The organism is Streptomyces chisholmiae (assembly GCF_031845445.1).
GTDB lineage: Bacteria > Actinomycetota > Actinomycetes > Streptomycetales > Streptomycetaceae > Streptomyces > Streptomyces chisholmiae.
The window spans coordinates 1-57,671 of record NZ_JAVREO010000024.1 but is presented as its reverse complement, the minus strand read 5'-3'; the positions used below and the strand labels follow the sequence as shown (position 1 = coordinate 57,671).

The 57,671-nt window shown below is 75.3% G+C and carries 40 protein-coding genes and 1 pseudogene (1 of these 41 running past the window's edge); 17 read left to right on the top strand and 24 right to left on the bottom strand.

What is annotated here, in order from left to right; all coding sequences use genetic code 11:
- Both RM844_RS28370 and RM844_RS28365 read right to left on the bottom strand, forming a co-directional pair.
- On the bottom strand, nucleotides 1-647 hold the beginning of the coding sequence (locus RM844_RS28370; protein WP_311670272.1) for a P-loop NTPase fold protein. Its footprint begins 1,141 nt before the window's first position; 647 of the gene's 1,788 nt are visible here — the first part of the coding sequence; the start codon lies at nucleotides 645-647; the stop codon falls past the left edge of the window.
- A 232-nt stretch (nucleotides 648-879) separates the two neighbouring features.
- Nucleotides 880-1,374, bottom strand: a complete 495-nt coding sequence (locus tag RM844_RS28365) for a GNAT family N-acetyltransferase (protein ID WP_311670271.1) — start codon at nucleotides 1,372-1,374, stop codon at nucleotides 880-882.
- Between the two features lie 110 nt (nucleotides 1,375-1,484).
- Here RM844_RS28365 and RM844_RS28360 point away from each other — a divergent pair, with 110 nt between their 5' ends.
- From RM844_RS28360 to RM844_RS28350, 3 genes are all read left to right on the top strand, one after another.
- On the top strand, nucleotides 1,485-1,928 hold the full coding sequence (locus tag RM844_RS28360) for a helix-turn-helix transcriptional regulator (RefSeq protein ID WP_311670270.1): 444 nt from the start codon (nucleotides 1,485-1,487) through the stop codon (nucleotides 1,926-1,928).
- Nucleotides 1,929-1,938: 10 nt separating this feature from the next.
- Complete coding sequence (locus tag RM844_RS28355) at nucleotides 1,939-2,349, top strand: VOC family protein (protein WP_311670269.1); 411 nt, start codon at nucleotides 1,939-1,941, stop codon at nucleotides 2,347-2,349.
- Nucleotides 2,350-2,420: 71 nt separating this feature from the next.
- Complete coding sequence (locus RM844_RS28350; protein WP_311670268.1) at nucleotides 2,421-4,820, top strand: excinuclease ABC subunit UvrA; 2,400 nt, start codon at nucleotides 2,421-2,423, stop codon at nucleotides 4,818-4,820.
- Nucleotides 4,821-4,865: 45 nt separating this feature from the next.
- Here RM844_RS28350 and RM844_RS28345 read toward each other — a convergent pair whose 3' ends face one another.
- The 5 genes from RM844_RS28345 to RM844_RS28325 form a co-directional block, all read right to left on the bottom strand.
- Complete coding sequence (locus tag RM844_RS28345) at nucleotides 4,866-16,916, bottom strand: non-ribosomal peptide synthetase/type I polyketide synthase (protein ID WP_311670267.1); 12,051 nt, start codon at nucleotides 16,914-16,916, stop codon at nucleotides 4,866-4,868.
- A complete protein-coding gene (locus tag RM844_RS28340) occupies nucleotides 16,876-18,183 on the bottom strand; it encodes an MFS transporter (protein ID WP_394814617.1) in 1,308 nt (435 codons plus the stop codon). Before RM844_RS28340 ends, RM844_RS28345 begins: the two co-directional genes overlap by 41 nt.
- Nucleotides 18,184-18,395: 212 nt before the next feature.
- Entirely contained in the window at nucleotides 18,396-20,228 is a 1,833-nt protein-coding gene (locus tag RM844_RS28335; protein WP_311670266.1) for a glycoside hydrolase family 15 protein, read from the bottom strand.
- Entirely contained in the window at nucleotides 20,225-21,667 is a 1,443-nt protein-coding gene (locus RM844_RS28330) for a glucose-6-phosphate dehydrogenase (protein WP_311670265.1), read from the bottom strand. The genes RM844_RS28335 and RM844_RS28330 overlap by 4 nt, the downstream gene beginning before the upstream one ends.
- Nucleotides 21,668-22,316: 649 nt before the next feature.
- Entirely contained in the window at nucleotides 22,317-23,519 is a 1,203-nt protein-coding gene (locus tag RM844_RS28325; protein WP_311670264.1) for a GAF domain-containing protein, read from the bottom strand.
- Nucleotides 23,520-23,775: 256 nt separating this feature from the next.
- On the opposite strand from RM844_RS28325, the gene exaC reads away from it, so the two are divergent.
- The 5 genes and pseudogenes from exaC to RM844_RS28300 all read left to right on the top strand — a co-directional run.
- Nucleotides 23,776-25,299, top strand: coding sequence for an acetaldehyde dehydrogenase ExaC (exaC, locus tag RM844_RS28320; RefSeq protein WP_311670263.1), 1,524 nt, complete (start codon nucleotides 23,776-23,778; stop codon nucleotides 25,297-25,299).
- Between the two features lie 68 nt (nucleotides 25,300-25,367).
- Complete coding sequence (locus tag RM844_RS28315; RefSeq protein WP_311670262.1) at nucleotides 25,368-25,781, top strand: DUF779 domain-containing protein; 414 nt, start codon at nucleotides 25,368-25,370, stop codon at nucleotides 25,779-25,781.
- Nucleotides 25,782-25,835: 54 nt separating this feature from the next.
- The gene (locus RM844_RS28310) at nucleotides 25,836-26,945 is read left to right on the top strand and encodes a LacI family DNA-binding transcriptional regulator (protein WP_311670261.1); all 1,110 of its coding nucleotides are present in this window, start codon (nucleotides 25,836-25,838) and stop codon (nucleotides 26,943-26,945) included.
- 140 nt (nucleotides 26,946-27,085) lie between these two features.
- The gene (locus RM844_RS28305; protein ID WP_311670260.1) at nucleotides 27,086-28,087 is read left to right on the top strand and encodes a phosphotransferase family protein; all 1,002 of its coding nucleotides are present in this window, start codon (nucleotides 27,086-27,088) and stop codon (nucleotides 28,085-28,087) included.
- Nucleotides 28,088-28,206: 119 nt separating this feature from the next.
- A pseudogene (locus tag RM844_RS28300) lies at nucleotides 28,207-29,364 on the top strand (MATE family efflux transporter); the annotation flags it as partial.
- Between the two features lie 88 nt (nucleotides 29,365-29,452).
- Here the strand turns inward: RM844_RS28300 and RM844_RS28295 are convergent.
- From RM844_RS28295 to RM844_RS28280, 4 genes are all read right to left on the bottom strand, one after another.
- Entirely contained in the window at nucleotides 29,453-30,289 is an 837-nt protein-coding gene (locus RM844_RS28295) for a dioxygenase family protein (RefSeq protein ID WP_311670259.1), read from the bottom strand.
- Nucleotides 30,290-30,299: 10 nt separating this feature from the next.
- A complete protein-coding gene (locus tag RM844_RS28290) occupies nucleotides 30,300-30,779 on the bottom strand; it encodes a hypothetical protein (protein ID WP_311670258.1) in 480 nt (159 codons plus the stop codon).
- A gap of 214 nt (nucleotides 30,780-30,993) precedes the next feature.
- A complete protein-coding gene (gene cbiE, locus RM844_RS28285) occupies nucleotides 30,994-32,232 on the bottom strand; it encodes a precorrin-6y C5,15-methyltransferase (decarboxylating) subunit CbiE (RefSeq protein ID WP_311670257.1) in 1,239 nt (412 codons plus the stop codon).
- A gap of 58 nt (nucleotides 32,233-32,290) precedes the next feature.
- On the bottom strand, nucleotides 32,291-32,917 hold the full coding sequence (locus tag RM844_RS28280) for a GNAT family N-acetyltransferase (RefSeq protein WP_311670256.1): 627 nt from the start codon (nucleotides 32,915-32,917) through the stop codon (nucleotides 32,291-32,293).
- A gap of 180 nt (nucleotides 32,918-33,097) precedes the next feature.
- Here RM844_RS28280 and RM844_RS28275 point away from each other — a divergent pair, with 180 nt between their 5' ends.
- The 3 genes from RM844_RS28275 to RM844_RS28265 all read left to right on the top strand — a co-directional run bounded on the left by RM844_RS28275 (nucleotide 33,098) and on the right by RM844_RS28265 (nucleotide 37,143).
- Nucleotides 33,098-33,757, top strand: coding sequence for a Crp/Fnr family transcriptional regulator (locus RM844_RS28275; RefSeq protein ID WP_311670255.1), 660 nt, complete (start codon nucleotides 33,098-33,100; stop codon nucleotides 33,755-33,757).
- Between the two features lie 168 nt (nucleotides 33,758-33,925).
- On the top strand, nucleotides 33,926-34,990 hold the full coding sequence (locus RM844_RS28270) for a hypothetical protein (protein ID WP_311670254.1): 1,065 nt from the start codon (nucleotides 33,926-33,928) through the stop codon (nucleotides 34,988-34,990).
- Nucleotides 34,987-37,143 carry a hypothetical protein gene (locus tag RM844_RS28265; RefSeq protein ID WP_311670253.1) on the top strand — a complete coding sequence of 719 codons (2,157 nt, stop codon included), beginning with the start codon at nucleotides 34,987-34,989 and terminating at the stop codon, nucleotides 37,141-37,143. Before RM844_RS28270 ends, RM844_RS28265 begins: the two co-directional genes overlap by 4 nt.
- A gap of 36 nt (nucleotides 37,144-37,179) precedes the next feature.
- On the opposite strand, the gene RM844_RS28260 is transcribed toward RM844_RS28265, so the two are convergent.
- The 3 genes from RM844_RS28260 to RM844_RS28250 all read right to left on the bottom strand — a co-directional run bounded on the left by RM844_RS28260 (nucleotide 37,180) and on the right by RM844_RS28250 (nucleotide 39,925).
- Entirely contained in the window at nucleotides 37,180-38,058 is an 879-nt protein-coding gene (locus tag RM844_RS28260; protein WP_311670252.1) for a MetQ/NlpA family ABC transporter substrate-binding protein, read from the bottom strand.
- Between the two features lie 71 nt (nucleotides 38,059-38,129).
- Complete coding sequence (locus tag RM844_RS28255) at nucleotides 38,130-38,798, bottom strand: methionine ABC transporter permease (RefSeq protein WP_311670251.1); 669 nt, start codon at nucleotides 38,796-38,798, stop codon at nucleotides 38,130-38,132.
- Entirely contained in the window at nucleotides 38,795-39,925 is a 1,131-nt protein-coding gene (locus RM844_RS28250) for a methionine ABC transporter ATP-binding protein (protein ID WP_311670250.1), read from the bottom strand. Before RM844_RS28250 ends, RM844_RS28255 begins: the two co-directional genes overlap by 4 nt.
- Nucleotides 39,926-40,327: 402 nt before the next feature.
- Here RM844_RS28250 and RM844_RS28245 point away from each other — a divergent pair, with 402 nt between their 5' ends.
- Nucleotides 40,328-40,705: a hypothetical protein gene (locus tag RM844_RS28245; RefSeq protein ID WP_311670249.1), complete on the top strand. Its 378-nt coding sequence runs from the start codon at nucleotides 40,328-40,330 to the stop codon at nucleotides 40,703-40,705.
- A complete protein-coding gene (locus tag RM844_RS28240; RefSeq protein ID WP_311670248.1) occupies nucleotides 40,698-41,147 on the top strand; it encodes a hypothetical protein in 450 nt (149 codons plus the stop codon). Before RM844_RS28245 ends, RM844_RS28240 begins: the two co-directional genes overlap by 8 nt.
- A gap of 45 nt (nucleotides 41,148-41,192) precedes the next feature.
- Here the strand turns inward: RM844_RS28240 and RM844_RS28235 are convergent, their stop codons facing one another.
- The gene (locus RM844_RS28235; RefSeq protein WP_311670247.1) at nucleotides 41,193-41,708 is read right to left on the bottom strand and encodes a GNAT family N-acetyltransferase; all 516 of its coding nucleotides are present in this window, start codon (nucleotides 41,706-41,708) and stop codon (nucleotides 41,193-41,195) included.
- 207 nt (nucleotides 41,709-41,915) lie between these two features.
- Entirely contained in the window at nucleotides 41,916-43,091 is a 1,176-nt protein-coding gene (locus RM844_RS28230) for a glycerophosphodiester phosphodiesterase (RefSeq protein WP_311670246.1), read from the bottom strand.
- Between the two features lie 266 nt (nucleotides 43,092-43,357).
- Here RM844_RS28230 and RM844_RS28225 point away from each other — a divergent pair, with 266 nt between their 5' ends.
- Nucleotides 43,358-44,038, top strand: a complete 681-nt coding sequence (locus RM844_RS28225; RefSeq protein ID WP_311670245.1) for a lysophospholipid acyltransferase family protein — start codon at nucleotides 43,358-43,360, stop codon at nucleotides 44,036-44,038.
- 1,296 nt (nucleotides 44,039-45,334) lie between these two features.
- Here the strand turns inward: RM844_RS28225 and RM844_RS28220 are convergent.
- A complete protein-coding gene (locus tag RM844_RS28220; protein WP_311670244.1) occupies nucleotides 45,335-46,309 on the bottom strand; it encodes an aldo/keto reductase in 975 nt (324 codons plus the stop codon).
- 147 nt (nucleotides 46,310-46,456) lie between these two features.
- On the opposite strand from RM844_RS28220, the gene RM844_RS28215 reads away from it, so the two are divergent.
- Nucleotides 46,457-47,461 (top strand): Gfo/Idh/MocA family protein, encoded by a 1,005-nt coding sequence (locus RM844_RS28215; protein ID WP_311670243.1) that lies wholly within the window; start codon nucleotides 46,457-46,459, stop codon nucleotides 47,459-47,461.
- 57 nt (nucleotides 47,462-47,518) lie between these two features.
- On the opposite strand, the gene RM844_RS28210 is transcribed toward RM844_RS28215, so the two are convergent.
- From RM844_RS28210 to RM844_RS28195, 4 genes are all read right to left on the bottom strand, one after another.
- Nucleotides 47,519-48,568, bottom strand: a complete 1,050-nt coding sequence (locus RM844_RS28210; RefSeq protein ID WP_311670242.1) for a hypothetical protein — start codon at nucleotides 48,566-48,568, stop codon at nucleotides 47,519-47,521.
- The gene (locus tag RM844_RS28205) at nucleotides 48,561-49,754 is read right to left on the bottom strand and encodes a hypothetical protein (protein ID WP_311670241.1); all 1,194 of its coding nucleotides are present in this window, start codon (nucleotides 49,752-49,754) and stop codon (nucleotides 48,561-48,563) included. The genes RM844_RS28210 and RM844_RS28205 overlap by 8 nt, the downstream gene beginning before the upstream one ends.
- A gap of 178 nt (nucleotides 49,755-49,932) precedes the next feature.
- Entirely contained in the window at nucleotides 49,933-51,384 is a 1,452-nt protein-coding gene (argH, locus tag RM844_RS28200) for an argininosuccinate lyase (protein WP_311670240.1), read from the bottom strand.
- Nucleotides 51,381-52,577, bottom strand: coding sequence for an argininosuccinate synthase (locus RM844_RS28195; RefSeq protein WP_311670239.1), 1,197 nt, complete (start codon nucleotides 52,575-52,577; stop codon nucleotides 51,381-51,383). Before RM844_RS28195 ends, argH begins: the two co-directional genes overlap by 4 nt.
- Nucleotides 52,578-52,777: 200 nt before the next feature.
- Here RM844_RS28195 and RM844_RS28190 point away from each other — a divergent pair, with 200 nt between their 5' ends.
- Nucleotides 52,778-53,341, top strand: a complete 564-nt coding sequence (locus RM844_RS28190) for a GNAT family N-acetyltransferase (protein WP_311670238.1) — start codon at nucleotides 52,778-52,780, stop codon at nucleotides 53,339-53,341.
- Between the two features lie 198 nt (nucleotides 53,342-53,539).
- Nucleotides 53,540-54,592, top strand: a complete 1,053-nt coding sequence (locus tag RM844_RS28185; RefSeq protein WP_311670237.1) for a polyprenyl synthetase family protein — start codon at nucleotides 53,540-53,542, stop codon at nucleotides 54,590-54,592.
- 174 nt (nucleotides 54,593-54,766) lie between these two features.
- On the opposite strand, the gene RM844_RS28180 is transcribed toward RM844_RS28185, so the two are convergent.
- From RM844_RS28180 to argB, 3 genes are read right to left on the bottom strand one after another with little or no spacing between them, the layout of a single operon-like run.
- Complete coding sequence (locus tag RM844_RS28180; protein ID WP_311670236.1) at nucleotides 54,767-55,345, bottom strand: arginine repressor; 579 nt, start codon at nucleotides 55,343-55,345, stop codon at nucleotides 54,767-54,769.
- Nucleotides 55,346-55,401: 56 nt separating this feature from the next.
- On the bottom strand, nucleotides 55,402-56,592 hold the full coding sequence (locus tag RM844_RS28175; protein WP_311670235.1) for an acetylornithine transaminase: 1,191 nt from the start codon (nucleotides 56,590-56,592) through the stop codon (nucleotides 55,402-55,404).
- The gene (gene argB / locus RM844_RS28170) at nucleotides 56,589-57,599 is read right to left on the bottom strand and encodes an acetylglutamate kinase (protein ID WP_311670234.1); all 1,011 of its coding nucleotides are present in this window, start codon (nucleotides 57,597-57,599) and stop codon (nucleotides 56,589-56,591) included. Before argB ends, RM844_RS28175 begins: the two co-directional genes overlap by 4 nt.
- Between the last annotated feature and the right edge of the window lie 72 nt (nucleotides 57,600-57,671).

Below are 57,671 nucleotides of genomic sequence, written 5' to 3'. Positions count from 1 at the left end.
ACGAAGGCGAGCCCCGGCACGTCCAGGTAGACCTTCACCGCCTCGCCAATGGCCAGCACGGTCTCCGCCGAGCAGCGGTCCAGGTCGTCGATGAAGACCACCAGCAGCCGTCGTGGGGCGAGTGGGGTGGCCTCGGCCCACTCGGTCGCCAGCTCCCGGATGGCGTCCCGCATCTCGTTCCGGGACTCCGGGGTCGCCGACAGCGAGCGCCACAGGGCGTCGGCCAGGCCGGCCACCCCGAGTGGCCCGGCGGCCAGCAGGGCCAGGCTCCGTAACACCCGTACCAGGGCCCGGTGTTCGGTGAACTTCGCCAGGGCGCGGCGCAGCGCCCGGCGGTCGAAGCGGGTCAGGACGGACTTGATGATCCCTTCCAGGGCGTCGGTGCCGGTCGCGGTCCAGGCGTTGTACCAGACGGTGTGCACGTCGGGGGAGCGCGTCAGCTCCGCGTCGACCAGCCGCATCAGGCTGCTCTTGCCGGTGCCCCAACCTCCGTCGACGGTCAGGGTGAGTGGGGTGGCCTCCCGGGAGGCGACCAGCAGGGCGGCCAGCCGCTTCGCCGCGCGGCCGGCGCCCAGCAGGTCGGCCTCGGCGGTCGCCACCGGCTCGTCGCTGAGCAGGGTGAATCGCTCGGAGTCGCGCTCCGCCATGGCCGGCTCCTTCCCGTGCGTTCATGGCAGTGTGCCCCATCCTGGTCGCTCCGCGTGGCGAGTTGGCCACGCCGCCGATGACCTCGCCGGACCGTCCCCGGTCCGCCGGAGCTGTTCGGTCGGAAGTCCCCGGAATCCAACGAGTTGGGGTGCGCAGGCCACAGGTTCGGACAGGAAGGGACGGAGGTGGACCGGGGGGCGCGGGAGTCAACAGAAGTGGGCGCCGGGGGTGTCAGGTGAGCAGGTCGGTGAGGGGGCGGTGGTAGGTCAGGCCGGGGCGGCCGTCGAGGGTGGTCCCGCCGGTGGTGGTGAAGCCGGCGCGGGTCAGGACCCGCTGGGAGGCCGGGTTGTCGAGGGTGGTCGCGGCCCGCAGGGCGGTCAGGCCGTAGTCGCGGGCGGCGAGGCCGCACACCGCCTGGACGGCCCGGGTGGCCAGGCCGCGGCCGGTGGCCCGTTCGGCGATCCGGTAGCCCAGCTCGGCGGCGCCGTCCGCCACGTCCACCAGGTTGACCCGGCCGAGCACCGCGCCCGCGTCGTCCAGCAGCAGGTGGAAGTGGCAGTCGCCGGCGGCCTGTTCGGCGAGCAGCGCGCGGTGTCGCGCGGCGAAGTGGGCGAAGTAGTCGTCCCCCCGGTCGGGGACGGTGGTGGCGAAGAAGGCCCGGTTCTCCCGTTCGAAGGCGAGCAGGGCCGGGGCGTGGTCCGGGCGGAGTGGGTGCAGCAGGGGCATGCGGCCTGACGGTAGCCGCCCGGCCGGCCGCACCGCACGGGGATTGCGTCGCACCGAACGGGGACGGACCGGCGCTGGGCATCCGGTCGGTGGCATGGCAGCATCGGGCTGTGACCAGCACCGACTCCTCCGCCCAGCAGCTGCGCGAGCTGGCCCGGCTGCGCCGGGTCAGGGACCGGATCGACCGGGAGTACGCCAAGCCGCTGGACGTCGAGGCCCTCGCCCGTGGCGTACACATGTCGGCGGGCCATCTCAGCCGGCAGTTCCGGCTGGCCTACGGCGAGCCGCCCTACGCCTACCTGATGACCCGGCGCATCGAGCGCGCGATGGCACTGCTGCGGCGCGGCGACCTCAGCGTCACCGAGGTCTGCTTCACGGTCGGCTGCTCCTCGCTCGGCACCTTCAGTACCCGCTTCACCGAGCTGGTCGGGGTGCCGCCCAGTGTCTACCGCCGGCAGGCGGCCGATGCCACGGCCGGCATGCCGTCCTGTGTGGCGAAGCAGGTGACCAGACCGGTCAGGAATCGAGAAGCGCCCGCCGGGAGCCGCGCCTAGCGTTGGTCCCATGCAGATCACCATTAACGCGAGCTTCCTCCCGCAGGACGACCCGGAAGCCGCGCTGGCCTTCTACCGCGACACCCTGGGCTTCGAGCTCCGCAAGGACGTCGGCTACGAGGGGATGCGCTGGCTCACCGTCGGCCCGCCCGGCCAGCCGGAGACCTCCATCGTCCTGCACCCGCCGGCCGCCGACCCGGGCATCACCGAGGACGAGCGCCGCACCATCACCGAGATGATGGCCAAGGGCACCTACGCCAGCGTGCTGCTGGCCACCCCCGACCTCGACGGCACCTTCGCGCGGCTGGCGGAGAGCGACGCCGAGATCGTCCAGGAGCCGACCGACCAGCCGTACGGCATCCGGGACTGCGCGGTCCGCGACCCCGCCGGCAACATGGTCCGCATCCAGCAGGCCGGCTGAGCCGCCGCCCGGCCGGCGCCCGCCGGCCGGGCCCCCGTCCCACCCGGAGCACACCCCGCACGGAGAGTCGATTGAACAGGGCCACCAGGCCGGAGCCGGTACCGGCGCCGGACCCGAGCACCGCACACGAAGCCGACCGCCACGCCCTGATCCGGGTGCGCGGCGCGCGCGCGAACAACCTCCGGGACGTCGACGTCGACCTCCCCAAACGCCGGCTGACGGTGTTCACCGGGGTCTCCGGCTCCGGCAAGTCCTCCCTGGTCTTCGGCACCATCGCCGCCGAGTCGCAGCGGCTGATCAACGAGACCTACAGCGCGTTCGTGCAGGGCTTCCTGCCGACCCAGGCCCGGCCGGAGGTCGACGTGCTGACCGGCCTGACCACCGCGATCATCGTGGACCAGGAGCGGCTGGGCGCCCACGCCCGCTCCACGGTCGGCACCGTCACCGACGCCAACGCGATGCTGCGCATCCTCTTCAGCCGGCTCGGCCGGCCGCACGTCGGCCCGCCCAACGCGTTCTCCTTCAACGTCGCCTCGATCCGGGCCAGCGGCGCGATCACCGTGGAGCGCGGCGACCGGAAGACCGAGCACAAGACCTACAGCGTGCTGGGCGGCATGTGCCCGCGCTGCGACGGCATGGGCCGGGTCGACGACATCGACCTGTCGCAGCTCTACGACCCGGACAAGTCGCTCGCCGAGGGCGCGATCACCATCCCCGGCTACAAGGCCGACGGCTGGACGGTGCGGATCTTCAGCGCCTCCGGCTACTTCGACCCGGACAAGCCGATCCGCGACTACACCGAGACCGAGCTGCACGACTTCCTGTACCGCGAGCCCACCAAGGTCAGGATCGAGAACACCAACATGACCTACGAGGGGCTCGTCCCCCGGGTCCAGAAGTCGTTCCTGGCCAAGGACCGGGACGCGATGCAGCCGCACATCCGGGCGTTCGTGGACCGGGCGGTGACCTTCACCCCGTGCCCCGAGTGCGGCGGCAGCCGGCTCAACGAGGCGGCCCGGTCCTCCCGGATCAACGGGGTCAACATCGCCGAGGCGTGCGCGATGCAGATCAGCGACCTGGCCGGTTGGGTCGCCGGGCTGGACGAGCCGTCGGCCGGGCCGCTGCTGGAGACGCTGCGGCACACCCTCGACTCGTTCGTGCAGATCGGCCTGGGCTACCTCTCCCTGGACCGGCCCTCGGGCACCCTCTCCGGCGGTGAGGCGCAGCGCACCAAGATGATCCGCCATCTCGGCTCGGCCCTCACCGACGTCACCTACGTCTTCGACGAGCCCACCATCGGCCTGCACCCGCACGACATCCAGCGGATGAACGACCTGCTGCTGCGGCTGCGGAACAAGGGCAACACGGTGCTGGTCGTCGAGCACAAACCGGAGACCATCGCCATCGCCGACCACGTGGTCGACCTGGGCCCCGGCGCCGGCACGGCCGGCGGCACCGTCACCTACGAGGGCACCGTCGAGGGGCTGCGGGCCAGCGACACCCGCACCGGCCGGCACCTGGACGACCGGACCGCCGTCAAGGCGAAGGTGCGCACCCCCACCGGCCGGCTGGAGATCCGCGGCGCCGCCACCCACAACCTGCGCGACGTGGACGTGGACATCCCGCTCGGGGTGCTGACCGTGGTGACCGGCGTCGCCGGCTCCGGCAAGAGTTCGCTGGTGCACGGCTCGATCCCGGCCGGGCCCGAGGTGGTCTCCATCGACCAGGGCGCCATCCGGGGCTCCCGGCGCAGCAACCCGGCGACCTACACCGGGCTGCTTGACCCGATCCGCAAGGCGTTCGCCAGGGCCAACGGCGTGAAGCCGGCGCTGTTCAGCCCGAACTCGGAGGGCGCCTGCCCGAACTGCAACGGGGCCGGCGTCATCTACACCGACCTGGGGATGATGGCCGGCGTCGCCACCACCTGCGAGGTGTGCCAGGGCCGCCGGTTCCTGGCCGAGGTGCTGGACCACCACCTCGGGGGGCGGGACATCAGCGAGGTGCTGGCCATGCCGGTGGCCGAGGCGGAGCGGTTCTTCGCCGCCGGCGAGGCCCGCGTCCCGGCCGCGCACGCCATCCTGGAGCGGCTCACCGACGTCGGCCTCGGCTACCTGAGCCTCGGCCAGCCGCTCACCACGCTCTCCGGCGGCGAGCGGCAGCGGCTGAAGCTGGCCACCCACCTGGGGCGGGCCGGCGGCATCTACGTCCTCGACGAGCCGACCACCGGCCTGCACCTGGCCGATGTCGAGCAGCTTCTCGGCCTGCTGGACCGGCTGGTGGACGGCGGCCGGTCGGTGATCGTGGTGGAGCACCACCAGGCGGTGATGGCACACGCCGACTGGCTGATCGACCTGGGCCCGGGCGCCGGCCACGACGGCGGCCGGGTGGTCTTCGAGGGCACCCCGGCCGACCTGGTCGCCTCCCGGGCCACCGTCACGGGCGAGCACCTCGCGGCCTACGTCGGCCGCTGACCGGCGGCGCACCGGCACGCGTGCCAGTGCGCCGCGCCGTCGTCGCTATCCGGGCAGCGGGCGGTCGGGGTCCCGCGTCGCCTCGTCCAACAGTTCCGCGAAGCCGTCCGCCCAGCCCGCGACGGTCGCCGGCTCGAACAGGTCGGTCGAGTACTCGAAGGTCACCGTCCACCCGTCCGCGCCGTCGGCCAGCACCACGTACAGCTCGTTCCTGGCCACCCCGGTCGTCGGCAGGCCGCGCACGGTGGCCGTCACCCCGGGCAGGTCAAGCCGGGGCGGGGCCGTGGTGACCACGGTGAACAGCGCGTTCGGGAAGAGCCCGGCGGTGCTGTCCGGCGCGACCAGCTCGGCCACCTCGGTCAGCGGCAGCTCCTGGTGGTCCAGCGCGGCGAACAGCGCGCCGCCGAGCTGCCGGGCCAGGTCGGCGAAGGTGGCCGCCGAGCCGAGCCGGGCCCGTAGCAGCACCGCGTCGCCCACCATGCCGACCACCTCGGTCCGCCCGGGGCCCAGCCGGTTGGCGCTGGACGCGGCCAGCACCAGGTCGTCCCGCCGCCCGCCGCGCTCGGCCAGCCAGGCGGCGAACGCGGCGGCCAGCACCGCGTAGGGCGTGGTGCCCAGCCGGGTCGCGGTCGCCGCGACCCGCTCGGACAGCGCCCCGCCCAGCGCCCGCTGGTGCAGGGCGCCCCGGCCGGAGAGGACCGGTGGCCGGGGCCGGTCGTACGGCAGCTCCAGGGTCAGCGGCACGTCCCGCAGCTCGGCCCGCCAGAACCGCTCCAGCTCGGCGCGGCGGGCGGCGGTCAGCCCGGACTCCGCGCGGGCGCAGTCGGTGAACTGGGCTGCTGGCGGGGGCAGTTGGCCGCCGGACCCGGTGCGGGCCGCGTAGCGCGCGGCCAGCTCCCGCCAGATCACCGCCATCGACCAGCCGTCGCACACCGCGTGGTGCAGCACGGTCAGCAGCAGCCAGCGGTCCCGGCCGAGCCGCGCCAGCCGGAACCGGAAGAGCGGGGCCCGCTCCAGCGTGAACGGCGGCGTGACCTGGGCGCGGCACCAGTCGGCCAGCGCCGGCTCGTCGTCGGCCCCGTAGGTCAGGTCGGTCAGGTCGGTCACCGGCAGCGTCACCGGCACCCGGTCCAGCACCTCGAACAGGTGGGCGCCGTCCGCCCGTCGGGTCAGCTGGCCGCGCAGCGCGTCGTGCCGGGCCACCAGGTCGGCCAGGGCCGCCCCGAGGGCCGCCGGGTCCAGCTCGCCGCGCAGCTCGATCCGGTGGGCGACGTGGTAGACGGATGAGTCGGCGCGCTCGTGGTGCCGCACCCACAGCCGGCGCTGCACGGAGGTCATCGGCACGGTCTCCCGGACGGTGCCCGGGCCGTCGTCCGGGGAGCCGTCCGTCGCGTCACCGGCCGTGGCGGCGGGCCGGGCGGTGGCCGGTGTCGGTCGGGGCGTGGGCCCGGGGCGTTTGCCGCCCGCCTCCCGGGGTTCCCCATAGCGCTCCGCAAGGCGTTCCTCCAAGCGCCGGGCGACGCCCCGGACGGTGGGGGAGCGGAAGAAGTCGGTCATCGGCAGCGCCGCGTCCAGCTCGCCGGCCATCCGGTTGAGCAGCCGGATGGCGCTGAGCGAGTGGCCGCCCAGCTCGAAGAAGGAACGATCCGCCGGGACCGCGTCCAGTCCCAGCTCGTCGCTCCACAGCTCGGCCAGCGCCTTCTCCAGCGGGCTGGCCGGCTCCCCGGCCGCGCCCGGCGGCGGGCCGTCCGCCGCCGGCGCCGGCAGCGCCGCCCGGTCCAGCTTCCCCGAGGCGTTCACCGGCAGCCGCGCCAGCCACACCCACCGGCCCGGCACCAGGTGGTCCGGCAGCACGGCGGCCAACGCCGCGCGCGGCGACTCGGGTTCGGCCGCCGGGTCGGCCGGCACCAGGTAGCCGACCAGCTCCGTCTCGCCGTGCCGGTCCCGGCGGGCCAGCACGGCCGCGTCCCGCACGCCGGGCAGCGCCAGCAGCGCGGCCCGCACCTCGTCCGGCTCCACCCGGTGCCCGCGTACCTTGACCTGGTCGTCGATCCGGCCCAGGTACTGGAGCGCGCCGTCCGCCCGCCAGCGCCCCAGGTCGCCGGTCCGGTACTCGACCCCGCCGGCGCCGTCGTCGCGGAAGGCGGCGGCGGTCTCCGCCGGCCGGTCCAGGTAGCCGTGCGCGACCGGGACGCCGCCCAGGTGGATCTCGCCGACCGCCCCCGGCGGCACCAGCCGGCCGGCCGCGTCCAGCAGCCGCACCCGGGCCCCCGGCACCGGCGTGCCGATCGGCGGCCACTCCTCACCGTCCGGCGCGACCCGGTGCGAGGTGACGATGATCGACGCCTCCGTCGGGCCGTACTGGTTGTGCAGCGCGCACTCCGGGTGCGCGGCCAGGAACCCGCGGCCCGCCTCGGTCAGGTGCAGCGCCTCGCCGGCCGAGAACAGCTCGCGCAGGGACGGCAGTTGGGGCCGGGCTTCGAGCAGGTACCGGAGCGGGGTGGCGGGCATGAAGATCCGCTGCACCGCGTGCCGGCGGACCGCGTCGGCGACCGCCGCCGGGTCGTGCCGCACCTCGTCGGCGACCAGGACCAGGGTGGCGCCGGCGGCCAGCGTGGTGAAGATCTCCTGCACGCTGACGTCGAAGGCCGGCGAGGTCCACTGCAGGGTGCGCAGCGGGGGGTGCCGGTCCAGATGGGCCAGCACCAGGTTGACCGGGCCCCGGTGGGGCACCAGCACGCCCTTGGGGCGGCCGGTCGAACCCGAGGTGTACAGGCAGTACGCCGGGTCCTCGGGGCCGGCGTCCGCCGCCTCGTCCGCCGCCTCGTCCGTCGGGTCCCCGGGGTCGGTGGGGTCGGTGACCTCGGTGGGGTCCGGCGCCGGCTCGTCGGGCCGCTCGGCCGCCGGCTGGTCCTCGTCCACCAGGACGACGGGCAGCAGGTCGGCGAGTTCCGGCCGCTCGGCGAGCAGCGCCGCGTTGGTCAACAGCAGCACCGGGCCGCCGTCGGCGAGCAGCTCGGCCTGCCGTCGGGCGGGCGTCGCCGGGTCCAGCGGCAGATAGGCCGCACCGCTGGTCAACACCCCCAGCAGGGCGGTGATGAGCGCCGGCCCACGCGGCAACGACACCGCCACCCGCCGGCCACGGCGCGCGCCCCGGGCCCGCAGCCGGCCCGCCAGCCGCTCCGCCTCCGCCAGCAACTCCCCGTAGCTGACCCGCCGTTGTTCACCGCCCTGGTCGTCGAGCAGGGCGAGGTCCGCCGGGTGCGCGCGGGCCCGCGCGGCGACCAGCCCGTGCAGCGTGTCGGCGACCGCGGGCCGGGGCTGGTCAAGACCGCCAAGCCGGGCCAGCAGCGCGCGCTCCGGCCCGCCGACATCGGTCAGCTCGTCGAGCGGCGCCCCCGGGGCGTTCAGCGCCCGGCGCAGCAGCTGTTCGACCCGCGCCACCAGGCCGCGCACGGTGCCCTCGTCGAAGAGCGCCGTGTCGTACTCGACCATGAACCGCACCCCGCCGGGGTGGTGCGTCAGGTAGCAGCTGAGGTCGAACGGGGCCCGGTCGCTCGGCACGTCGAGCAGGGTCGCGGTCAGCGGCGGGGCGAACTCGACGGCGCCCTCGTTCTCGTACTCGACCAGCACCTGGAAGAGCGGGTTGCGGCCCGGGTCGCGGCGCGGGTTGAGCGCCCCGACCAGCTCGTCGAACGGCACCTCCCGGTGTTCGAACGCGGCCGTGCTGCTCTCCCGCACCCGGCGCAGCAGCGTCGGGAAGTCCGGGTCGCCGGCCAGGTCCAGCCGGAGTGGCACGGTGTCAAGGAACAGTCCGACGCGGTCCTCGGCGCCCGGTGGGCGGGCGGCGACCGCGGTGCCGAGGACCACCTCGTGCTGCCCGGCCTGCCGGGCGAGCACCGCGCCGATCGCGCCACTCAGCGCCATGAACAGGGTCGCCCGGTGGCTGGCGACGAACGCCCGCAGCCGGCCGACGAGTTCGGCGTCCAGCTCGTGGCTGAGGCTGGCGCCGGCGCCGGACCTGACCGGCGGCCTGGGCCGGTCGGTCGGCAGCGTCAGCTCCGGGGCGTCGGCGAGCAGCGCCCGCCAGTGCTCCAGCGCGGCGGCCCGCGCCGCGTCGTCCGGCCCGGGCGGGGGCGGGAGTTCCGGCAGCGGCGGCAGCTCGGCCGTCGCGTCCGGACCGGTCCTCGCCCGGTACAGGGCGGCCAGGTCCCGGGCCAGCACGGTGGTCGATGAGGAGTCGAAGACGATGTGGTGGGCCATCAGGAACAGCAGGTGCCGGTCCGCCGCGAGCCGCAGCAGCCGGGCGGTGACCAGCGGCCCGGTCGTCAGATCCAGCACCCGGCGGCCCTCGGTCACCAGCACGGAACGCAGCGCCTCGGCCACCGTCAGCCCCGTGCGGTCGTCAACCGGGCAGTCCAGCCGCATCCGGTCCCGGATCTCCTGGTACGGCACCCCGTCCTCGTCGCCGACCACCGTGCGCAGCGCCGGGTGCCGGTCGGCGACCCGGTCCAACGCCCAGCGCAGCGCCGCCACATCGAGCGGCCCGTCCAGCTGGATCGCCTTCGGCTCGTGGTACATCAGGGTGCCGGGGTGCAGCCGCTCCAGGAACCAGATCCGGCGCTGGGCCGGCGACAGCGGCGCCCGCCGGGGCGGGTGTTCCGGCGCGGAGCCGGTGCCGGCCGCCGGTGTGTCGCGGGCTTCGACCGGGGCCTGGACCGCCGGCCGGGCGGGTGGTTCGGCCGGGGCCTCGACCGAAGGCCCGGCCAGCCGGCGGCGGAGCCGGTCCAGCGGGGCCAGCCCGGCGAGCACCTTCTCCGGTGCCATGCCGAAGTCCACGAAACAGGCCAACTCGTCGGCGCCGGCGGCCATCAGGCGGCGCGCGGTCGCCTCGGCCGTCTCCGCGTCGCCGATCAGCGCCCGCGTCGCGCAGTAGCTCTGGTAGGCCCGCCCCAGCAGGAACTCGACGTCCTCCTCCGGGGTGTTGGCCAGGTCCACCGAGATGCCGAGGCTGCTGGTCACCTGGCTGAGCAGCGAGAGCGAGGAGCGCAGGTAGGTCACGAACGGCTGGTGCGCCTCGGCCCGGGCGCGTTCCCCGTCCTCGTCCAGGTAGGTGTGCACCAGCACCACGACCCGGCCGGCCGCCGGGTCCAGCCCGTGCTCGGCCCGGGTGCGCCGGTACAGCGTGATGTTCTCCGCCAGCTGCTCGACGGTCTGGGTCATCAGGTTGGTCACCACGCCCAGGCCCTCGGCGGCGGCCCTGCGGTAGCTGTCCGGGTTGCCCACCACGGCCGCGTACATCGGGAGGTGTTCCTGGAGGGGACTCGGGTGCAGTCGCACCTCCACCGGCTTGTCGTCGCCGGCCCGCACGGTCAGCGGCGCGCCGGACCACAGCTGCCGTACGGTCGCCAGCTGCTCGTACATCACTTCCCGGTGCCGGCCGAAGTGCTGGGGCGCCAGGGCGAAGTCGGTGGCGTGCCAACCGCTGGCGAAGCAGAGCCCCACCCGGCCGCCGGAGATGTTGTCCACCACCGACCACTCCTCGGCGACCCGCACCGGGTGGTGCAGCGGCAGCACCACGGAGCCGGCGTGCAGCCGCACCCGCCGGGTGCGCGCGGCCAACGCGGCAGCGAGCACGGACGGGTTGGGGAAGAGCGCGCCGAAGGAGTCGAAGTGCCGCTCGGGGAACCACAGGGCGTGGAAGTCGTGTTCGTCGGCGAACTCGGCGGCCGCCATGATCAGTCCGTACTTGTCCCGCGCGGCGTGCTGCGGGTAGTCGCCGAAGAAGTACAGGCTGACGTCGCAGCCGCCGGGGGGCGCGGTGGTGGCCTCGGCTGGGACAACGGTGGCTTCGCGTGGGGGTGTTGGGGCGGTCGTTGGGAGCGGCGGGGCGGCCGGCGGGGGCGCGGTGGGCGCCGGGCCGGCGGCGGAACCGAGCGCCGCCAGCTGCCCGTTGATCATCTCCCGGGTGTTCGCCACCAGTTGCTCGGTCAGCCGCAGCTGCTGTGCGAACAGGGCGTGCACCTCGGGGGCCGTCGTCCCCGCCGCCGGCGGCGTCGCGGGCTGGGCGGGCCCGGGCGGCGTGGTGGCGGGCGTCGCCACGGGGGGCGCCGGCGGGGCGGCCGGCGGCGTGGCCGTGGGCCGGGCCGCGGGGGCCAGCCGCGCGGCCAGCGCGCGCGGGGTGTCCACCGTGTCGAACAGCTCCCGCACCGGGACCCGCACCCCGTAGCGCTGCTCCAACTCGGCGGTCAGACCCATCAGGGACAGCGAGTCCGCGCCCAGTTCGAAGAAGGACCGGTCCGCGGTCACCTCGGCCGGCTGGTGCCCCAGCTTCTCGGCGGTCAACACCCTTACCGCGTCCACCAGTTGCTCATCGGCGCCACCCTCCTCCGGCGGCGCCGCCGGGGGCGGCGGCCCGACCGGCAGCGGCGGGGCCGGCGGCCTGGCCGGGGGCGGCGGCGCGCTCGGCGGCGGGACCCGCGCCGCGCCGGGGGCGGGGAACGGGAACGCGCGGGGCCGCAGCGGATGCCCGGGCAGCGGCACCCGGCCGCCGGAGGCCAGCGCCCGCCAGTTCGGCTCCGCCCCCCGCCGGTAGAGCGCGCCGAGCCCGCCGAGCAGCCCGCCGACCTGCTCGGCCGGCGTCTCTCCCGCGCCCTGCCCGGCCACCCAGCCGCTCGCCGGCAGCACGTGCCGGCCGATGGCGACCAGGGCGCTGTCCGCCCCGATCGCCACGAAGTCCGTGCAGCCGCGGGCCACGGCGGCGGCCAGCGCCAGGTCGAAACGGACCGGCTGCCGCGCCTGCCGACAGAGGTAGTCCGCGTCCACCCGCCACCCGACCGGGCGCGGCTCCCCGTCGGCCGCCGTCACCAGCGGCAGCTCCAGCGGCCGGAAGGCGACCCGCTCGGCGTGCTCGCGGAACGCGGCGACGGCCGGCTCGACCGCCGGCGAGTGGAAGGCCCGGTCCACCGGCAGCGCCCGCCAGCGCAGCCCCGCCGCCGCGCACCGCCGCGCCACCTCGTCCAGGGCCTCCCTGGGCCCCGAAACCACCTGCGAGCGCGGGCCGTTGACGGCGGCCAGCGTCACGCCGGCCGCGTCGGCCAGGCGCTGGGCGGTCTCCTGGTCGGCACGGATGGCGAGCATCCCGCCCAACGGGCAGTGGTCCCGCATCAGCCGCCCGCGCCAGGCGGTCAGCCGCAGCCCGTCCGCCAGCGACAGGGCACCCGCCGCGTGCAGCGCCGCGAACTCCCCGACGCTGTGCCCCAGCAGCAGCGCCGGCCGGATGCCCAGCTCCCGCCAGACCGTGGCCAGCGCCGCCTGGTGGGCGAAGAGCACGGCCTGCGCCACCTCGGCCGGCCAGCCGGCGGCGTCGGCCGGGGCCGGCGTCACCAGCGACGGCAGGAGATCGCCGCCGAACTCGTCCGCGTACTGCTCGGCGCACTGCTCCAGGACCCGGCGGGCCACCGGGAAGGCGGCGTGCAGGCCGGCCGCGAGCCCGGGCCGGCCGCTGCCCTGCCCGGCGAAGGCGAAGCCGACCGGGCCCAGCGGCTCGGCTTCCCCGGCCGGCAACTCCGCAAGCGCGGCGGCCAGTTCGCCGGCCGTGCGGCCGACGACGGCGGCCCGCGCGGGCCGGTGCGGCCGGCCGAGCGCCAGCGTGGCCGCGACCCGGCCGGCCGCCAGCTCGGGATACGCCCCGAGCCGCTCCCCGAGCCGGTCGACCAACTCCGCGAGCGCCGCCGGGTCGTTCGCCGACACCGGTACCAGCACCGGCAGTTCGGGTGCCGGCGTCGGTGGCGCGGGCGGCGCCTCCTCCAGCACCAGGTGGGCGTTGGTGCCGCCCACGCCCAGCGCGCTGACCCCGGCCCGGCGCGGCCCGCCGCCCGGGACCGTCCACGGGCCCGTCTCCGTGACCAGCGTCAACGGGCCACCTTCCAGGGCCAGTTCGGGATTCGGCTGGGTCAGTCCTGGGGTGGCCGCCAGGGTGCGGTGGCGCAGCATGAGGATCGTTTTCAGCAGCCCGGCCAGGCCGGCGCAGCTGTCCAGGTGCCCGATGTTGGGCTTCACCGAACCGACCGAGCAGAAGCCCGTCCGGTCGGTGTTCTCGCCCAACGCCCGGGCCAGTGCCGTCAGTTCGACCGGGTCGCCGAGCGGGGTCCCGGTGCCGTGCGCCTCCACGTAGGTGACGCTCTCGGCGGGCACCCGGGCCCGGCGCAGCGCCTGTTGGACGACGGCGGTCTGGCCGGCGACGCCCGGCGCGCTGAAGCCGACCTTGGCCGCCCCGTCGTTGTTGACGGCCGAGCCCAGGATCACCGCGTGCACGGTGTCGCCGTCGGCCAACGCCCGGTCCAGCCGCTTGAGCAGCACCGCGGCCACCCCGTTCCCGCCGACCGTGCCGTCCGCGGTCGCGTCGAAGGCCCGACATCGCCCGCTGGGGGAGAGGATCGACCCCGGGTGGCTCCGGTAGCCGGTGGTCTGCGGCAGGTGGACGGCGGCGGCACCGGCCAGCGCCAGGTCGGTCTCCCCGTCGAGGAGCGCCTGGATGGCCAGATGGGTGGCGACCAGCCCGGTGGAACAGGCCGTCTGCACGCCGATGGCCGGCCCGGTCAGGCCCAGCTTGTGGGCCACCCGGGGGGCGAGGAAGTCCGGCTGCCGGCCGATCGCCGCCAGCATCGCGGCGGCCGGGTCCCGCGGATCGAACGGGACGGCCGGCTCCCCGGGGCCCTGGTGGTCGTAGAGCTGCATGCCCGACCCGGCGAACACCCCGATCCTGGTGTCGGGTTCGCCAGCCGCGTAGCCGCCGTCCTCCAGCGCCCGGTGGCAGCACTCCAGGAAGAGCCGGTGCGCCGGGTGGATTGAGGCGGCCTCCTTGGGTGGCACGCCGAAGAAGTCCGCGTCGAACTCCTCCACTCCGTCGAGGACGCCGGCGACCGGCACCAGCGCCGGGTCCCGGCGCTGCTCGGGGCTGAGCCCGGCCGCCGCCAACTCCCCGTCGGCCAGCCGCCGGACGCTGACCCGGCCGTCCCGCAGCAACTCCCAGAACTCTTCCGGGGAGTTGGCCCCCGGAAAGCGCAGGGCCATCCCGATCACGGCGATCCGCCGGTCGTCGCTGCCGCCGGCGGGGGCGGCCGGCGCGGCCGGCGCTGCCGGCGCCGGCAGCGGGGTGGTGGCGGCGAGGTGCGCGCCCAGCGTGGCGGCCGTCGGATGCTCGAAGAACGCGGCGGCCGGCACGGGGCGGCCCAGCCGCCGCGCCAGTCGCTCCCGCAGCCGGGTGAGGAGGACGGAGGTCAGCCCGAGTTCGTAGAACGGGGCCTGGCTGTCCACCGGCCCCCCGAGGAGCGCGCCCACCTCCTCCCCGACCACCGCGACCAGCTCCGACGAGTCCGGCTGCGCCGAAGGCGGCGCTGGCGCCGTGGGGCCGGCGGCGGCCGCGCCGGCGAGGGCCAGGCCGGTCGGTCCCGGCCGCGCCGACGGCGGCCCGGCCGGCGGGGCCGGGGCCCGGTCAGCCGAGGCCGGCTCGAACCGGCCCCCAGCCGGGTCAGCTGTTCCGGGGCCGGTCGCGGGTGCGTCGGTCGTCGCCTGGCCGGCCGGGCGCGGCTTCGCCAGCGGCGGGCTCGCCGAAGCGGGACCGGTCGGGTGCGGCCCGGCCGCCGACGGCTTCGCCGGGGCCGGTCCCACCGACCGCGGTCCGACCGAGACCGGCCCGGCCCACGCGGGCTCCGCCAACGGCGGCTCCGCCGCGCGGGTTTCGCCGTCTCCCCGCAGCGTGGGGCCCTGCGCGGTCTCCGCCGGGCCCGGCCCGTGGCCCGGGGCCGAGCCGCCCGGCTCCGCTCCCGCCACGACCCCGCTGGTTCCGTCCGCTGCCCGCCCCGGCTCCGCCGGGCTCAGGCTGGATCCGCCCGGTCCCGGTGCCGTGGTCGATGCGGTTCCGTCGGTCTGCGGCCGTGCCTGGCCGGGTTCTGCCGTGCTGAGGTCGTCTCCTGGCTCTGACTCTGCCGATGCGGTTCCGTCTGCGGCCGGCCGTGCTGTCGGCTGCCCGGCCGTTGCCCGTTCGGCCGGGCTCAGGCTGGATCCGCCCGGTCCCGGTGCCGTGGTCGATGCGGTTCCGTCGGTCTGCGGCCGTGCCTGGCCCGGTTCTGCCGTGCTCAGGTCGTCTCCCGGCTCCGACTCTGCCGATGCGGTTCCGCCCGCCGCCGGCCGTGCCGACCGCCCCGCGTCCGCCGCCGGCCCCGACCCCGGCTCCGCCGGTCCTCGCTCCGCCGGGCCCAGGCCGGTTCCGTCCCGCCCCGCTGCCGCGGCCCGGGCCGCGCTGGCCCCCGCCGGCCGCGCCCGGCGCGGCCCGGCCGGGTCCGCCGCGGCGGCTCCCGGTGCCGGCCCCGCCGGCTCCCGCCCGCCCGGCCCGCGTTCCGCCAGGAGGCGGTCGCGGAGTTCGGCGCGGCGGACCTTGCCGGCCGGGGTGCGCGGGAACTCGTGGGCGGGGACGGCGCGGACCTCGGCGGCGGTCAGGCGGAGCCGGGTGAAGAGCGCGGCCCGCACCTCGGTGGCGATCCGGGCGTCGGCCGCCGTGCCCCTGCTGACGAAGAAGACCGCCAACTCCTCGGTACCCGAGTCGGGTTGGGGGATGCCGCAGGCGGCCACCTCGCCCTGCCGGACACCGGCGACGGCGGTGGCCGCCTCCTCCACCTCGTGGCAGTAGACGTTGTGCCCGTGCAGGATGATCATGTCCTTGCGGCGGCCCGTGATGACCACCTGGCCGTCCGCGAGGAACGCCAGGTCGCCGGTGTCGAGCCAGTCCCGGCCGGCGGGGAACGCGGCCGCGTCCGCCGCCGCGTCGTTGACGTGCCCGGGGGTGACCCGGGCGGGGGAGTGGACCTGGAGCCGGCCGATCCGGCCCGGCGTCACCAGCGCGCCGTCCTCGTCGACCAGCCGCAGGCTGACCCCGTGGGCCGGGGATCCGGACGCGACGAAGGTGACGCTGTCCGCTTCCGGCGTCGCGGCGTCGGCCTGCACGAGGTCCCCGCCGAGGCTGTCCTTGCGCAGCCGGTAGACGGTGCCGGGCCGGTCGAGCCGGCCGTAGGTGATGGCGGTTACCGTCTCCGCCATGCCCCAGACGGGCATCACGTGCCGCTCCTGGACGCCGTAGCGGGCCGTCGCGTCGAGGAACCGGCGCAGCACCGGCAGCGCGACCCGTTCGCCGCCGCACACCAGGGTCTTGAGGCGGTCCAACGACCAGTCGCCCGGCGGGCGTTCGGCGAGCGCATCGACCACCAGCTGGTAGGCGAAGGTCGGCGCCCAGCCGTGCGCGGCCCGGTGCTCGTGGAGCAGGTCGAGCCAGCGGGTCGGCTCGGCCAGCACCCGCTCGGTCGGGGTGTGCACGTTGGTGCTGCCGGTGAAGACGGCCAGCACGTGGTAGAGCAGGAAGGCGCCGCTGTGGTCCACGGGCAGCCAGTTGACCAGCGTGTCCTCGGGCCGCACCGACAGCAGCCGGCGTGAGCTGGCGGCGAAGTCGGCGAGGCCGGCGTGCGTCAGCCGGGCCGCCTTGGGGCCGCCGGTGCTGCCGGAGGAGAGCATCAACAGGGCGGTGTCGGCCGGGTCGGGCGTCACCTCGCCGGTGGCCGGCTCGGCGGCCAGGCAGTCCCCGGCGACCGCGACCGGCAGCCCGGGGGCGGCGCCGGCGAGCGCCGCGGCGCCGGCCGCGTCGGTCAGCACCAACGGCCGGTCCAGCAGCCGGCCGACGTGCAGGAGCCGGTCCAGCGCCGGCGAGCCCGGGGCCGGTTGGTCGGCGATGGCCACCGGCTGGGCGCCGCCCAGCACGCAGGCCCAGAACGCGGGGAAGAAGTCGGCCAGCGGCAGCCCGCACAGCACCACCGGGTCGCCGGCGCGCACCCCGCGCGCTCGCAGCCCACCGAGCAACCGCCGGGCGGTGTCCAGCAGTTCGGGATACGAAAGGCCGCTGCTCCCGGCGTCCGTGACGGTGATCACGGCGGCGTCGCCGGCGGACCGCGCGGCCCGCAGCAGCGCCTGCACGGCGTCCCGGGGGTCGTCGTCGGTGAACTCCGGCTCAGGACCTCGGCAGACCGCCTGCCCCGGGACGCGTTCCATCGGCGTTCTCTTCCTCTCGTGGTTCCCCGCCCGTGGCCGGCGTGGACGGTGTGGACCGCGCGCCGCCGAACCGGCCGAAGGTGTACAGCAGCAGGACCAGCCCGCCGCACAGCGCCGCGCCGTGGAAGGCGCCGACCACGGCCAGCGGCGGCAGCACCTCAAGTGCCCCGGCGGCGGCCACCGTGCCCAGCGCGAAGCCGGACTGCTCCGCGGTGGCGGACAGCCCGAACAGCCAGCCGCGCCGCCGGTCCGGCAGCGCCTGGAGGCGCGAGGTGTAGATGATCTCCGTCCAGCCGTCGGCGAAGCCCGCGCAGGCCGCCGCGGCCATCAGCCCGGCGGCCGGCAGCCCCAGGAAGGCAGCGGTGAAGGAGAGCGCCATCGCGCAGGTGCCCAGCGCGAACGCCCGCTCGCTCCACGCCGCCTCGCCCTGCCGGCGCAGCACCAGGTGGGCCAGGACGGTGCCGACCGCCCAGGAGGCCCAGAACTGGGTCATGAACAGGGCGGGTTGGTCGGGCGTCTCGGCGTGCGCGACCACCGGCAGCGCCACGTTGTGCGAGGAGGACGCCAGCGCGTCCAGGCCGCGCAGCGCCACCAGCCCCAGCAGCAGCGCCGGCAGCCCGGCCGCCGCGCGCCGCCACCGGCCCACCCGCTCGCCGTCCGGCGCCGGGTCGGCCGGCTCGGCCGCCGGCTCCTCGGGCGGGGCGTCCGTGCGGGGCCGCAGCACCAGCAGGACGGTGGCCGAGACGGCGAAGCTGACCGCGTTGACGGTGAACGCCAGGGCGTAGCCGCCGAACCCGATGACCGCCGCAGCCGAGGCGAAGCCGAGCACGGTGGCCATCGAACGGGCCGTCACCAGCAGTCCGTTGACCCGGGCCCTGGCGTCCTGGCCGACGATCACCGGCACCGCGCTGCGCAGCGCCACGGTGAAGTACGTGTTCCCCGCGCCGAGCACCACCACGGCCCCGGCGAGCAGCGCCAGCGGGGTGTGCGAGGCGCACAGCGCCAGCACCACCATGGTGGTGCCCTGCGCGGCGTCCGCGCCGATCATCACCGTGCGGCGGCTGATCCGGGCGGTCAGCGCGCCCGCCGTCAGGCCGGCGACGAACCCGGCGCCCAGCCGCAGCGCCATCACCAGCCCGACCCCGAACGCGGTGCCGGTCACCTCGTAGGAGAACAGGCTCAACGCGATCAGGTTCAGGTAGTTGCCGTAGGCCGAGACGGCGTAGGCGCCCGCGAGCAGGCGGGCGACGCCGTCCACAGCACCCACGAACTTCCCCCTTGCGAAACCCCGTAGCGGAACCGGTGGTTCCTCTGGCTGGCGAGCTTAACCGCTGTGGCCCGCCACCGCATTATTTCCGAACGGAACGGAAAAGCCGACTAGTTGACGGTCTGTCAGGACTCGGTCGCATCTGGTCACCCGGCGCCTCGGCGATCCGCCCCGGCGCCGGCGGTTCGCAGGAGCGATCCTTCCGGCCAGGCTCAGCCCATCGCGCGGTCCAGGTTGGTGGCCGCGCTGATCAGCGCGAGATGGGTGAACGCCTGCGGGAAGTTCCCCAGATGCTCGCCGGTCAGACTGATCTGCTCCGCGTACTGCCCCACGTGGTTGGCGTAGGTGAACATCTTCTCCAACGCCAGCCGCGCCTGCTCCACCTCCCCCGTCCTGGTCAGCGCCTCCACCCACCAGAAGGAGCACAGCGAGAAGGTGCCCTCCGAGCCGCCGAGCCCGTCCGGCGATGCCTCCGGGTCGTACCGGAAGACCAGGCTGTCCGCCACCAGGTGCTCGCCGATCGCCGCCAGCGTGGACCGGAACCGCGGGTCGGTCGGCGAGAGCAGCTTCACCATCGGCATCAGCAGCAGCGAGGCGTCCAACAGCGGCCGCCCGGCCGGCTCGCCCTCCACCAGCAGCCGCTGGACGAACGAGCCGGCCTCCGGGTGCCAGCCGCGCGCCATGATCTGGCCGTAGATCTGATCCCGCACCGCCATCCACCGGGACAGGTCGCCGGGCAGCCCCCGCTGGCGGGCCATCCGCACCATCCGCTCGACGGCGACCCAGCACATCAGCCGCGAGTAGGTGTGCTCCTGCCGGCCGGCCCGGGTCTCCCAGATCCCCTCGTCCGGCTGGTCCCAGTGCTCCAGCAGCCACTCCAGGGTGTCGCTCAGGTTCTGCCAGCTGTCGTGCGAGATTCCCGCCCCGTACTTGTTGAACAGGTAAATGGAGTCGACCAGTTCACCGTAGATGTCCAACTGGAACTGCTCGGCGGCGCGGTTCCCGGTGCGTACCGGCCGCGAGCCGCGGTACCCCGCGAGATGGGTCAACTCCTCCTCCGGCAGGCACGGGTCGCCGTCGATGGTGTACATCACCCGCAGCGGCCCGTGCCGCTCGTCCCCCCGGTGCCGCAGCGCCCGGGTCAGCCAGCCGATGAACGCGTCCGCCTCGTTGGTGAACCCCAGCCGCAGCAGCGCGTACAGGGAGAACGCGGCGTCCCTGATCCAGACGTGGCGGTAGTCCCAGTTCCGCTCCCCGCCCAGCAGTTCGGGCAGGCCCAGCGTCGGCGCGGCCACCAGCGCGCCGCTCGGCTCGTGGGTGAGCAGCTTGAGGGTGAGCGCCGAACGGTGCACCGTCTCGCGCCAACGGCCGGTGTAAGAGGACTGGTTGAGCCATCGGCGCCAGAACGCGACGGTGTCCCGGAACAGTCCCTCGGCCTCCGCCGCCCCCAGCTCGGCCGGCGCGTCGCCACCGGCCGTGTCCAGCACGAACAGCGCCGACTCGCCCGCCACCAGGTCGAAGTCGCACCGGGCGTCCCGCCCCACCGACTCCAGCTCGCGGTCGCTGAACAGACTGAGCGTCAACGCGTCCCCGACGAACCGGACGCCAGCCGGCCGCCGTTCGACCCGGTGGGTGCCCCGCCCGTAGTCCAGCCGCGGCGCGACCGTCGTCGTCATCCGCACCCGGCCCCGGACGTTCACCACCCGCCGCACCAGCCGTTGCCGGTGGTCCGTGTCCCGCTCCTTGAGTACCGGCATGAAGTCGTGCACCTCGACCATGCCGTCCTCGGTCAGCATCCGGGTGATCAGGATGTTGGTGTCGGGGAAGTAGAACTGCTGCCGCTGCGCCACCTCGCAGCGCGGCTCGACCGTCCAGTGCCCGCCCCGCTCCGGGTCGAGCAGCGCGCCGAAGACACTGGGCGAGTCGAAGCGCGGCGCGCAGAACCAGTCGATCCGGGCGTCCGTGCCGACCAGCGCGGCCGTCCGCAGGTCGCCGATCAACCCGTGCTCGGCGATCGGCAGGTACGGCGGGTCCAACGCGCTCACCGCTCCGGCACCGCCCAACCGATCGCCCCGGCCAGCCGGTCGGCCGCCGCCGGCCCCCAGGAGCCCCGCGGATAGCCCGACGGCGCCGGCGGGTTCCGCAGCACCGGATCGCACACCTCCCACAGCCGCTCCACCTCGGCCGCCCCCGTGAACAGCGTCTGGTCGCCGCGCATCGCGTCCGCCAGCAGCTTGGCGTAGGCCGGCAGCGGCTCCCCGTCGCCGAACAGGTCAGCGGTGCGCAGCGCGAGCCGCGCCGGCGCCAGCTCGAAGCCGAAGCCCGGCCGCTTGACCGGCAGCCGCAGCGACACCTCGGGCCGGGCGCTCAGCTCAAGCGACAGCTCCATCGGCCCCCGACCGGCCGGTGCCGCCGCCCCCGTCGGGTCGTCGAAGAGCGCCACCGGCGGCTCCCGGAAGCCGAGCGAGATCACCCGCCGGGAGGCCCGCATCGCCTTCCCGGTGCGGAGCAGGAACGGCACACCCCGCCAGCGCCAGTCGTCCACCCAGGCGCGCACCGCGACGAAGGTCTCCACCGTCGAGTCGGCCGCCACCCCGTCCTCGTCCCGGTAGCCGTCGAACTGGCCGAAGACCGTCTCGGCCGGGTCCAGCGGGCGCAGCGCCCGGAACACCCGCAGCTTCTCGGCCCGCAGCTCGGCCGCCGACAGCCGGGCCGGCGGCGCCATCGCCACCAGCCCCAGCACCTGGCACAGATGGGTGACGACCATGTCCCGGAAGGTGCCGGTGGACTCCAGGAAACCGGCCCGGCCCTCAAGGCCCAGCTCCTCCGGCACGTCGATCCGCACATACGCCACCTGGTCGCGGTGCCAGGCCGAGGTCAGTGGGCCGCCCGCGAACCGCAGCGCCAGCAGGTTCCGCACCGCCTCCTCGGCGAGGAAGTGGTCGATGCGGAACACCCGCTCCTCCGGGGCGAGTTCGGCGAGTGTCGCGTCCAGCGAACGGGCGCTGGCCAGGTTCGTGCCGAACGGCTTCTCCAGCACCAGCCGGGCGTCGTCGGCGATGCCGGTCGCGCCCAGCATCCGCACCATGTCCTCGGCGACCGCCGGCGGCACCGACAGGTGCACCAGCACGCCGGCCCGCTCGCCCAGCTCCGCCCTGGCCCGCCGGACGGCGGCCGCCAGCTCGGTGCCGTCCTCGGCGCTGGACACCGCGAAGCCGATCCGCCGGGCGAACGCCTGCCAGGCGGCGGGCTCCACCGTCCCCTCGGTGAACCGGCCCACGGCATCGGCCAGTTGGTCGCGGAAGGCGGCGTCGTCGCCGGGCGAGTGCCGGCCGGAGCCGACGACGCGGAAGTCCTCCGGCAGCAGCCCGTCCCGGAACAGCCGGAACAGGCCGGGGAAGATCTCCCGCCGGGCGAGGTCCCCGGTGGCCCCGAGAACCACCAGGACCTGCGGGTCGAGCGGGGCGGATGAGGCGGCGGTCACGGGTCTCCTCTGCTGAGCCGGATGCTGCCCCACACTCTGCGTGGCCGGCCGCCCCCGGCCAACGAAACCCGCCGACATCCCGGCCGCTGCCGGCCGGCGCCACCCGCGTGGTCGCTCGGCGCCGCGCCAGGGCGCCCGGGGGCGCCGGCCGCCGGCGCCCGGGGGCGCCGAGCGGCGGCGGGGCCGGCGCGGCCGGCCACGGCGGCGGCTGCGGCCGATGCCCCCGGCCGAGGGGCCGGCGGGGGCCGGGCGGGCTGGGGGGCGCTTCTCGGGCGCCGCTGGCTCGCCGTTCCGCCCCCTCGGCAGGGGCGCCGGCCGGCCGGGGGCGGTGGTCGACACCGGAGACGAGGTCCCTACCGGCCCCGGGCCCTGGCCGGTCGCGGTACTGGATACGCCCCGACCGGCGGTCGTCGGGTGCGCCGCCCCACGGGCCCGGGCGGCCACCTTCGTCATGGCCGTTCGCCCGGGCTTGCCGGTGCCGGTGGCCGACGCGATGCGGTCAGGGCCGGTCCGGACGCCGCCAGCCAGCCGCTCCGGCCACCCGTCAGCACCGCCGTCGCCCAGGACGGTGGCCCCGGCGCGGCCCGCGTGCGCGCCTGCCCGGCGCCGGTGCTCAGTCTCGGCGCCCGGCGTCGGCGCCGCGGGCGGCTCAGTGGAGGGCGCGGTGGAGGCGGGCCGCGAGGAGGGCCGTGTGGGGGGCGTGCGCGGGGAGCGCGTCGTGGGCGGCCTGGAGGATCTCCGCGTCCTCGGCGTACTCCGGGCGGTTCGTCCAGGCCAGCAGTAGCTCGGCGTCGCCCGCCCGGCGCAGCGCCGCGCGCAGCGCGCACTCCAGCTCGGTGCGCGCCGCCACCACCGCGGGCGCCTCGGAGCGCGGCAGCAGTGGGCCCGGGTAGCTGGCCAGTGCCCGACGCGGCGCGCCGGCCGCGACCAGTCCGGTCACCTCGTCGGCGTCCACGGTGACCGGGACGGTCAGCCGGTAGGGCCGGGAGGCCACCAACGTGGGGCCCAACAGCCGGCGCAGCCGGGCCAGTTCGGCGCGCACCGTGACGGCGGCCGCCGGGTCGGCGCGGAGCCGGGCGTCCAGCGCCTCGGCCGTCAGGCCGCCGGGGTGGCGGGCCAGCAGGTAGACGATCTCCGAGTGCCGGGGGCTCAGTTCGAGCCGCCCGGCCGGCGTGCTCAGCGCCGCCCGGTCCCGGCCCAGCACCGCAAGGCGGGCCGGCCCGGCGGCGGGTGCCGGCGGCCCGCCGTCGAGCCGCAGCAGCCGCAGCTCCGCCTCCACCGCGGCGACGGCCGCCCGCACCAGGGACAGCGCGTGTGGCGCGCCGATGTGGTCGCCGCCGGTCAGGTCGAGCACGCCCAGCACCGTGCCGGTGCCCGGGTCGCGGACCGGCGCCGCCGCGCAGCTCCAGCCCTGCACCGGCCGGCTGAAGTGCTCGCTGGCGTAGATCTGCACCGGCTGGCCGAGGGCCAGCGCGGTGCCCGGCGCGTTGGTGCCGGCCGCGTCCTCGGCCCAGTCTGCGCCGGCCCGGAAGCCGATCCGCTCGGCGCGGGCGACCAGCGCGGGGGCGCCCTCCACCCACAGCAGCCGGCCGGCGGCGTCGCCGACCGCCGCCACCTGCGCGTCCTCCCTGGCGGTCGCCACCAGCAGGCGGCGGATCACCGGCAGCACGGCGGCCAGCGGGTGGTCCCGGCGGTGGTCGCGCAACTCGTCGTCGGTGAGGCCGGGTCGGGGCCCGGGGCGGTCGGGGTCGACGCCCTGCCGGGCCGAGCGTCGCCAGGACTCGCGCACCACGCCGCGCAGCGGCCCGGCGAGCCAGCCGGTGGCCAGGAACTCCTCGTGCGCGTGCGCCACCGCGCGCCGAACCCACGCCGGGTCCGCCCCCGGTGGCAGGGCTGTGAAGCCGGCAGTCATCGCTGACCCCCGCGTCCAGGCTGGCGGGCGGCGCGGGCCGCGTCGCCCCCGCCCAATGTAGGCGGCCGGGGCGGGCGGCGCGAGACGGCCGGCGGGCCCGGTTCGCAACGTCGCCGCAACGTGCCGCCCCCTACCGTGCGCACCACCCCGTTCCACGGCGAGCGGGGAACGAGGCACGCACGAAGGGGAGTTGGCCATGACCCGCTTTGCCAGCCCGGGCAGTGAAGGCGCGTTGATGCGGTACGAGGCGCGCTACGACCACTGGATCGGCGGCGCCTACGTCCCGCCGGCCGGCGGCCGGTACTTCGAGAACCCGAGCCCGGTGACCGGTCGGCCGTTCACCGAGGTGGCCCGGGGGACGGCGGCGGACGTGGAGGCCGCGCTGGATGCCGCGCACGCGGCGGCGCCGGCCTGGGGCCGCACCCCGCCGGCCGAGCGCGCGCTGGTGCTGAACCGGATCGCCGACCGGATGGAGCGCAACCTCACCGAGCTGGCCGTGGCGGAGAGTTGGGACAACGGCAAGCCGGTGCGCGAGACGCTGGCGGCCGACATCCCGCTGGCCATCGACCACTTCAGGTACTTCGCCGGCGCCGTCCGCGCCCAGGAGGGCAGCCTGGCCGAGCTGGACGAGGACACCGTCGCCTACCACTTCCACGAGCCGTTGGGGGTGGTCGCGCAGATCATCCCGTGGAACTTCCCGATCCTGATGGCCGCCTGGAAGCTGGCGCCGGCGCTGGCCGCCGGCAACGCGGTGGTGCTCAAGCCCGCCGAGCAGACACCGGCCTCGATCCACTACTGGCTGAGCCTGGTCGCCGACCTGCTGCCGCCCGGGGTGCTGAACGTGGTCAACGGGTTCGGGGTGGAGGCCGGTAAGCCGCTGGCGAGCAGCCCCCGGGTGGCGAAGGTGGCGTTCACCGGGGAGACCACCACCGGCCGGCTGATCATGCAGTACGCCAGCGACCATCTGAAGCCGGTGACGCTGGAGTTGGGCGGCAAGAGCCCCAACCTGTTCTTCGCCGACGTGTCGGCGGCCCGGGACGACTTCTTCGACAAGGCCCTGGAGGGGTTCACCCTCTTCGCGCTCAACCAGGGCGAGGTGTGCACCTGTCCGTCCCGGGCGCTGATCGAGGCGGGCCACTACCGGGAGTTCCTGGCGGCGGCCGTGGAGCGCACCGGGCGCATCACGCACGGGCACCCGCTGGACACCGACACCATGATCGGCGCGCAGGCGTCCAACGACCAGCTGGAGAAGATCCTCTCCTATCTGGAGATCGGCCGGGAGGAGGGCGCCAAGGTCCTCATCGGTGGGGAACGCGTCCGGCTGGACGGCGAGTTGGCGGACGGCTACTACGTGCGGCCGACGATCCTGGAGGGTGAGAACGGGATGCGGGTCTTCCAGGAGGAGATCTTCGGGCCGGTGGTCGCCGTCACCTCGTTCGCCGGCTTCGACGACGGGATGCGGATCGCCAACGACACTCTCTACGGGCTGGGCGCCGGTGTCTGGACCAGGGACGGCGCGACCGCCTACCGGGCCGGCCGGGCGATCCAGGCCGGCCGGGTGTGGACCAACTGCTACCACACCTACCCGGCGCACGCCGCCTTCGGCGGTTACAAGCAGTCGGGCATTGGCCGGGAGAACCACAAGATGATGCTCGACCACTACCAGCAGACGAAGAACCTGCTGGTCAGCTACTCCCCGAAGGCGCTGGGCCTGTTCTGAGCCGGGCCGCCCCGGCACGGCCGGGCCCGGCCGTCGTCGCGAAGCCACGGAAGGAAGGAGCACCGAAGATGACCTCGCCGGACGCTCCACCGCCCGCCACGCGGGTGGCGGTCACCCCGGCCGCCGCCGAACTGTTGCGTCAACTCGACCGGGAACACGGCGCGTTGATGTTCCACCAGTCCGGCGGCTGCTGCGACGGCAGCTCGCCGATGTGCTTCCCGGCCGGCGAGTTCCGGACCGGCGCGGCCGACGTGCTGCTCGGCACGCTCGACGTGCCGGGCGTGCGCCGGCCGGTGGAGTTCTGGATGTCGGCCAGCCAGTTCGAGCGCTGGCGGCACACCCACCTCACGGTGGACGTGGTGCCGGGCCGCGGCGCCGGGTTCTCCCTGGAGGCGCCGGAGGGGGTGCGGTTCCTGATCCGCTCCCGGCTGCTCGACCCGGCGGAGCTGCGGGCGCTCGACCCGCCCGGCGCCCGGGACTGAGACCGGCGCGGGCGCGGCCCCCCACGCGCCCGCGCCACCTGGGAGAATGCCCGGATGGTGAGGATCGCGACCATGCGGGACGTCGCCGGCCGCGCGGGGGTGTCGGTGACGACCGTGTCACGGGTGCTCAACGGCACCGGCTACGTACGGGCCGACACCCGCCGCCTGGTCGAGGCGGCCATCGCGCAACTCGGCTATGTGCCCTCGGCGTCCGCCCGCGGCCTGGTGGCCAGCCGGACCGGGCTGCTCGGGCTGTGCCTGCCCGACGTGGGGCCGGTGGCCGACCTCGCCGCGCCCGCCCGGCACGGCGCGCGCGGGGCGGTGGAGGTGGTCACCGACGAGGCGGAGCCCGGCGTGCTCTCCTGGGGCAGCCGCTACTTCGGCGAGGTGGTCAGGGGCGCCGAGTACGCGGCCTGGCAGGCCGGCTACACGCTCACCCTGGTGGTCGCCCGGCCACCCGAGGTCGAGGCGCGGGTGCGGGAGTTGGCCGGCCTGGTCGACGGCCTGGTGGTGGTCGCCGGCACGCTCCCCGACGACCTGCTGGAGCACGTCGCCCACCGGGTGCCGGTCGTGCTGGTCGCCGGGCCCCGCCCGGCCGGCGGCTTCGACCACGTCGGGGTCGGCAACGCGCGGGGCGTCCGCGCCCTGGTCGAGCACCTGGCGACCGACCACGGCATCCGGGACCTGGTCTACGTCGGCGGCCGGGCCGACGCGCCCGACGAGATCGACCGCGCCCGCGGCTTCCACGCCGCGCTGCGCGCCCTGGGCCTGCCGGCCCCCGGCCGGCCCGGGCCGCGCGGCGACTTCTCCCGGGCCACCGGCCGCCGGCTGGCGCGCGCCCTGCTGGCCGAGCGCCGCCGGCACGGCACCCCGCTGCCCGGCGCGCTGGTCTGCGCCAACGACGAGACCGCCCTCGGCTTCCTGGACGTGTTCACCGCCGAGGGGGTGACGGTGCCGGACGAGGTGGCCCTCACCGGCTTCGACGGCATCCACGAGGGCCGGCACGCCACCCCCCGGCTGACCACCGTCGAACAGCCGATGACCGACCTGGGCCGGCTCGCCGTCGAACTGCTCGACGCCTGCCTGGACGACCCACGGCTGCCCCGGCAGAACCGGGTGGTGCCGGTCCGGGTGCTGCTTCGGGACAGCTGCGGCCGGCACTGAGCCGCACGACGCCACCGCGGATGTGGAAACGCTTCCTTACCGCCGGGCCCCACGCCCTGCCTACGGTGTGCTCCGACCGAGCGGCGCCGCGGCCGGCCCGCGACCGCCCCCGGCACCGTCGCGCCACCGAGGAGGGCCCCGTGCACGCCGTGACCGAGAGCATCACCAAGAACCGCCAACCGGCCGAGGTGCTGGCCGCCATGGTCGAGCGCGCTTTCGGCGCCGACCAGGTGCCGACCGGCACCGGTTGGGCGACCGAGCTGGGCCAGGGCTGGTTCAACGTCGTCTACCTGATCCGGCTCCGCGACGGCCGGCGGGTGGTCCTGAAGATCGCCCCACCCGCCCACGTCGAGGTCCTCACCTACGAACGCGACATGATGCGCAACGAGTTGACCGCCATGGCGGTGGTCGGCGAGCGGAGCGAGGTGCCCGTCCCCGCGGTGTACTGCCACGACGCCAGCCGCCAACTGTGCGACGCCGAGTACTTCTTCATGGAGTACGTCGACGCCGACAACCTCGGCGCCGTCCAGGACCGCCTGACCGCCGAGGAGACCGCCGCCTACGACGAGGCGGTCGGCGCCGCCAACCGCGCCCTGCACCGCGTCCGCGGCACGCACTTCGGCCCGCTGGCCGGCCCGATACCCGGCCGCACCGGCTGGCGCGCGGTGTTCACCGGCCTGGTCGAGGACATCCTGCGGGACGGCGAACGACGGTCGGTCGACCTGGGCCAGCCCTACCCCCTGATCCGTGAACTGCTCGCCGCGCACGCCGAGACGCTGGACCAGGTCACCGAACCGGTCTTCGTCGAGTGGGACCTGTGGCCGGCCAACGTGATGGTCGCCGACGGCGCCGTGGTGAGCGTCATCGACCACGAACGGGCCCTCTACGCCGACCCGTTGATGGAGGCCGGCTTCGTCGCCATCGAGCTGCCCAGGTTCGGCGCGGCGGAGGGCTTCGTCCGCGGCTACGGCTGGGGGCCGAGCACCCGGGACGAGTGGCGCCGCCGCCGGCTGTACAACCTGTACCTGATGCTCGTCATGGTCGTCGAGACCGTCTACCGCGGCCACACCGACCCCGCCCAGTACCACTGGGCGCGCGCCGGGCTGGCCGAGGCCGTCGCCTCCTTCGACGCCCGGCGGTGACGGCGCCGAGCGGCCCGCCGCCCCCGGCGGGCGCCCCGGCCGGGCGCGGCGACGCGGCGGCGGCGCTCGGCACCCGCCCGGTCGGCCGGCTGCTGGCCAGCGCCAGCGCCCACACCACCATGTCGGTCGCCACCTATGGCGTCTACGCCCTCACCAACGCCTGGTTCGTCGCCCGGGGCGTCGGGACCGAGGCGCTGGTCGCGGTGAACCTGGTGGCGCCGCTGCTGCTGATCATCGGGGCGGTCGCGACCACGGTCGGGGTGGGCGGCGCGTCCCTGGTCTCCCGGCGCCTCGGCGCCGGCGACCCACGGCGGGCCGCCCGGGCGGCCGGCAACACCTTCCTCGTCTTCTGGGCGGCGGCCGGCCTGATCACCCTGCTTGGCCTGGTGCTGCTCGACCCGCTGCTGACCCTGCTCGGCGCCGAGGGCGAAGTCCGTGCCCACGCCCGGGACTACGCCCTGATCATGTTGGCCGGCACGGTCACCGGAACCGGCTTCTCCAGCCTGGTGCGGGCCGAGGGGCGGCTGCGCTTCTCCACCCTGCTGTGGATCGTTCCGGTGCTCACCCAGATGGTGCTCGACCCGCTGCTGATCTTCGGCCTCGGCTGGGGCGTGCGGGGCGCCGCCGCCGGCACCATCGGCGGCCAGGCCGTCTCGCTGCTGATGAGCCTGTGGTTCTTCTTCGTCCAACGCGACCGCCCCTACCGCGTCACCCTCGCCGACCTGCGCCCGCACGGCCCGACGCTGCGCGAACTGGTTTCCGTGGGCGCCCCCTCCTTCCTCGGCGGGTTCGGCAACACGCTGGTGATGTTCCTGGTCAACAGCCGGCTGGCGGCGCTCGGCGAGCCGGCCGCGCTCGCCGCCTACGCCACCAGCGTGCGCGTCACCACCTTCGCCCTGATGCCGCAGACCGGCATCGCCCAGGGCATGCAGCCGCTGGTCGGCTACAACCGGGGCCGCGGCCTGCTGGAGCGGGCCGAGCGCGTCCGGGTCCTCGCGCTGCGCGCCACCGTCCTGTACGGGACGGCGGTCGGCCTGCTGCTGCTCGCCACCGCCGACCCAATCGCCGGCGCCTTCGCCGACGACCCGGCCGACCGCGCGGCGACCGCCCACGCGCTGCGGATCATGGCGCTCAGCTACCCGCTGGCCGGCGTTCCGCTGCTGGTGTCCACCTACTTCCAGGCCCGGGGCCGGGCCCGCCCCTCCTACCTGATCTCGGTCGGCGCGGTCCTCGCCGTCCAACTGCCGCTGCTGCTCGTCCTGGGCCGGTTCGGCACGACCTGGCTCTGGGCCGCCTTCCCCGCCGCCGCCCTGCTCGCCGCGGTGGGCGCGCTGCTCATCCTCCGGGCGGACCGGCTGGCCGAGGTCACACCCGCTGCCACAGCGCCGGGGTCCGCGGTGGTTCCCAGCCGACGCCTGCCTGGTGGGCGACGCGGCACCGGTAGTCGAGTCCGCCGTACCTGGCCGGGTCGCCCACCCGGTAGCTGACGCCGACCCGCCAGGTGTCGTCCGGGCCGGGCCCCGGGCCCGGTCCGCCGCCTGGGGTGTCGAGGACGAAGTCGAACGACGCCTCACGGGTCGTCCCCGCCTGACGCACCGTCATCAACAGTGCCGGGTCGAAGAGCGCGTCGGTCGCGTTGCGCGGCTCCCCGGGGAAGTACAGCTGGGTGGTGAGGATCGGCTGCCCCGGCGCCTGCGCCTTGACGTGCAGGTGCCGGGTGCGGCCCGGGTACAGGCCGGGGAGGACGGTCGCCAGGGTGAACGTGCCCGCCGCGTCGGTGAACTGGTGCCCCCGGTAGCGGTAACCGGCCAGGTCGTAACCGCCGTTGACGTCCGCCTGCCAGAAGTCGAGCAGCACCCCGGGCAGCGGGGCGCAGTCCACGCCGAAGACGTGGCCGGTGACGGTGAGGAGCGGGCCGTCCCCCGGCTCCAACAGGCTGGTGCGCGGTGGCGAGTTGGGCTTGAAGTACGGGCCCTCCATCTGCGGCGGGGTCGGATCGTCGCCGTCGTCGCAGTACGGCGTCGGCGTCAACGGGCGGTCGGCGGCGGCCTGTTCGCGGGCCAGCGCCGGCGATTGGCCGGCGGCGCCCAGCAGTGCGGCGGCCGGCACGCTGGCCATGGCGGCGCGCAGCAGGTGCTTGCGGCTGATGCCGCCGCCGGTTCCCGCGCTGTCGGGTGAGGTGGGGTGCTCGGGTGCTGTCACGGAGGTCTCCTCACACGGGGGCGCGCCGGGTCGGCGCGCGGTGTGGCGACAAGGGGGGCGAGAGAGGGGGAGGCGTCGCCGGCCCGGCGGCCACCACCGGCTGACCGGGATCGGCCGCCGCCGGCCCGGCGGCCGGCGTGCCGCCGGGCGGGGTGGGCTGGCCGGCCTGGGTCACGGGGACGTCGAGGTACTCGGGCTCGGTCGGGTTGAGACCGGGCCCCGGCACCGGCCGGACGTGCTGCCGGGGCCGGGGAGCCGGCTGCGCTGGCGGGGGCGGCGGCGCGGCGGCCGACTCGCCCCAGGCGGCCGCGCTGCCGGGCATCAGCAGCTCCTCCTCGGCCTCCTCGTCGTCGGCGACCGGGAGCGGCGCCGCGACGGCCTGGCCGGCCGGCGCTCCCGGATAGGGGTAGGCGGCGGGAGTGGGAGTGTCCAACCGCTTCGGCTGCTCCGGCTGCTCCCGCTCGGGAATCTCGCCCGGGGCCTCCGTCATCCGTCCACCTCGCCCATCGCGTGTGCTCCTTACCGTCGCCGTGCCTGCCGAGCCGGACGGCGGCCGGGCACCCGGCGCGCGGGCGTCCGACATGCCGGACCAAGCGGGACGAAACCGCATGGCAGGCTGACGACACAACGGTCGTTCAGCCTACCCGGGATGAGACCCCGCGCTGGCGCTGGGTGAGTGACTGGCCCTAGATGGTCCGTATTTGTCAGGCCGCTGACGACAACAGACGCGCAACGAGCAGAAAGACAACGCTTCGACCGCGTTCCGACCAGTCCTGAGCGGCGAGTTCCACCGTCTGGAGGAGCGTGCACTCCACCGCGTAACCTGCCCCGGACAGCACCCGGCCGGCCTCCTCCGCCTGGTCCCGGGTGATCGCGTGGGTGACCAGCCGGTGCGGGCGGCGGTCCGCGCAGGCCACCAGGACGCGTTGGCCGCCGCCGCCCACCCGGATCAGGTCCGGCTGCGGCAGGTCGGTCAACACCTGGGGGGCGGCGCCGCGCACGCAGCTCACCTGGACGCCGACCCGGCGCGCCGTCTCCTCGGTCAGGGTGGCGGCCCGCGGGTCCCGGTCCACGGCGATGACGGCCGAGCCGAGCCGGGCGGCCTCCACCGCGGTCAGGCCGTCGCCGCAGCCGATGTCCCAGAGCAGGTCGCCGAAGCGGGGGCCGAGCGCGGCCAGTTCCATGGCCCGCAGCCGGCGGTCCCGGCCGGCGCCGTCGGCGTCCGGCGGCGGCGCCGGCTGGCCGTACTCGGCCGGGTCCAGGCCCCAGCCGCGCGGCCCCTCCGGGCCGTCCCCGAGGCTCAGCCCGGCCAGCCAGCCGCTGTCGCCGGCCTGTGGGACGCCGCCGCCGATCACCAGCACCACGTTGGGGTCGGTCCACCGGTGCCGCGGCACCCGGTCCGAGGTGAGCACCGAGACGCGTTCCCGCTCGGTGCCGAGCGACTCGCAGATGACGAAGGTGCGCTGCTCGGCGCCGAGCAGCAGGGCGATCTCGGTGGGCCCGGCGTTCGGCGAGGTCAGCACGGCGACCTTGGGGTGCGCGCGGCAGACGTTGACGGCACGGCGCAGGCCGCGTTCGCTGGCCACCACGACGCGGGCGTCGTCCCAGGGCATGCCGGCGCGGGCGAAGGCGGCGGCCACCGCGGAGACGGCCGGCACCACCTCGACCTCCAGGCCGTGTGCCGGGGCGCGGAGCGCGCGGACCACGCCGAAGAAGCCGGGGTCCCCGTCGGCCAGCACCACGGCGGTGCCGCGGTGCGCGGCGATCCGCCGGGCGGCCACCGGGACGCTGCCCAGGGTGACCCGCTCGGCGTGCGCGGGGATGTCGGGCAGGGCGAGGTGGCGGGGCGCGCCGGCGACCAGGGTCGCCGCCCGCAGGGCGGTCACGGCGGCCGGGGCGAGCGGTGACCCGTCCCAGCCGATCACGGTGACGCGGTCGGCCATGGGCGGAGTTCTCCTGCGGGAGGGTGGTGGTGGACGACGGCTGAGCCTACCGCGCCGGTCAGCGGTCGGCGCCCGCGTCCCCGCCGTCGCCCAGGGCGTCGAGGTCCTCGATGTCCTCGGGGAGCAGGCCCCAGACGATCAGGTCGGTGCGGATGTCGGTCCAGCCGCCGTCCTCGGTCCGGGAGCGCACTATCAGCGCGTTGCGGAGCACGCCCTCACTGATGCAGCCGAGCTTCTGGGCGACCTGCTGGGAGGCGGTGTTGCCGGCGGCGGTGCGCAGTTCGAGGCGCTCGAACTTCTGGTCCCTGAAGAGCCACTGGGCGACCGCCAGCACCGCCTCGGCCGCGTAGCCCTCGCCCCTGGCCCAGGGGGCCACCACGTAGCCGACCTCGGTGCTGAGCACCCGCCAGTCGGTGTGCATCAGGTGGACGCTGCCGACCAGCCGGTGGGTGAGGTACTCGGTGACGGCCAGCACGATGCCGCCGCCCCCGGTGCGTTCGGCCGGGGCTCTGCGGGTGATCCAGTCGTACGCCTCGCGGCGGGTGTAGGGGATCGGCGCCGAGGTCCAGGCGACGGTCAGCTCGTCGCTCATCATGGCGGCCAGTTCCGGGGCGTCGGCCTCCTCGAACGGGCGGAGCGTCAACCGTTCGGTGCTGAGGGAGATGTCGGGGAAGGTGGGTGTCATGCGCACGCTCCATGCCTGGCCTTGGGTCTGGTGGACAGCATGGCGCATGGGCGGGCGCCCCGGCCCGCCGGGCCCCGCCTGGGTCGCGCGCGCTTTCCTGCCCGAACCCCCGGTGCTCCGGCCCGGCACGCCCTAAGCTCGGTCGCTCGGAGCTTCGCCGCGGGTCACGAGGAGGCCGCCATGGGTGAGGTCGAGCCGTTCACCGCCGAGCAGTTGGGGCTGATCCACGGGGCCGGGCGGGAGCGGCGCTGGGCGCGCGGCGCGGCGGTGGTGTCCGAGGGGATGCCGTCCGGCGAGGTGATCCTGCTGGAGTCGGGGCTGGTGAAGATCACCACCGAGCTGGCCAACGGCTACACCAGCCTGCTGGCGGTGCGCGGCCCGGGCGAGCTGCTGGGCGAGCTGTCCTGCCTGGACGGCAGGCCGCGCTCGGCGACCGGCACGGCGCTGGAGCCGGTGCGCGGCACGGTGGTGCCGGGTGAGCGGTTCCGACGGCTGCTGGCGGCGCACGGTTCGCTGGCCCTGGCGGTGCTGTGCAGCGTGGCGGCGCGGCTGCGGGACTCCGACCGGCTGCGGGCCGAGCACGGCGCCTATCCGGCCGGGGTGCGCGTCGCCCACGTGCTGTGGGAGATGGCCAGCCGGCACGGGGTGCCGACCGCCGACCCGCCGGGCGGGCTGGTGGTGCGGGTGACCCAGCAGGAGTTGGCCGGCGCGGCCGGCACCTCCCGGGAGTCGCTGGTGCGCGCGCTGGCCGAGTTGGCGAGCGAGGGGCTGATCGAACGGGGCCGGGGCCGCACCCTGGTGCGGGACCCGGAGGGGCTGCGCGACCGGGGCCTGGAGTGAGGCGCGCGCCCGGGGCACGCGCCGGATCGCGCGGGTGCGTCATCTGACGCGGTGGGGCCGGCGGAACGCTGGTTTTCTGGTGGTGCGCGGGCGGGCCGGTGGCTGCCGCGGGGGGACCGGCCCGTTCGCCCGCGCCGAACGGGGTGAGGACGCGAGGTGAGGGGCGCCATGTCGGTGAAGTACCGGTACCACACGATCCTGGTGGTCGATATCGAGGGGTTCGGCCGCCGCCGGAACCCGGTGCAGTCCTGGCTGCGCGAGCGGCTGCGGCAGGTGTTGGAGGACGCGTTCGAGGCGGCGGGCATCGACGTGCTGGCCGGGCCACCACCGGTGGACCGCGGTGACGGGATGTTCTGGCTGCTGCCGGCGACCGTGCCCAAGGAGGACGTGACCGGGCCGTTCGTGGATCGGCTGGCGCGGGGGCTGCGGGAGCACGCCGGCACGAGCAGCGCCAACGGCGCGCTGCGGCTGCGGCTCGCGCTGCACGGGGGCGAGGTCGGCGCCGACGGGCAGGGCTGGGTCGGCGCCGATCTCAACACCGCCTGCCGGATGGTGGACCACCAGCCGCTGCGGGACGCGCTCGCCGACGTCCCCGGCGCCGGGCTGGTGGTGGCGGTGTCCGACGAGTGGCACCGCAAGGTGGTCAGCCACCACCACCCGGGCATCGACGCCACCGAGTACCGGCCGGTGCGGTTCGACGCCAAGGAGATCCGGAACGAGACGGTCTGGGTCCGGGTCCCCGGCCACGCCTGGTCGCCTCGGGCCGGCGCCACCACGGGGGCGGCGCCGGCCGAGGAGCCGGGCGGGCGGCCGACGTCCGACGGCCGGGCGGCGGACGCCCCACCGCCGCGGATCACGCACAACTCCGGCATCGGGCAGCTCGTCGGCGACATCAGGGACGGCGGCATCGGCGTCGCGCACGGCGGGGTCCGGCAGGACTTCGGGCCGCGGGCCGCCGACCGGCCGGCCGACGACGACGCGGTGCTCCGCGAACTCAAGGCGCTGCGCGTCCAGTTACAGGCCGCCCTGGAACGCAGGGAGATCGACGCCGACACCTACGAGGACGCCACCGGCGAGCTGGACACGGCGGAGGCGTGCGCCGGCGCGCAGGACGAGCGCAGCCACGGCCGGCTGGTCCGCGCCCTGCTGAAGCTCGGTGCCCTGGTGGAGGGGATCGGCGTCATCGCCGAGCCGGTCCGCGGCCTCGTCAACACCCTGCGGGGTGGCGAGTGAACGGGCCGACGATCGCCCAGAACAGCGGCATCGGGGCGCTGACCGGGGACATCACCGGCGGCGGCATCGGGGTGCTGCACGGCGACCAGTACGTCAACCAGTACGTGGTCGACCCCGCGGCCGCGCCCGAGGAGATCTTCCGGGAGGGGATGCGCTGCCTGGCGGCCGGCATGCGGGGGCGCGCCCAGGAGCTGACCGGCCGGGCCGTCCAGCGCGGTCACCAGACCCGGGAGGCCTACTACGGCTGGGCGTTGACCATCGTCAGCCGGCGCTCCCCGGAGAACCTGACCGACGAGGACTGGCAGACGCTGCGCGGCGCGCTGGACGGGGTGGCGGCCGCCCGGCCGGGTGAGCCGGCGACCGACCAGGCGGGGTATCTGGCGGCGGCCCGGCTGGTGGACGAGCTGATGCGGGCCGCGATCGTCGAGGACGGCACGGCCGACCCGGCGGCCGGCGCGACGTTCGCCCGGCGGGTCGCGGCGCTGGCCGTGCCCCGCCGGGCCGAGGTCACCGACCACCTGCGCTATGTCCTCCAGCGGGTCGAGGAGTCCACGCTGAGCGCGGCCGAGTCGGCCGAGATCGACGCCGCGCTGGTCGCCGAGCGCCGGCGGGACCGGGCCGAGCGGGCCCCGCTGTTCTTCACGCCCGACCCGCTGCCGCTGCGCGAGCCGCCGCCGGCCGGCGACTCGGTGTGGCCGGACGACCAGGCGACCGTCAACTGGCTGCTGGGCGTGGCCGGGCTGCTCCTGGTGCTGGGGCTGGTCCTGGCCCTCGTCAACCTGGGCTCGATCCAGGTGCCGGTGCTGGTGGTGATGCTGCTGGGGCTGCTGCCCGGCGCCGTGCTGCTGGTGCAGAACGGGGAGGGCGAGCTGCGGCGCCGGGCCCGCCAGGCGCGCCGCCCCGGCTGGGTGCGGGAGGGCCGGCCGGTCTCCCCCGCCGAGCAGGCCCGCCAGCCGGCAGGTCCGGCAGGTCCGGCCCGTATCCCCGAGGTGCTGGCCTTCCACGCCTTCCGCTCCCGGCTGCTGGCGCTGTCCGCCGCCCGGTTCGCCAGGGCCAGGCCGCCGGCCGGCCCCGATCCGGCCGGCTGGCAACACGCCACCGCGCACCTCCAGTTCGAGGTGGCCGACGAACTCGCCTGCCGCTACGGGCAGTCGGGGCCCGCCGAGGGCCTGGACTGGCTGCTCCAGGTGCGTGCCGAGCTGGCGGCCCGCCAGTGGGCGGCGGGCACGCTCCGCCCGCCGGGCCGCTCGTCCTACCAGCTGTGGCAGGGCACCAGGGTCGGGCTGGCGCTGTCGGGGGCGGGGCTGCTGATTCCCGCCTACCTCCTGCTGACGCTGGTGCCCACGATGGGAGCGGTGGTGCTCACGCTGTGGGTGACGGCCGTCGTCCTGGGGCTGGGCGGCTGGAACCGGGGCGTCGCGCTGCGGCTGGCCGCCGAGGAGGCGGCGGCCTTCGTCGAGGAGCGGCGGTGGCACGCCGAGTGGTCGGCGTTCCTGCTGGCCCGCCGCCCGGCCGACGAGGAGATGGGCCGCTGGCTCGACCTGGACCAGCGGTCGCTGCTGCGGGACATGCTGCGCGAGCACCGGATGGAGCGCCGCGCGGTGCTGTTCAACTTCTTCGTGCTGGAGCCGGCGGCCGGCTGCCTGCGGGCCAAGGTGCCCAACGGCCCGCCGCGGTACTCGCGGTACGGGGTGCGGCTGTTCGTGCTGACCACGGCCGGGGTGTGGGTGTGCAACTGGGAGCTGGACTTCGACACCGCGCGGCACGACGGGCGGCGGGACTTCGTCTTCCGCTTCGACTCGATCAGCTCGGTGCTGCTCCAGACGGTCGGCGACCGGGCGGGGGCCGTCGGCTGGCCGGCGGCGGACGCCCGGCGCGGCGCCGGCGAGGTGCTGCGCCTGGTGCTGAACAACCGGGAGGACCTGGAGGTGGCGATCGAGACGCACGAGCAGCTGACCAACTCCCCGGCCACGCTGGGGCAGTTGCGGGAGCTGGCGCTGGAGACCTCCGGCGTGGCGGCGGGCTTCCGGGTGCTGGCCGCGCTGGCCACCGAGGGCGAGGGCTGGTTCGACCAGCGGCGGGCGGAGTCCCGGCTGGCCTTCCTCGACGGGGCCGACGCCGGCGAGCGGAAAGGGCCGCCGGCCCCGCGCTGACGCGGGGCCGGCGGCCCGTCCCAAGGGGGTGGCCGATCAGCTGGCCGGGGTGCCGAAGGCGGGAATCACGGAGCCCTGGTACTCGTCCTCGATGAACTGCCGCACCTCGTCGGAGTTGAGCAGCTCGGCCAGCGTCTGGACCCGCGGGTCGTCCTCGTTGCCGGCCTTCACGGCCAGGAAGTTGGCGTACGGGTTGCCGTCCGCCTCCTCCAGGACCAGCGCGTCCTCGGCCGGGACCAGCTCGGCCTCCAGCGCGAAGTTGCCGTTGATCACCGCGGCGTCGAAGTCCTCCAGGGCGCGGGGCAGCGAGGCGGCCTCCAGCTCCTGGAAGCTCAGCCCGTTGGCCTCGGTGACGTCGGCCGGGGTGGCGTCGGGGCCGGCGTCCTCGGCCAGCTCGATCAGCCCGGCGTCCGCCAGCAGGTGCAGCGCGCGGCCCTCGTTGGTGGCGTCGTTGGGGATGGCGATGGTGGCGCCATCGCCGAGGTCCTCGACGCTGGTGGCGTCGTTGGAGAACAGGCCGAGCGGCTCCAGGTGGACGTTGATCACCGGCACGATGTCGGTGCCCTCGGCCGAGTTGAACTCGTCCAGGTAGGGGGCGTGCTGGAAGAAGTTGGCGTCCACGTCGCCGTCGTTGACCAGGTTGTTCGGGATCACGTAGTCGGTGACCTCGCGGATGTCCAGCTCCAGGCCGGCGTCGGCGGCCAGCTCGTCGGAGACGAACTGGAGGATCTCCGCCTGCGGGACGGGGGTGGCCGCGATGCTCAGCGGCTGCGCCTCGTCGGTCGAGCCGGTGTCGTCCGAGCCGCCGCCGGAGCTGCCGGTGTCCGGGTCGGAGTCGGTGCCGCAGGCCGCCAGGGCCAGGGCGAGGGCGGTGGTGGCGGCGAGCACGGCGCCGTTCCTGAGGTGAGTACGCACGAAGAGTGCCTTTCGCTTGCTGCGGGTTGTACCTGGGTTCCGGGCCTGGCCCGGGGTCGTGGGCCGCACCGTCAGCCGGTGCGGGTGCGGCGGGTGATCAGCCGGACCACGCCGTCGCCGGCGAGCTGCACGGCGGTGACGATGACCAGCAGGACGACGACGGTGACGAGCATGAACTCGTCCTCGAAGCGCTGGTAGCCGTAGGTGTAGGCGAGGGTGCCGAGCCCGCCGCCGCCGACCGCGCCGGCCATCGCCGAGTAGCCGATCAGCGCGATCACGGTGGTGGTGAGGCCGGCGACCAGGGACGGCAGGGCCTGCGGCAGCAGCACCTTGCGGACCACCGTCCAGGTGCCGCCGCCCATCGCGTGCGCGGCCTCGACCAGCCCGTGGTCCACCTCGCGGACGGCGGTCTCCACCAGCCTCGCGAAGAACGGGATGGCCGCGATGGCCAGCGGCACCACGGCGGCCGTCGGCCCCATCGCGGTGCCCACCACGAAGCGGGTGAACGGGATGAGCGCCACCAGCAGGATGATGAACGGCAGCGAGCGGCCGACGTTGACGACGACGCCGATCGCCCGGTTGGCCACCACGTTGCGCAGCGGGCCACCCTTGTCGGTGAGGACGAGCAGCACGCCGAGCGGCAGGCCGCCGAGGACGGCGTAGAACGTCGCCCAGCCCACCATGTAGAGGGTGTCGATGGTGCCCTGGGTGAGCAGCGGTTCCATCTCGGACCAGGTCATCGGGCCCCCTCCTGGGGTGCGGCGGTCGCGGTGGCGGTCTCGTCGGCGGCGGCCGCGGCGGACTCGTCGGTCAGCTCGGCGGCCGGCACCTCGGCCGGTGCCGGGACGGTCCCGGCGGCGGTCACCGGGTCGGGCAGCTCGACGGTCAGGCCGCGCTCGCGCAGCGTGGCCAGCGCGGGGGCGTTCCGCTCCGGGCTGCCGGACAGCTCGATCCGCATCCTGCCGACCTGCCGGCCGCCCACCGTGTCCATGGCGGCGCCCAGGATCGACACGTCGATCTCGTGGGTCCTGGCCAGGTGGGAGATGACCGGCTGGCCGGCGCTGTCCCCGTGGAAGGTGATGTCCACCACGGTGCGGTCCCCGTCGGCGACGGCGCCGCTGACCGGGAACAGCTCGTGGGCCAGCCGCGAGCCGGGGGTGGCCAGCAGCTCGTTCAGCGGACCGGCCTCCACGACCCGACCGTGCTCCATCAGCGCGGCCGAGTCGCAGACCGCCTTGACGACGTCCATCTCGTGGGTGATCAGCAGCACCGTCAGGCCCAGCTGGCGGTTGAGGTCGCGCAGCAGCTGGAGCACCGAGCGGGTGGTCTCCGGGTCGAGCGCCGAAGTGGCCTCGTCGGAGAGCAGCACCTTCGGGTCGCCGGCCAGTGCCCTGGCGATGCCGACCCGCTGCTTCTGGCCGCCGGAGAGCTGCGCCGGGTAGGCCCTGGCGTGGTCGGCGAGGCCGACCAGGTCCAGCAGGTCGAGCGCCTTGCGCTCGCGCTCCCGCCGGGTGAGGCCGAGGATCTCCAGCGGCAGTTCGACGTTGCCCCGCACGGTGCGCGAGGAGAGCAGGTTGAAGTGCTGGAAGATCATGCCGATCCCGGTGCGGGCCCGGCGCAGCGAGCGGCCGGCGCGGTGCCGGGGACCGGGCAGCGCGGTCAGCTCCCGGCCGTCGACCGTCACGGTCCCGGAGTCCGGGCGTTCCAGCAGGTTGACGCAGCGGATCAGGGTGGACTTGCCGGCTCCGCTGCGGCCGATGACGCCGTACATCTCGCCGGCCTCCACCTGGAGGCTGACGCCGTCGAGCGCGGTGACCTCGCGACCGCGTGAGCGGTACACCTTGGTCAGGTCCGTGGTGGTGATCACTAGGGCTTCCATCGCTGTCGGACGGCACGCGGCAGCCGCGTGCCCGGGCAGGGGCAGGTCAGGTGCGGGGAAGAGCGCGTGGTGGACGGCCGCTACCGGTGGTCACCGGGGCATGCGGGGGCGCGGCGGTCGGCTTCGCTTCGGGGCGCGGACGCTCGGCTGGGGCCCTCAGCGGTCACACATTCGACACGGACAGTGAGCACCGGGCATCTGCTGTGCCTCGGTCGCCGGGAAGTGGCTGCTCGTCGGTGTCATGCCACCCAGTAAAACAGACCGGTCAGGGACAGATCGCCACGGTCAGCCGTGCTGTGGCCAACACCACGCTCCGGCCGGCCGGGCCGGCCGCCGGGAGCCTGGCCCCCGGCGGCGGGCGGGCGTCCCGGCCCCCGTAGAGTCGTCGCCATGTTCACCCCGTTGACGGTCACGGTCGTGGTGACCGCCCTCCTGCTGGCCGTCTGGTGCGGGTACGCCTCCTTCCGGGACCAGCCGGTGAAGGACTGGCACTACGCGGGCGCGGCCCTGGTGCTGCTGCTCGCCCTCGCCCAGACGGTGGTCTCCGGAGTGGCGCTGGCCGGCGGGGACCGGCCGGCCGGCGAGGGCAGCACGCTCGTCTTCGTCTGCTACCTGGTGGCGGTGCCGCTCTGCCTGCCGATCACCGCGGCCGTCTCGCTGACCGAGCGGAACCGCTGGGGCTCGGCGACGGTCGCCGCCGGGGCGGCGATCCTCGCCGTCCTGGAGATCCGGCTGGCCGACGTGTGGGCGGGGGCCGCCGGTGTCTGAGCCGACGACGGCCACCGCGGCCACCACGGAGGACCGCCGGCTGGCCCACGGGCCGGGGCGGCTGCTCCTGCTGCTCTACGGGGTGTTCGCGGTCGGCGCCGCCTCGCGGTCCGGCTACCAGCTGGCCACCCGCTTCGACGAGGCGCCGCTCGCCTACCTGCTCTCGGCGGTCGCAGCGCTGGTCTACGCGGTGATCACGGTCTGCCTGGCGCGCGGCGGGGAACGCTCCCGCCGGGTCGGGCTGGTCGGCTGCGGCATCGAACTGGTCGGGGTGGTGACCGTCGGCACCTGGTCCGTGGTGGACCCGGGCGCCTTCCCGGACGCCACCGTCTGGTCCGACTACGGCCTCGGCTACCTGCTGCTGCCCGTGGTGCTGCCGCTCACCGGGCTGCGCTGGTTCGGCCCGTTCACCCACCGGCGGACCGCCGGGACCGCGGACTGACGCGGGCCGGTCGGGCCGCCCACCGGCGGCCCGACCGGCCGGCCGTCACGCGCTGGCCGCCAGCGGCCTGACCTGCTCCGGCACGGCCACCGGCTTCTCCATGGTGACCAGGCTCAGCTGCCGGCTGATCTGCTCGGTGGCCACCGGGGCGTAGCCGAGGCGCCGGTAGAGCCGCTGGTTGCCGGCGCTGCGGTGACCGGTGAAGAGCCGGTACCTGGCGGCGGCCCGCTCGGCGGCCAACCGCTGCTCGATCGCCACCAGCAGCCGCCCGCCCAGCCCGTGCCGCTGCATCCGGGGATGCACGATCAGCCGGCCGATGCGGGCCGTGCCGTCGTCGTCCACGGAACCGCGCACCGAGCCCACGACCTCGTCACCCAGCCGGGCCACCAGCACGCAGGAGGCGGCCAGTTCGGCCCGCAGCTCGCTGAGGCTCTGGGTGAGCGGCTCGATGGAGTAGTCGCCGTACAGCTCGGCTTCCGGCTGGTAACAGAGGTACTGGAGCTTGAGGATCTGCTCGGCGTCCCGCTCGGTCGCCGCGTCGATCGTGACGCTCATGCCCATTGCACACGCCTCCAGGTGAGGAGTCCGGCCGGCCGCGCGGTTGAGGGTGTGCGCGGAACCCGGCGATAGCCCTGACGGCGCAGGTCAGAACCCGCGCCGTCAGCATTGTGCTAGGGACGGGGCCGTTGTGGAATGCCCCCGGGCCAACTGGCCCGTGTGATTCCCGACTCGGCCCACCGCCAGGCCACCAGCGGGGCTGACATGGCGTCAGCCCCGGAAGTCCGCCGCGGCCAGCAGCGCGGTGTCCGGGTGGTCGGCGAAGACGCCGTCCACGCCGGCCTCGAAGTAGGCCCGCAGCGCGCCGAAGACGTCACCGTAGCCGTTCGGGTCGGCGCCCCGGCGGTGGTCGGCCGGCAGGAAGGCGTTCTCGTTGCGCAGCGTGTAGGGGTGCACCAGGAGGCCGGCCGCGTGCGCGTCGTCCACCAGGCTGGTGGGGCTGGTCAGCGAGCCGTCGGCGGCCCGCGGGATGACCAGGTCGAGGGTCGGGCCCAGGCCCTGCGCGTAGCCGGCCAGCTCGGCCAGCCCGGCCGGGGTGATCAGGTCGGCGACGGTGCGCGGATCGCCTGACTCCACGAAGTCCCACGGCCGGTCGCCGGCCGCGCCGAGCAGCACCACCCGGGGGGTGTCCACCAGCTCGGCCAGCCTGGCCATGCTGCTCGGCTCGAAGGACTGCAGGAAGATCGGGGCGTCGGCGCGGTGCAGCCGGTGCCGGCGCAGCAGCCGGGCCAGCGGCTCCTCCAGGCCCAGCCCCAGCGAACGGAAGTAGCTGGGGTGCTTCGTCTCGGTGTAGAGCCAGACCGGCCGGCCCCGCTCCCGGCCGCGCTCGGCGGCCCACTCCAGCACCTCGGCGAAGGTCGGGATCTCCCATCGGCCGTCGTAGAGGGTGTTGTTCGGACGGCGCTCCGGGATGCGCTCGGTGGCCCGCAGCGTCTTCAGCTCGGCCAGCGTGAAGTCCTCCGTGAACCAGCCGGTCAGCTCGACGCCGTCCACCGACCTGGTGGTCCGGCGGTCGGCGAACTCGGGGTGGTCGGCCACGTCGGTGGTGCCGGTGATGTCGTTCTCGTGGCGGCACACCAGGTGGCCGTCCCGGGTCGGCACCAGGTCCTGCTCGATGATGTCGGCACCCATGTCCAGGCCCAACTGGTACGCGCCGATGGTGTGTTCCGGCCGGTAGCCGGAGGCGCCCCGGTGCGCGACCACGGTCGGCACCGGCAGCTTGCCCCGGCCGGCGCCGGGCCGGCCACGCCGCGCGTCGGCCGCCTGGGCGGTGCCGGCACCGGCGGCCGCCAGGCCGGCGGCGCCCGCGCCGGCCAGTGCCGCGCCCAGCACGCCGCGCCGGGCGAGCCGGCCGTTGGTCGTCTTGGCCACCTGTCGAGCTGCCATGGGAACTCCCTCGCCGTTGATCAGGTCGCGGACGATGGTAGGAACGCGCTCCCCTGGGCACGAGGGCGCGCGGGCGAACTCTGGGCGAAGGCGGCCCAAACCACTCCCCCGGCGGCCTCCGGTTGTGACGTTGTCCGCACCATGGGGTGAACCCTGTGCGGGACGGGGACGTTCACGCGAGTATCGTCCCTATGCGTCGCGCCCGCGCGGGCGCGGGGTGACGCGTGACCGACCGAGCGCGCGCGCATGACCGACCGGAGGGGAAGTTGTCCCGATTCGTGCTGCTGAAGGTGCTGCTTGGGCCCCTGCTGAAGCTGCTGCTGCGCCCACGGGTCGAGGGGCTGGAGCGGATCCCCGGCCAGGGGCCGGTGATCCTCGCCGGCAACCATCTGACCTTCATCGACTCGGTGATCCTGCCCCTGGTCTGTGACCGCCAGGTCTTCTTCATCGGCAAGGACGAGTACGTCAAGGGCCGCTCGCTGAAGGGCCGGGTGATGGCCTGGTTCTTCACCGCGGTCGGCATGATCCCGGTGGACCGGGACGGCGGACGCGGCGGGGTGGCCGCGCTGATGACCGGCCGCCGGGTGCTGGAGCGCGGCGACGTGTTCGGCATCTACCCCGAGGGCACCAGGTCCCCCGACGGCCGGCTCTACCGGGGCCGGACCGGGATCGCCCGGCTGACCCTGATGACCGGCGCCCCGGTGGTGCCGTTCGCCATGATCGGCACGGACCGGGTCCAGCCGGGCGGCCGTGGGCTGCCCAAGCTGGGCGGCGGCCGCCGGATCACGGTGCGCTTCGGCCAGCCGCTGGACTTCTCCCGCTACGAGGGCATGGACCGGGACCGCTACGTGCTGCGGGCCGTCACCGACGAGGTGATGACCGAGGTGATGCGCCTCTCCGGCCAGGAGTACGTGGACATGTACGCCACCAAGGCCCGCGCCGCGTAGCGGCTGGCCGCCGGGAGCGGAAGCCGGCGCCCTGGCGGCGCCGGCGCGCCGGCCGACCGCCGGGGGCGGGCGGAGAAGCCGGCTCCCAGCCGATCGCCGGTTTCGGCCAGCGCGGGCGGCCGTGGCCGCCGTGCCGGCTAACCGCCGGGGGCGAGCGCGGGACTCCCGACCCATCGCGGATCCAGGCCGGCGAACGCGGGCGCCGTGCCGGCTGGCCGCCGGGGCGACAACCCCGGGCACTGGCACGGACGGCGCCGGTGAGCCGGCCGCGGAAGGCGGCGTGGCCGCCGTACCGGCTGGTCGCCAGCCCCCACCCGGTGCCTGGGACGGCGGGACCGGCAACCGCCGGGCCACCGTCGCTTCGGTGGCCGACCGTCCCCGACCCGCGCACCAGACGGCGCGGCGCCGCCGACAGCCCATCTCACCCGCCGCTCAGGGATCCCGCCGCCACCGACCAGCCCGGCCCCACCACCGCGTCAGCGGCAGGGCGCCGCCGTCCCGCACACCGGACCGGCCAGCGCCGTCAGTTCACCGCGCCCGCCCGGGCATAGCGGGCGACACGGAACACGAGACACCACGGCAGCGGTCGAGGCACACCGGACGGCAGGAAACCACCAGCGGCAGCACGGTCAGCCGCCCCGCCCGTGTAGCGCATCAACGGCCACCGAAGCGGCGTCCCTCCGCGCCAGCGCCCCGACGTTCCCGCCCGCACGACCCGGAGCACGGCCGGCCACCGCGCCGGCGGAGGACACAGCACCATCAGCAGCCACGCCGGCGGCTTGGGCGTCCCGGCCGCCGCGCTGAACAGCCGGGGCGTCACCAACCACCACGCCAGGCAGCTCAGCGGCACGGAGAATCCGGCACGCGGTGCGCCGGCCAGCGCGGCACCGAACCACCGGCGGCAACACCGTCGGCCACCCCGCCCACGCAGCGCATCAACGGCCACCGAACCGCCGTCTCGCCACGTCAGCGGCACCGGACCACGACCGGCACAACACCGTCAACCGCCGGACCGGGACGGCACAGGCCCGTCAACCACCGCGCCGGCGGCTCGACGCCTCGGTCCACCACACCACTCGCCAAGGCGCCACCAACCGCCGCGACGGCAGCTCAGCGGCACAGCCGCACCACACCACGGCCGCCGCACCGCCGCATCACCAGCCGCCGGATCAGCGGCACGGAGCCACCATGGCGGCACTGCCAGGCCGCCGCGCCAGCGGCACCCGCGGCACCCGCAGCACCGAAGCACCGGCCCGCACTCCGGGCGGCAGCGCCGTCAGGCCCCGCGCCAGCGGGTCAGCGCCAGGGGAGGGCGGCGCGGGTGCGCCAGTAGGTGGTGGGGGGTTCCACCAGGCGGGCCAGGGAGGTCAGCCAGGCCGGGTCGAGGCGCAGGCCGGCCGCGGCCACGTTGGTGGTCAGCTGCTCGACGGTGGCCGCGCCGGAGAGCGCCAGCCCGGCCCACGGCTGGGCCAGCACCGCGGCCAGCGCCACCGCGTCGGCGCTGGTGCCGGTCTCCTCGGCGAGCCGGCGCAGCTCCGGCGGCGCGGCCTGGCCGGCCAGCCGCCCGTTGGCCAGCGCCTCCTTGACGATCACCGTGCGGCCGGCGGCGTGCGCCTCGGCCAGGGCCGGGCCGGCGGACGGCTCCAGCAGATTGAAGGTGGCCTGCACGGTGCCGAAGAGCGGCTGCCCGGCGACGGTGACGGCGAGTGCCGCGCGGATCGCGTCGGCCTGCGCCGGCCCGCTGGTGGAGAGGCCGACCGTCACGCCGTCCTCGACCAGCCGGGCGAGCCGCGCCAGCACGGTCGGGTCGGTGAGCGCCGGGCTCTCCGGGGTGACCGAGTGGATCTGGTAGAGGTCCAGGCGGTCGCCGAGCAGCGCCCGGCTCTCCGCGTACTGCCGGTCGAAGGTGGCCGCGCCGTGGTCCTTGACCTCGTGGGTGTCCGCGGTGACCCGCCAGTCGGCGGTGTAGGTGTAGCCCCACTTGCTGCCCACCGCCAGCTCCCTGGCGGCGTCCGTGCGGCTGTCGAGCCAGTCGGCGAGGAACTCCTCGGCCCGGCCGTAGGAGCGGGCGGTGTCCAGGTAGCGCACGCCCTGCGCGTAGGCGGCGTCCAGCAGTTGGTGGGTGCGTTCCCGCAGGGCCGCCGGGGTGCGGTCGGCCGGCAGGTCGTCGGCCCGGCCGAGGTTGAGGTAGCCGGGGCGGCCCACGGCCGCCAGCCCGAGCCCGATGCGGGCGGTCGGGGTGGCCTCGGGGTGGAATCGGGTGAACGCCATCGGTGCCCTCTCAAGCCTGGTCGCCGGGGAGATGCCCACCGTACCGGCCGCACCGGCCGGTACCCGGCGGCGACCGGGTGGCCGCTGACTACGATGATCGGTTGGTGGCCGCCCGTGGGGGTGGCCGGGCACGACGAGGGAGCACGGATGGCTGTCGAGGGCAGTGGGCTGGCCGAACGCCCGGTGCGGTGGGGTGTGCTGGCGACGGGTGGGATCGCCGCGAAGTTCGTCGCGGACCTGGCCGAGTTGCCGGACGCCGAGGTGGTGGCCGTCGGCTCCCGCTCAGCAGAGTCGGCGGAACGATTCGCCGAGCGGTACGACATCGGGCGGGCGCACGGGAGTTGGGCCGCGCTCGCGGAGGACCCCGAGGTGGACGCCGTCTATGTGGCGACCCCGCACAGCGCGCACCACGAGGCGGTGCGGCGCTGCCTGGAGGCCGACACCCCGGTGCTCTGCGAGAAGCCGTTCACGCTGAACGCGGCGGAGGCCGAGGAGCTGGTCGCGCTGGCCAGGCAGCGGCGGGTCTTCCTGATGGAGGCCATGTGGACCTACTGCAACCCGGTGGTGCGGCGGCTGGTCGAGCTGGTCGGGGACGGGGCGATCGGCGAGGTCCTGGCGGTGCACGCCGACTTCGGCATCGAGGCGCCGATGGACCCGAGCCACCGGCTGCGCGACCCGCTGCTGGGCGGCGGGGCGCTGCTGGACCTGGGCGTCTATCCGGTGGCCTTCGCCCAGCTGCTGCTGGGTGAGCCGGCCGAGGTGCGGGCCTGGGCCCGGCTGTCCGGCGGGGTGGACGAGAACACCGGGCTGCTGCTGGGCTACGCGTCGGGCGCGGTGGCCGCGCTGACCTGCTCGCTGGTCGCGGACACCGCGCGGACCGCGGTGATCACCGGCTCGCTGGGGCGGATCGAGTTCCCGCGGGGCTTCTTCCACCCGGAGCGGTTCGTGCTGCACCGGGCCGGCGCGGAGCCGGAGGAGTTCTCCGCGCCCGGGCCGTCCGGCTCGTTCATCCACGAGGCGGCCGAGGTGGGCCGGGCGCTGCGGGCCGGCGAGACGGAGTCGCCGCTGGTGCCGCTGGACGGCACCCTCGCGGTGATGCGCACGCTGGACGCGGCCCGCCGCGAGATCGGGCTGCGCTACCCGGGCGAGTAGACCGGCCCCGGCGGCCGGCCCCGGGGTGCGCCGGGGCCGGCCGGGGGCGGGGTCTAGCTAGGCCAGCTGGCAGCCGAGGCGTTCAGCCTCCGTGGCGGCGTACCGGTCGAGCAGCTCGGTCAGTTCGATGCCCTCCCGTTCGAGCCAGCGGTCCCAGGACTGGGCCAGCACCACGCCCGACTCGGCGCCGCACTCCAGAACCCGGATCGGGTACTGCCCACGCCGCTCCTGTGCGAGGAAGGGCGCGGCGAGGCCGGGATCCTCGACGGTCACCAGGCGGAAGATCTGCTCCGGGTCGTGGGGATATCCGCTGCAGACCCGGACGGGCCCGCCCGGGGTGCCGAGCATGGCGGCGGGCAGCCCGTCGGGCGGCTGGGTGCCGGTGCCGCAGAACTCCTCCCGGTCCTCCACGACTTCGGCGCCAGGTGGCTCCTCGGCGAGCGAATCGTCGTCGGTGGCGTACCGGCCGTGGCAGCCGTAGTGGTCGAGCGCCGCGTTGGCCACCCGGAGCGCGGTCCTGGCCACCTCGCCGTCCGCCGGCTCGACGTACTTGCCCTCGGCGACCACGCTGACCACCCGGGTGTCCGAGCGCCCGAACGCCTCCCCGGGGTGACAGTCCGGTGGTAGCCGAACCCAGGCCGCGCGCGGCCCGGCCAACCCGACCGGGTCCCCTGGATAGGGGGTCAGCTCAGGGTGCAGGAACCTCTCGGCCCACGTCCCCGTCACGTCGTGGGCGTCGATCCAGCCGACCGTGACGGTGAGTTGTTGCCGTAGCCCCTGTTCACCCACGACAAGCTGACACTGCGGGGAGTTGCCACCCAGCGGCGTCTCGCCCTGGACGACGCTCCGCTCGATCATGGACTCGCTGAGCACGCCGGCGAGGTCGTCGCGGCTCAGGGCCCCCCAACAGAACGTGGACGGGGCGTCGTCCCAGCGGTCCGCAGCGGTGCCGACGCCCAGGGTGGTGCCGGCGCCGAGCAGCAGGCCGAGCAGCGCGCCGAGGGCCAGCGGCCGCCGGCGGCGCCAGCGGCCGGTGGCGACGGTCGGCTCCGCCGGGCCGCTCGGGTCGTTCGGGTCGTTCGGGTTGTCCTCGTGGTGGTCAGGCATCGGGGGCGACTCCTTCGCAGTCACGGGACGGGGCCATCGCCCGCTGGTAGTCGGCGAGCAGGTCGGCGGGATTCCAGTCGGCGTCCGACGCGACGTGCGCCGCGAAGAGCGTCCGGGTGGGCTCGGGCTCGCCGGTGCCGCAGTCGACGGTGGCGACGGCCAGCGGGCCGCCGTGCAGCGCCGTGCCGTCCCAGCCGTCGAGCGGTCGGGCGTCCAGGCCGTCGGCGATGGCCTCCAGCAGCCGGATCTGGTTCGGGTCGGCGGTGGCGAGCAGCACCGTCGCCGAGGCCGGGGGGCCGAAGGCGGGCAGTTCGCCCGTCAACGTGTCGAAGAGCGGGCGGCGCTCGGCCAGCGAGCAGCCGATGTCGCCGTCCCCGACGCCCACCGCCGGGGTCCAGGCGTGGAAGTCGGCGTACCGGCGCGAGCCCAGGAGGTTGACCTCCTGACCCGCCGTGGGCAGTTCGGGGTGGCCGCACAGGTGTCCCTCGCCGTAGCTGCCGAGGGGCACCCGCTGGATCGGGGCGACCTCGGTCGGCAGCGCGGCCGCTTCGTCGTCCTCGCCGGCCGGGTCCTCGTCGGCCGCGCAGCCGGCGTCGGACATCCCCTGCCGGGCCACGCCGACCAGCAGTTCGGCCAGGTGGGACGGGCTGCCCGCGGGACGGCTGCCGTGGTCGGCGTCGCCCCGGCCGAGGCTCGCCTCGCTGTAGCGGGTGGTCATGGTCACCACCGCCGGTCCGCCGTCGATCGCGCAGCGTTCGGGCAGCACCAGCAGGCCGTGCTCGGACGTGACGCCACCGGAGAGCCCCACGGGCAGCGGCGCCACGTCCCCCCGCAGGTGCTCCTCGATCCAGGTGACCAGCTCGTCCTGGTCCGCCGGGAGCGGGCCGTAGGAGACCTCCAACGTGTGCTGCCAGGTCTCGTCATCCTCCGCCAGCGTCACCACGACCTCGCACGAGCCGCGCGGGTCGGCCGCCGACGGGCGGGCCTCGGAGACCTCGACCTCGCCGCCCGCCCAGGGGGACTCCAGCCCGCCCCAGGCACCCCAGCAGTCGGCGTCGGAGTCGGTGTCCGAGCCGATGACGACGATCGTGGCGGCGGCCGCGGCGACCAGCAACACCCCGGCGCCAACCCAGACAAATCGTTTGCGACTGCGACCCGCTCGGGCCGTGGACGGCTCGTCCGACACGCGGTCCTCCCCCACTGTGGCACCGGCTGTTCGCCCGCGAGTCTAGGTGAGCCGTTGCGAGCAGCGGAGTTGGGGTACCGAGTCGATGCCTGAGCACGCGGAACACCCCGAGCCGCAGCGGGCTCGGGGCGCTTCTTTCCCGTGTACGGACGCGAAGCCCGTGGTCGGTGGCCGGTCGTCAGACCAGGCTCGGCCGGGCGGCCAGCCAGTCGCGCTGACCGCCCAGGTCGACCTTGGCCTCGGCCAGCTGCCCGGCCACCGCGACCGGCGCGGTGCCGCCCCGCGCGGAGCGCGCCGCCAGCGCGCCCTCGACGGTCAGCACCTCGCGGACCTCGGGCGTGAGCCGCGGCGAGATGGCGGCGAACTGCGCGTCAGTCAGCTCGTCCAGCTCGATGCCCTGCCCCTCGCAGACCTTGACGCACTCGCCGGCCACCTCGTGCGCGTCCCGGAACGGGACACCCCGCTTGACCAGCCACTCGGCGATGTCGGTCGCCAGCGAGAAGCCGGCCGGCGCCAGCTCGGCCATCCGCTCCCGGTTGACCGTGAGGGTGGCCAGCATGCCGGTGAACGCCGGGAGCAGCACCTCCAGTTGGTCGCAGGAGTCGAAGACCGGCTCCTTGTCCTCCTGGAGGTCCCGGTTGTAGGCCAGCGGCAGCGCCTTCAACGTGGCCAGCAGGCCCGTCAGGTTGCCGATGAGCCGGCCGGACTTGCCGCGGGCCAGCTCGGCGATGTCCGGGTTCTTCTTCTGCGGCATGATCGAGCTGCCGGTGGAGAAGGCGTCGTGCAGGGTCACGAAGGAGAACTCCTTGGTGTTCCAGACGATCACCTCCTCGGCGATCCGGGACAGGTCGACGCCGACCATCGCCGTGACGAAGGCGAACTCGGCCGCGAAGTCCCGGGCCGCGGTGCCGTCGATGGAGTTGGCCGACGAGCCGCCCTCGAAGCCCAGCTCGGCGGCGACCGCCTCCGGGTCCAGGCCGAGCGAGGAGCCGGCCAGCGCGCCCGAGCCGTACGGCGAGACCGCCGTGCGGGCGTCCCACTGGCGCAGCCGCTCCGCGTCCCTGGACAGCGCCTGGACGTGCGCCAGCACGTGGTGGGCGAAGAGCACCGGCTGGGCGTGCTGGAAGTGGGTGCGGCCCGGCATGGCGACGTCCGGGTGCGCCTCGGCCAGCGCGATCAGCGTCTCCTGGAGGTCGGCCAGCAGCCCCGCGATGATCCGGGCGTGGTCCCGCAGGTACATCCGGAAGAGCGTGGCGACCTGGTCGTTCCGGGACCGGCCGGCGCGCAGCTTGCCGCCCAGCTCGGCGCCGAGCCGCTCCAGCAGGCCGCGCTCCAGGGCGGTGTGCACGTCCTCGTCAGCGATGGTGCCGGTGAACGAGCCGTCCGCCACGTCGGCGGCCAGCTGGTCCAGGCCGGCCAGCATCGCGGTCAGCTCGTCCTCGGTGAGCAGGCCGGCGCGGTGCAGCACCCGCGCGTGCGCCCGGGAGCCGGCGATGTCGTAGGGGGCGAGCCGCCAGTCGAAGTGCACCGAGGCGCTCAGCCGCTCCAGCGCCTCGGCCGGGCCGTGGGCAAACCGGCCGCCCCAGAGCCGGACCTCGGGCGCGCCGTCGTCGGGCGTCGGCTGGCTCACGGGGCGACGTCCCGCTTCGCGGCGATCTTGGCGGACAGCGAGAAGATGTCGATGAAGCCCTTGGCCAGCGACTGGTCGAAGCTGTCGCCGGTGTCGTAGGTGGCGAGGTTGAAGTCGTAGAGCGACTCCTCCGAGCGCCGGCCGGTGACGGTGGCCCGGCCGCCGTGCAGGGTCATCCGGATGTCGCCGCTGACGTGCTGGTTGGCCTCGTTGACGAAGCCGTCCAGGGCCTTCTTCAGCGGGGAGAACCACAGGCCGTCGTAGACCAGCTCGCTCCACCGCTGCTCGACCTGCCGCTTGTAGCGGGCCAGCTCGCGCTCGACGGTGACGTTCTCCAGCTCCTGGTGCGCGGTGATCAGCGCGATGCCGCCGGGCGACTCGTAGACCTCGCGGGACTTGATGCCGACCAGCCGGTCCTCGACCATGTCGATCCGGCCCACGCCCTGGCCGCCGGCCCGCTCGTTCAGCTCCTGGATGGCCTGGAGCATGCTGACCGGGCGGCCGTCGATGGCGACCGGCACGCCGGCCTGGAAGGTGATCACGACCTCGTCGGCGTCCCTGGGGTCCGCCGGGTTCTGCGTGTACTCGTAGATGTCCTCGATCGGGGCGTTCCAGATGTCCTCCAGGAAGCCCGTCTCGACGGCCCGCCCGAAGACGTTGGCGTCGATCGAGTAGGGGGACTTCTTGGAAGTGGCGATCGGCAGGCCCTTCTCCTCCGCGAAGGCGATGGCCTTGTCCCGGGTCATCGCGTAGTCGCGGACGGGGGCGATGCACTTCAGGTCGGGCGCGAGGGAGGCGATGCCGGCCTCGAACCGGACCTGGTCGTTGCCCTTGCCGGTGCAGCCGTGCGCCACGGTGTCCGCGCCGTGCTTGCGGGCGGCGGCCACCAGGTGCTTGACGATGACCGGCCGGGAGAGCGCGGAGACCAGCGGGTAGCGGTCCATGTAGAGCGCGTTGGCCTTGATCGCGGGGAGGCAGTACTCCTCGGCGAACTCGTCCTTGGCGTCCACCACCTCGGCCTCGACGGCGCCGCAGGCCAGCGCGCGCTTGCGGATGACGTCCAGGCTCTCGCCGCCCTGGCCGACGTCCACGGCGACGGCGACCACCTCGGCGCCGGTGGCCTCGGCGATCCAACCGATGCAGACCGAGGTGTCCAGACCGCCTGAGTAGGCGAGTACGACGCGCTGGGTCACGGTGTCTCCTTAGGGCAGGCAGTGCTGGCACCGCGCTGGGGCTCTCCGAATATGGAATAAGTATGCGGCACTCCGTATGCTTCGTCAAACGTACAGGTCAAGGCCGCATAAGCGGCCCCGATCCGGCCCCCGACGGGGTGACCTACGCTGATCCGTGCGCCGCGCGACCACCGTCGAGGCCCGGCGCGGAGGAGTGCCCGATGTTCAGCGCCGCGCTCGGCGACGACGCCGCCCTCTGCCCGCTGGAGCCGCACCAGGCGGCCGAGCTGGCCGCCTTCACCGAGCGCAACCGCGCCCACCTCCAACCCTGGCTGCCCTGGGCGCACACCGTCACCGACACCGAGTCGGCGCGCGGGCTGCTCCAGCGGTACGCGGAGCGCCAGGCCGCGGACACCGGCCGGTTCCTCGCCATCCGCCAGGGCGGCGCCCTGGTCGGCGGGATGCTCCTGATGGACTTCGACACCGGCGCCCGCTCCTGCGAGCTGGGCGCCTGGCTCGCCCCCGAGGCGCGGGGGCGCGGGCTGGTCACCCGGGCCGCCACCCGGGTGATCGACTGGGCCGTCGAGGAACGCGGCATCGTCCGGGTCCAGTGGCGGGTCGCGCCGGTCAACGTGGCCAGCGTCGCGGTGGCCCGACGGCTGGGCATGCGGCACGAGGGCACCACCCGCAGCGTCTTCGAAATGGGCGGCGAACGCCACGACTTGGCGATCTGGGCGGTGCTCGCCGACGAGTGGCGGGCCGCGCGCGTTAACCCACACGGGTAGTTCCCGCCGACTCCCCAGTCACCCGGGTGGCGGCAGAGCGGCCGAAGGAACCGCTGGTCAGCCGGGCCGGCCCCGGCCAGGCCCGGCGGGCGCGTGGAGCCCGGGGGCGACCCGGCCCGCGAGGCGCCGTTTTGGTGCTGACCACGGGCGGCCAAGCTGGGACCCGTCCGTTGCCCCTGACCGGCCGAGGGAGTCTCGATGACCACCGTTCCCGACACCAAGGACGAGCGGCGCGACGCGCACCGCGCGCTGCGCGAGGCGCGGCAGCTGCTCGACCCCGGCCTGCGGGCGTGGGTGCGCCGGCTGCCGGAGCCGGTGGCCCGGGTCGCCTCCTACCACTTCGGCTGGACCGACAGCGCCGGCCGGCCGGACACCGCCCCGGCCGGCAAGGCGCTGCGGCCGGCGCTGGTCTTCGGCTGCGCCGAGGCCGTCGGCGGCCGGGCTGCGGACGCGGTGGCCCCGGCGGTGGCCGTGGAGCTGATCCACAACTTCTCACTGCTGCACGACGACATCCTGGACGGCGACGCCACCCGCCGGCACCGGGCCACCGCCTGGGCGGTCTTCGGCTCGTCGGCGGCCCTGCTGGCCGGCGACGCGCTGCTGAACCAGGCCGGCCGGGTGCTCGCCGAGCCGGGCGGGCCGCCGCACGCGCTGACCGGCGTGCGCTGGCTGAGCGACGCCACCGCCCAGCTGATCGACGGGGAGCAGACCGACCTCGCCTTCGAGGAACGGGCCCGGGTCAGCCTCGACGAGTGCCTGCTGATGACCGAGCGCAAGACCGCCGCGCTGCTGGCCTGTTCCTGCGCGCTGGGCGCGCTGTGGGGCGGCGGCGACGAGCACGCCACGGAGACGCTCCGCCGGTTCGGCCACCACCTGGGCATGGCCTTCCAGCTGACGGACGACCTGCTGGGCATCTGGGGCGACCCGCGGGTCACCGGCAAGCCGGCCGGCGCCGACCTGGCCAGCCGGAAGAAGTCCCTCCCTGTGGTCGCCGCGCTGGACTCCGGCACGCCGGCCGGCCATCGGCTGGCCGAGCTGTACACGGACGAGGAGCCGGGCGAGGACGGCGGGGTGCCGGTGGACACGCTCGCCGCGCTGGTGGCCGAGGCCGGGGGCCGGACCTGGGCGGAGGAGGCGACGGCCGAGCAGCTCACGCTGGCCCGCGGCTGCCTGACCGCCCTGCCCGGGCCGCCCGAGGCGGCGGCCCAGCTGACCGCCCTGGTCAACCTGGTCGCCGACCGCGACCACTGATCCCGGCCGGGGGCTGAGCCGAAGTCTCGGCCCCGGCCGGGCCGGGGGGCCCGACCGCCGGGCCGAGGCCGCTGGCGGCCGGGGCGGCGTCCCCGCTGGTGCCCGCGCCGTGCCGGCCGGCGCCGGCCTCCGGCGGGACGAACGAAAGGTGCCCCGGCCCGGCCGGGGCCCTGCTCACGCCCCCCCGGCGCCGGGCTGGTCGGGTTGGTTGGCCTCGCGTTGGGCCAGGCGGAGCAGGTGGTCGGCGAGGGACTGGCCGCCCAGGGGGTCGCGGCTGATCAGCAGCAGGGTGTCGTCCCCCGCGATGGTGCCCAGGATGTCGTGCACCTCGGCCTGGTCGATCGCCGAGGCGAGGAACTGCGCCGCCCCTGGCGGGGTGCGCAGCACCACCAGGTTGGCCGAGGCCTCGGCGGAGATCAGCAGTTCGCCGGCCAGCCGCGCCATCCGTTCCTCCTTGGCCGACTCGCCCAGTGGTGCCCTGGGCGTGCGGAAGCCGCCCTCGCTGGGCACCGCGTAGATCAGCTCGCCGCCGGCGTTGCGGATCTTCACGGCGCCCAGCTCGTCCAGGTCCCGGCTGAGCGTCGCCTGGGTGACGCTCAGCCCGTCGTCGGCGAGGAGCTTCGCCAGCTGGCTCTGGGAGCGCACCGGCGACCGGTTGAGGATCTCCACGATCCTGCGGTGCCGGGCCGTGCGGGTCTGCGGTACCGCGGGGCCGTGGCCCGCACCGCCCTTGGGCTGCGCCTCGTCCGTCATGCTCCCTCTCCGGTTGTCATCCGTCCCCGCCGGCGACGGTCGGCCGTCACCGGTGGTCAGCCGTCGCCGTCGCGCGCGGCGGCGTCCAGCACCCCGGGCAGCGCGGCGAGTAGCGCGTCCACCTCCGCGTCGCCGATGATCAGCGGCGGGGCCAGCCGCACCACGTCGGGCGTCGCCGCGTTCACCAGCAGCCCGGCCTCCTGGGCCAGCCGCTGCACCCGGGCGGCCACCGGCTCGGTGAGCACGATACCGACCAACAGGCCGGCGCCCCGGACGCCCTCGACCAGTGGGTGCCCCAACTGGTCGATGCCGGACCGCAGTCGCTCGCCGGTGGCCTTGACCCGCTGGAGCAGGCCCTCGTTCTCGATGGTGTCCAGCACGGCGAGCGCGGCGGCGCAGGAGACCGGGTTGCCACCGAAGGTGGAGCCGTGCCGGCCGGGGGTGAACAGCTCGGCGGCCGGCCCGAAGGCCATGGTGACGCCGATCGGCAGGCCGGCGCCCAGCCCCTTGGCCAGGGTGACCACGTCGGCGGCCACCCCCTGCGCCTGGCCGGCGAACCAGTGTCCGGTACGGCCGATGCCGGTCTGCACCTCGTCCAGTGCCAGCAGCGCGCCGGCCGCCGAGGTGATCTCCCGGGCGGCGGCCAGGTAGCCGTCGGGCGGTACGACCACGCCGTTCTCGCCCTGGATCGGCTCCAGCACCACCAGCGCCGTCTCGCTGGTGACGGCGGCCCGCAGCGCCTCGACGTCGCCGTAGGGGACGTGGGTGACGTCGCCGGGCAGCGGGTGGAAGCCGTCCTGCTTGCCGGGCTGGCCGGTGAGTGCCAACGCGCCCATGGTCCGGCCGTGGAAGCCGCCGTGGGCGGCGACCATGTGCCGGCGGCCGGTGAGCCGGCCGAGCTTGACGGCGGCCTCGTTGGCCTCCGCGCCGGAGTTGGCGAAGTAGACCCGGCCCTGCCGGCCGGCCAGCGCCAGCAGCCGCTCGGCGAGCGCCACCGGCGGCTCGGCGACGAAGAGGTTGGAAACGTGCCCCAGCCTGGCGACCTGGGCGGAGACCGCGGCCACCACCGCGGGATGCCCGGTGCCCAGGGAGTTGACCGCGATGCCGCCGAGGAAGTCCAGGTACGCGCGGCCGTCGGCGTCCCAGAACGTGGCGCCCTCCCCGCGGGTCAACGGCACCCTGGGCAGGCCGTAGTTGTCCATCAGCGACGCCTGCCAGCGGGCGTTCAGCGTCTCGTTGTCGGTCATGACTCTCCCTCGGCCGCGGCCGGCTCGGCGGCCGGCCCGGCGAACGGTTCCACGGTGGTCGCCGGGGCCGGCTCCGGGTCGGGGACGACCATGGTGCCGACCCCCTCGTCGGTGAAGATCTCCAGCAGGATCGAGTGCTGCACCCGGCCGTCGATGACCCGGGCGGTGCGCACCCCGGCCCGGACCGCCGCCAGGCAGCCGGCCATCTTGGGCACCATCCCGCTGGCCAACTCCGGTAGCAGCCGCTCCAGTTCGCTGACGGTCAGCCGGTCGATCACCTCGTCGCTGTGCGGCCAGTCCGCGTACAGCCCCTCGACGTCGGTGAGCACCATCAGCGTCTCGGCGCCGAGCGCGGCGGCCAGCGCGGCGGCGGCGGTGTCGGCGTTGACGTTGTAGACGTGGTCGTCGTCGGCGCTGCGGGCGACGGACGAGATCACCGGGATGCGGCCGTCGGCCAGCAGCGCCTCGATGGCGCCGGTGTCGATGGCGGTGATCTCGCCGACCCGGCCGAGGTCCACCGCCTCGCCGTCCACCTCGGCGAACTGTTTGCGGGCGGTGAGGAGATGGGCGTCCTCGCCGGTCAGGCCGACGGCCAGCGGGCCGTGCCGGTTGAGCAGGCCGACCAGCTCGCGCTGCACCCGGCCGGCGAGCACCATCCGGACCACGTCCATGGCCTCCGGCGTGGTGACCCGCAGGCCGGCCTTGAACTCCGAGGTGAGGCCGTGCCGGCTCAGCTCCTCGCTGATCTGCGGGCCGCCGCCGTGCACCACCACCGGGCGCAGCCCGGCGTGCCGCAGGAAGACCACGTCCTGGGCGAAGGCGGCCTTCAACTCCTCGTCCACCATGGCGTTTCCGCCGAACTTGATCACCACGGTCCGGCCCTGGTGGCGGGTCAGCCAGGGCAGGGCCTCGATCAGGATGCGCGCCTTCGGCAGCGCGGTGTGTCGGCGGGTGGGGCTCGGGGGCGGGGAACCGGGTTCGGTGTCCTTGGCTGCGTTGGCCGTCATCACACGCTTTCGGCTCGGAACGGGCCGGCTGGCCGGTGGGCCAGCGGCGGGGGGGGTGGGAGGAAACAGGGG

Excerpts from the sequence above, each read along its gene's own strand:
- RM844_RS28290 (WP_311670258.1), bottom strand. The coding sequence starts at position 30,779 with ATGACGGAGGCCCCGGGCGAGATTCCCGAGCGGGAGCAGCCGGAGCAG.
- RM844_RS28185 (WP_311670237.1), top strand. The coding sequence starts at position 53,540 with ATGACCACCGTTCCCGACACCAAGGACGAGCGGCGCGACGCGCACCGC.
- RM844_RS28255 (WP_311670251.1), bottom strand. The coding sequence starts at position 38,798 with ATGACCTGGTCCGAGATGGAACCGCTGCTCACCCAGGGCACCATCGAC.
- RM844_RS28220 (WP_311670244.1), bottom strand. The coding sequence starts at position 46,309 with ATGGCGTTCACCCGATTCCACCCCGAGGCCACCCCGACCGCCCGCATC.
- RM844_RS28180 (WP_311670236.1), bottom strand. The coding sequence starts at position 55,345 with ATGACGGACGAGGCGCAGCCCAAGGGCGGTGCGGGCCACGGCCCCGCG.
- argB (WP_311670234.1), bottom strand. The coding sequence starts at position 57,599 with ATGACGGCCAACGCAGCCAAGGACACCGAACCCGGTTCCCCGCCCCCG.
- RM844_RS28235 (WP_311670247.1), bottom strand. The coding sequence starts at position 41,708 with ATGGGCATGAGCGTCACGATCGACGCGGCGACCGAGCGGGACGCCGAG.
- RM844_RS28355 (WP_311670269.1), top strand. The coding sequence starts at position 1,939 with ATGCAGATCACCATTAACGCGAGCTTCCTCCCGCAGGACGACCCGGAA.
- RM844_RS28275 (WP_311670255.1), top strand. The coding sequence starts at position 33,098 with ATGGGTGAGGTCGAGCCGTTCACCGCCGAGCAGTTGGGGCTGATCCAC.
- RM844_RS28270 (WP_311670254.1), top strand. The coding sequence starts at position 33,926 with ATGTCGGTGAAGTACCGGTACCACACGATCCTGGTGGTCGATATCGAG.
- cbiE (WP_311670257.1), bottom strand. The coding sequence starts at position 32,232 with ATGGCCGACCGCGTCACCGTGATCGGCTGGGACGGGTCACCGCTCGCC.
- RM844_RS28230 (WP_311670246.1), bottom strand. The coding sequence starts at position 43,091 with ATGGCAGCTCGACAGGTGGCCAAGACGACCAACGGCCGGCTCGCCCGG.
- RM844_RS28310 (WP_311670261.1), top strand. The coding sequence starts at position 25,836 with ATGGTGAGGATCGCGACCATGCGGGACGTCGCCGGCCGCGCGGGGGTG.
- RM844_RS28315 (WP_311670262.1), top strand. The coding sequence starts at position 25,368 with ATGACCTCGCCGGACGCTCCACCGCCCGCCACGCGGGTGGCGGTCACC.
- RM844_RS28215 (WP_311670243.1), top strand. The coding sequence starts at position 46,457 with ATGGCTGTCGAGGGCAGTGGGCTGGCCGAACGCCCGGTGCGGTGGGGT.
- RM844_RS28345 (WP_311670267.1), bottom strand. The coding sequence starts at position 16,916 with ATGGAACGCGTCCCGGGGCAGGCGGTCTGCCGAGGTCCTGAGCCGGAG.
- RM844_RS28175 (WP_311670235.1), bottom strand. The coding sequence starts at position 56,592 with ATGACCGACAACGAGACGCTGAACGCCCGCTGGCAGGCGTCGCTGATG.
- RM844_RS28245 (WP_311670249.1), top strand. The coding sequence starts at position 40,328 with ATGTTCACCCCGTTGACGGTCACGGTCGTGGTGACCGCCCTCCTGCTG.
- RM844_RS28365 (WP_311670271.1), bottom strand. The coding sequence starts at position 1,374 with ATGCCCCTGCTGCACCCACTCCGCCCGGACCACGCCCCGGCCCTGCTC.
- RM844_RS28280 (WP_311670256.1), bottom strand. The coding sequence starts at position 32,917 with ATGACACCCACCTTCCCCGACATCTCCCTCAGCACCGAACGGTTGACG.
- RM844_RS28210 (WP_311670242.1), bottom strand. The coding sequence starts at position 48,568 with ATGCCTGACCACCACGAGGACAACCCGAACGACCCGAACGACCCGAGC.
- exaC (WP_311670263.1), top strand. The coding sequence starts at position 23,776 with ATGACCCGCTTTGCCAGCCCGGGCAGTGAAGGCGCGTTGATGCGGTAC.
- RM844_RS28190 (WP_311670238.1), top strand. The coding sequence starts at position 52,778 with ATGTTCAGCGCCGCGCTCGGCGACGACGCCGCCCTCTGCCCGCTGGAG.